The organism is Dechloromonas sp. TW-R-39-2 (genome assembly GCF_016864195.1).
Taxonomy (GTDB): Bacteria; Pseudomonadota; Gammaproteobacteria; order Burkholderiales; family Rhodocyclaceae; genus Azonexus.
This window is the reverse complement of sequence record NZ_CP045202.1, coordinates 3,132,501-3,187,873: the sequence shown is the minus strand read 5'-3', so window position 1 is coordinate 3,187,873 and position 55,373 is coordinate 3,132,501. Positions and strand designations below refer to the sequence as shown.

Sequence of the window (55,373 nt, the reverse complement as noted above, 5' to 3'; positions counted from 1 at the left end):
TTGTCAAAATTGGCATCTAATAAATCGTCATTAAATCAGTGTGTTGAGTTAATCAACGCCGACTACCGTAGCTGATCAAACGCCCATGGCCACCGACATCCGCCGTGATCTGGCCCGCAATACGCTGGCCATTCTCTGCATTCTGGGGTTGATCGGTCTGTCGCTGTGGGTGTTGCGCCCTTTTCTGGCCGCCACGGTCTGGGCGACGATGATTGTTGTTGCAACCTGGCCGGTGTTCAAGTCGCTTGAGCAGCGCCTTGGCAATCGACGTCTGCCGGCGATTGTCCTGATGTCGCTCGGTATGCTGCTTCTGCTGATTTTGCCGTTGTGGCTGGCGATCGATACCATTTCCGGGCATTCAGCACAGTTGACCGCAGCAGGTCGGGCGCTGGCCGAAAATGGCTTGCCTTTGCCGCCGGACTGGGTGGCCGGCTTGCCCTTGTTTGGTGAAAAGCTGGCAAGCGCCTGGCGTCAGCTAGCCGCGGCCGGCACCGCCGGCATCATGACGGAAGTCATGCCCTATGCCGCCGATACCGGCAAGTGGGTACTCGCTCAGGTGGGTGGCCTCGGCGGCATGCTGATCCAGTTCCTGCTGGTCGTGACTATCGCGGCCATTCTCTATGCCGGTGGTGAGAGTGCGGCCCGCATGGTGCTGCGTTTCGGTCGCCGGCTGGCCGGGGAGCGTGGCAAAAACTCGATCATTCTCGCTGGACAGGCGATTCGCGGCGTGGCGCTGGGGGTTGGTGTCACGGCCATTGTCCAGACGGTGCTCGGTGGTCTGGGTCTGGCGATTGCCGGCGTGCCGTTCGCCTCCTTGCTTTCGGCCTTGATGCTGATGTTCTGTATCGCCCAGGTCGGTCCGATGCTGGTCCTGCTACCGGCGGTTGGCTGGATGTACTGGACCGGCGATACCGGCTGGGCGACTGCCTTGCTGGTCTGGAGCCTGATCGTCGGTACGCTGGACAACTTTCTGCGTCCGATGCTGATCAAGCGTGGCGCCGATTTGCCGCTGTTGCTGATCTTTGCCGGCGTGATTGGCGGCATGCTGAGCTTCGGCCTGATCGGTATTTTCGTTGGTCCGGTGGCGCTGGCGGTGACCTATACCTTGCTGCTTGCCTGGATCGAGGATGCGCTGGGCAAGGACGAAGTCGAGGGCTGAGCGTTTCAGATCCGACGCAGCCGGATCATCCTGAACCAGCCGCCGGCCAGTGCCGCTTCGTCGCTCTCAAGTCTGAATTCCGGCCTGGCATCGAGCAAACTTTCAAAGACCACATCGAGTCGTGTAGCAATGCGCCGCATCAGCGGGTTGGCCATCCGACGCAGCAGGGCGTTTTGGCCGCGACGCAGAAATTTGTCGAAAATCAGCACGCTGCCGCCCGGCCGAACGACCCGGGCGATTTCCGCCAGACAGTCGGCCGGTTCCGGCACGACGGCCAGGATCAGGTGCAGTACTGCCGCATCAAAACTGTGATCGGCAAAGGGCAGGCGCTGGGCGTCGCCCAGTGTCGCAGCATAGTCGCGATGAGCACCGCGCGGCAGGCTGCGGCGCAGCATTGCATGATTCAGGTCCAGCCCGATGTATTGATGGGCGGCGGGCAGGTGCGGCAGGTCGAGCCCGGTGCCAACCCCCGCCAGCAGAATCCGACCCGGCGTCGGTGGCAGTGCAGCAAGACTGCGTTGCCGGGCGCCCTGCGTGGCGCGGATCAGTAGCGCGTCGTAAAACGGCGCGATCAACGTATAGCTGTGCTTCAGGCTCAATGCAGTACGCGCGGTGTGGCGAGTACGAATTCGGGAATCTCGGCCTCGAAATGGGTGCCGTCCTCGGCGACCATCTGGTAAGTCCCCTTCATCGTCCCCAGCGGCGTCGGCATTGCCGTTCCACTGGTGTATTCGAAACTTTCACCCGGCTTGAGCAGCGGCTGTTTGCCGATGACGCCCAGGCCCCGGACCTCCTGCACCTCGTTGTTGGCGTCGGTAATGATCCAGTGGCGTGAGATCAGTTGTGCCGCAACTTCGCCGACATTGGTGATGGTGATGGTGTAGGTGAAAATGTAGCGGTCGTTGTCCGGGTCAGACTGTTCCGGAATGAATTGCGGCACAGGATGAATCGTGATTCGGTACTTGTTGGCGTTGGGCATGGGATAATTTCGTCTGTTTTTGTTTAGGGAAGTACCATGTCTGCCAAAGATTTCGTGATCGCACCGAGCATTCTGTCCGCCAATTTCGCCAAACTGGGCGAGGAAGTGGCCAACGTCATCGCCTCGGGGGCGGACTGGATTCACTTTGACGTGATGGACAACCATTACGTTCCCAACCTGACCATCGGGCCGCTGGTTTGCGAGGCAATTCGCCCGTGTACCGCAGCACCGATCGACGTGCATCTGATGGTCAAACCGGTTGATCGCATCATCCCCGATTTTGCCAAGGCTGGGGCCAATATCATTACCTTTCACCCGGAAGCCTCCGATCACGTCGACCGCAGCCTGTCGCTGATTCGTGATGCCGGTTGTCAGGGCGGCCTGGTTTTCAACCCGGCAACACCGCTCGATTACATGGATTACGTGCTCGACAAGATCGACGTCATCCTGCTGATGAGCGTCAATCCCGGTTTTGGTGGGCAGAAATTCATTCCCGGCACGCTGGCCAAGGCACGTCAGGCGCGGGCCAAGCTCGACGCCTACGAGAAGGAAAGCGGCCGTCGCATCCGTCTGGAAATCGACGGTGGCGTCAATGTCACGAATATCGCCGAAATCGCTCGTGCCGGCGTCGATGCCTTCGTCGCCGGTTCGGCCGTCTATGGTGCCGGCAAGGACAGCGACCCGCATCGCTACGACACGATCATCGGCGCGCTGCGCAGCGAACTGGGCAAGGTCTGATGCATTTCCAGTCGGTTACCTTCGATCTCGACGGTACGCTGCTCGATACCATCGCCGACCTGGCCGAAGGCTGCCGGCTGATGCTGGAGGAAATCGGTGCGCCGCCGCGTACGCTGGCCGAAGTGCACAGCTTTGTCGGCAAGGGCATGGCTGTGCTCGTCGAACGCTGCCTGACGCATGGCGGGCAGGCACCGTCGGATGCGCAGATACAGGCGGCGATCGAGTCCTTCAAGAAGCACTATGCTGCGGTCAACGGTCGTTTGACCCGGATTTACCCCGGCGTCAGCGAAGGTCTTGAAGTTTGGAAGGCGAGCGGCCTGAAGCTCGGCATCGTGACCAACAAACCGGCGATGTTCACCGAAGCACTGCTTGAGCATGTCGGCATGCGGCATTACTTCGAGGTCGTCGTTTCCGGCGATACGACGGCGCACAAGAAACCGCATCCGGAACCGATCCTGCACGCCTGCCGCCAGATGGGCATCGAGCCGCGCTTCAATTTGCATATTGGCGACTCAAAAAACGACATCGAAGCCGCCCGCGCCGCCGGTTGCCCGGCCTACGCCGTCCCCTACGGCTACAACGAGGGGGAGCCGGTGGACAGCGCCGATTGCGATGCGCTAGTATCCGACCTGCTCGCCGCCTACCGGCAAGCCCTTACTTTCAAAGACCTCCATCACAAATGACGACTCTGCAATTCTGGAACGATTGGCATGGTTGGCGTCGCTGGCGCCCCTGATCTCCTTTCGCGCGCCGATCCGGCGCAATGCACCAGAACGCAGCACCCTGTCATTTCCGAGGCTTCCCCATGACTGAAACCGAATTCAATTCGCTTGCCGCGCAAGGCTACAACCGCATTCCTGTCACGCTGGAAACGTTTGCCGACCTTGATACGCCGCTTTCCATCTACCTCAAGCTGGCCAACGGCCCTTACACCTATCTGCTGGAGTCGGTGCAGGGGGGCGAACGCTTCGGGCGCTATTCGATCATCGGCCTGGCTTCGCCGACGCGCATCGTCGTGCATGGTCACCAGGTGCTGGTATTGACCGGCAACCGCATTGCCGAGCGTGAGGACGACACCAATCCGCTCGAATTCATCGGAAAGTTCATGGAGCGTTTCCGTGCCGCACCGCAAGCCGGACTGCCGCGCTTCTGCGGCGGTCTGGTCGGTTGCTTCGGCTACGATACGGTGCGCTACGTCGAGACGCGCCTGACCCGGACCCAAAAGCCGGGCGATCTGGGAACGCCGGATATCGGCCTGCTGCTATCGGAGGAAATCGCCGTCGTCGATAACCTCTCGGGCAAGCTGACGCTGGTTGTCTTTGCCGAACCGGGCTTTCCCGGTGCTTACCAGAAAGCACGTTCGCGGCTGAAAGAGCTGCTCGCCAAACTGCGCACGCCGGTCACCATCCCGAGTGAGCAGCCGGTCCAATCCGAGGCAGCAGTCTCTGTTTTCGGCGAGGCCGCGTTCAAGAAGGCCGTCCTCAAGGCCAAGGAATACATTACCGAAGGCGACGTGATGCAGGTCGTCCTGTCGCAGCGCATGACCAAGCCGTTCCACGCCAGTCCGCTGGCGCTGTACCGCACCCTGCGCAGCCTCAACCCGTCGCCCTATATGTTCTACTTCGATTTCGAGGATTTCCATGTCGTCGGCGCATCGCCTGAGATTCTGGTCCGTCTCGAAGGCGAGCGCGTCACTGTCCGGCCGATTGCCGGGACGCGTAAACGCGGCGCATCGCCGGAAGAAGATGCCGCACTGGCCACCGAGTTGCTGGCCGATGAGAAGGAACGCGCCGAACACACCCAGTTGCTCGACCTCGGGCGCAACGACTGCGGCCGTGTCGCACGCATCGGCAGCGTCAAACTGACCGAGAACATGCTGGTCGAGCGTTACTCGCATGTGATGCACATCGTCTCCAACGTCGAAGGCCGCCTGCAACCGGGGCTGGATGCACTCGACGTGCTCAAGGCGACCTTCCCGGCCGGTACCGTGTCCGGTGCGCCGAAAGTGCGGGCGATGGAAATCATCGACGAACTCGAACCGGTCAAGCGCGGTATTTATGCCGGTGCAGTCGGCTATCTTGGTTTCCATGGCGACATGGATCTGGCAATTGCGATCCGTACCGCCGTGGTCAAGGACAAGCAGCTGCACGTTCAGGCTGGTGCCGGTATCGTCGCCGATTCGGATCCGAATTCCGAATGGCAGGAAACGCAGAACAAGGCGCGTGCCGTGCTGCGCGCCGCCGAACTGGCCGAGCAGGGGCTGGATACCCGGATCGACTGAGTATTGCTCGGCAAACCAGCAAAAAGCCGCCCCGATTTGGGCGGCTTTTTTGTGTCGACCGCGGCACTCGGCAAGTCTGGTGGCCCAAGGAAAGTGACGGATTTCCGATGGCTCGCCTGGCCAGCTGTCGGAAATCCGACGCCTATGCTGCCGGCGTGCTTTTAATCCCGTTTTAAATCAATGGCTTGTTCTTTGTTTTTTGTTGCGTTTGGGGTGGCACGCCTCCTGCGTAGTGATAGGTGTCGTCGCCGGCCTCCGGCCTCTTCATTTAACAGGAGACAATTCATGAAACGTATCGCTTTTGTTGCTGCTTTTGCTACCGCTTTCGGCGCGGCTGCCACCCTGCCGGCCCATGCCCAGGAATCCGCGACCCTGAAAAAAATCAAGGACACCGGCAGCATCACGCTGGGTCATCGTGAATCGTCGATTCCTTTTTCCTATTACGACGACAAGCAGCAAGTCATCGGCTACTCGCACGAGTTGATGCTCAAGGTCGTTGATGGCGTCAAGGCTGAGTTGAAGCTGGCCAAGCTCGATACCAAGCTGATGCCGGTGACCTCGGCCAACCGCATCACGCTGATCCAGAATGGCACGGTCGACATCGAATGTGGCTCGACAACCAACAATACCGAGCGCCAGAAGCAAGTCGGTTTCTCGACCAGCATCTTTGTCATCGGGACCAAGCTGATGGCCAAGAAGACCGCCGGGATCAACGATTTTGCCGATCTGGCCGGCAAGAACGTGGTGACCACCGCCGGCACGACGTCCGAGCGCCTGATCCGCAAGATGAACGAAGACAAGCAGATGAAGATGAACATCATCTCCGCCAAGGATCACGGCGAAGCCTTCCTGACGCTGGAAACCGGCCGTGCCGTTGCCTTCATGATGGATGACGCACTGCTTTACGGTGAAATGGCCAAGGCCAAGCGCCCGGCTGATTGGGTGGTGGTCGGTACCGCACAATCCAAGGAAGCCTACGGCTGCATGCTGCGCAAGGAAGATCCGGCTTTCAAGAAGGTGGTTGATGCTGCGCTGAGCAAAGCGATGACCTCCGGCGAAGCCGACAAGATCTACAGCAAGTGGTTCATGAACCCGATTCCGCCGAAGGGCCTGAATCTTGAGATGCCGATGTCGGACGACATGAAGGCACTGTTCAAGGCACCGAACGACAAGGCTTACGAATAAGCCGGACGGCCTTGTGAACGGCCGGCACCGCGTGTGAGGGCCGGCCGTTCATTTCCCTACAGAGATACCCCAGGAGTATTGTCATGCTGAATCGTTTTCTTTCCCGCTGCCTGCTGGTTGCCGCAGCCTGTGTTGCTGCCGTTCCTGCTTTCGCCGCCAAGCCCAATGTCGTGATTCTTGCGACCGGTGGAACCATCGCTGGGGCCGGCGCGGATGCCGCCAAAAGCGCGACCTATCAGGCGGCCAAGGTGCCGGTCGACAAATTGATCGCCGGTATTCCGACCCTGGCCGATGTGGCCGAGGTGCGTGGCGAACAGGTTTTTCAGATTGCCTCCGAAAGCTTTACCAACGAGCATCTGGTCACGCTGGGCAAGCGTGTCGCCGCACTGGCCAAGCAAGGCGATGTCGACGGCATCGTTGTGACCCATGGCACCGATACCCTGGAGGAAACGGCCTATTTCCTGAATCTGGTGGTGCGGACCGACAAGCCTATCGTCGTCGTCGGGTCGATGCGTCCGGGCACGGCGATGTCGGCTGACGGCCTGCTCAACCTGTTCAATGCCGTTGGCGTCGCTGCCAGTAAGGATGCCCGTAGCAAGGGTGTCATCGTTGCGATGAACGACGAACTGAACAGCGGTCGCGATGTGTCCAAAATGATCAATATCCAGACCGGTGCATTCAAGAGCCCGTGGGGTCCGCTCGGCATGGTGGTCGAAGGCAAGAACTACTGGTTCCGCCTGCCGGCCAAGCGCCACACCGCCAATTCCGAGTTCGATATCGAAAAAATCGACGCCCTGGCGCCGGTCGAGATTGCCTACGGTTACGGCAATACCACCGACACGGCCTATCGTGCTTTTGCCGACAAGGGTGCCAAGGCCATCATTCATGCCGGTACCGGCAATGGTTCGGTGAGCAACCGGGTTGTACCGGCCTTGCGTGAATTGCGCGGCAAGGGCGTGCAGATCATCCGTTCTTCGCACGTCAATGCCGGCGGCTTTGTGTTGCGCAATGCCGAACAGCCGGATGACCAGTACGACTGGGTCGTGGCGCACGATCTCAATCCGCAGAAGGCACGCATCCTGGCGGCGGTGGCGCTGACTAAAACGAATGACAGCAAGGAATTGCAGCGTATTTTCTGGGAGTACTGAGCAGGTCACAAGGCGGTGCCGGGCTGACTCGGTACCGTCCAGAGCAATATGTCCGGCCTTGAGGCCGGCGATCAATGAGGGATTCAACGATGAATTACCAATGGAACTGGGGCGTTTTCCTGCAGCCAAGTGCGAGCGGTGATGACACCTATCTCGGCTGGATGCTGGCCGGCTTCAAAATGACCATCACGCTGTCGTTGACCGCGTGGGTCCTGGCCTTGCTGCTCGGTGCGCTGGTCGGGGTGCTGCGCACCGTGCCGAACAAAGTGTTGGCTGGTCTGGCGACTGCCTACGTCGAGCTTTTTCGCAACATTCCGCTGCTCGTCCAGCTGTTCATCTGGTATTTCGTCTTGCCCGAATTGTTGCCGACCGCGATTGGCGATGCCTACAAGCAGTCGAATCCGGTCTTCCAGCAGTTCCTCGCGGCCATGGTCTGCCTGGGGTTGTTCACCAGCGCCCGCGTCGCCGAGCAGATTCGCTCCGGCATCAATTCGCTGCCCAAGGGGCAGAAGAATGCCGGTCTGGCACTCGGCTTCACGCTGCCGCAAACCTATCGTTTCGTGATGTTGCCGATGGCCTTCCGCCTGGTCGTTCCGCCGCTGACCTCCGAGTTCCTCAATATCTTCAAGAATTCCGCCGTCTGTTCGACCATCGGTCTGCTTGAACTGGCTGCCCAGGGGCGCCAACTGGTCGATTACACGGCGCAGCCCTACGAATCCTTCATCGCGGTGACCATCGCCTATGTGCTGATCAACGTGACCGTGATGTTCCTGATGCGCAAGGTCGAGCACCGCATTGCCGTGCCTGGCTATATCGGAGGCAAATAACATGTACGAATTCGACTGGTCTTCGATTCCCGGCGCCTTGCCCTTCCTCTGGGACGGCATGAAGATTTCGCTGGAAATCACCGCGCTCGCCGTGGTCATCGGCATCGTCTGGGGCACCTTGCTGGCCATGATGCGCCTGTCGCCGATCAAGGCGGTTTCCTTGTTCGCCGCCGGCTATGTCAATCTGTTCCGCGCCGTGCCGCTGGTCATGGTGCTGCTCTGGTTCTTCCTGATCGTGCCCAAGGCGCTTGAGCAACTGTTCGGCTTGCCGAGCGGCACCGACATGCGCCTGACCTCGGCCATGATCGGCTTTGCGCTGTTCGAGGCGGCCTACTACTCCGAAATCATCCGGGCCGGCATCCAGAGCGTGCCGAAGGGTCAGATCGGCGCTTCCTACGCGCTCGGCATGACTTACAGCCAGGCGATGCGCCTGGTGATCCTGCCGCAGGCTTTCCGCAACATGGTGCCGCTGCTCCTGACGCAAGGGATCATCCTCTTCCAGGACACCTCGCTGGTTTATGTCTCGGCATTGGCCGACTTCTTCGGCGCCGCCTACAAGGTGGGCGATCGCGACGGTCGACTGGTTGAAATGCTGCTTTTTGCCGGCCTCATCTATTTCGTTATCTGCTTCTCCGCTTCGCAGCTCGTGAAGCGTCTCCAGAAAAAATATCATCCGGCCTGACGGCCCGCCTCAAGGAGTCATTCCATGATCAAGATTGCAAATGTCAGCAAGAATTACGGTGCCTTCGATGTCCTCAAGGATTGCAGCACCACGGTCAACAAGGGCGAAGTGGTCGTTGTCTGCGGCCCGTCCGGCTCGGGCAAGTCGACGCTGATCAAGTGCGTCAACGGTCTCGAACCGTTCCAGTCCGGTGAAATCATCGTCAACGGCACCTCGGTTGGCGATCCGAAAACCAATCTGTCCAAGCTGCGCTCCCACGTCGGCATGGTGTTCCAACACTTCGAACTCTTTCCGCACATGAGCATTACCGAGAATCTGGCCATTGCCCAGATCAAGGTGCTCAAGCGCAGCAAGGAAGAAGCGATGGACAAGGGGCTCAAGCTGCTCGACCGCGTTGGCCTCAAGGCGCATGCCCACAAGTTCCCCGGCCAGTTGTCCGGCGGCCAGCAGCAGCGCGTGGCGATTGCCCGGGCACTGGCGATGGACCCGATCTGCATGTTGTTCGACGAGCCGACCTCGGCGCTCGACCCGGAAATGATCAACGAAGTGCTCGACGTGATGACCGAGCTGGCGCAGGAAGGCATGACCATGATGTGCGTGACGCACGAAATGGGCTTCGCCAAGCGTGTCGCGCATCGCGTGATCTTCATGGATCACGGCCGTATCGTCGAAGACGACAGCAAGGATGCCTTCTTCGCCAACCCGCGCTCCGAACGCGCCCAGCAGTTCCTCGCCAAGATCCTGCAGCACTGATCATGGCCGCCGCGACCCGATTTGTTCCGGTCGCGGCAATCATCGCGGTCAACCGCGTTTCCGGGCAAAAATCCACGGTTACAATGACGCCTTCCGATGGCCGCCCATTCCATGACTGATTCCCCGCCGAGCATTCCGGTCAGCCTGCAGCGGCCGCACCGCGCCCTGGGCGTGGCGGCGATGCTGGTTCTGTTCCTGCTGACCGCCTTGCTGGCTTATCAAACCTCCGAACGTCAGGGGTTTCGCCAGATGCGCGACGAAGCCAGCCACCAGCTCGATGTGCTGGCGGCGGCGATCGATAGCGAAGTTACCCGGCACGCGTCGATTCCCAGCGCCGTCGAGCTGAACCCCGAAGTGCTCGCCCTGTTGCGTGCGCCGGAGGAAAAGCAGGATGTGCTGCAGCCGGCGGCCAATCGTTTCCTCCAGAAACTCAATGACCATCTCGGTGGCCCGGCGATTTTCGTGCTCGATACGCGCGGCCGCGTGGTCGCGTCGAGCGACTGGATTTTTTCACGCAACATGCTCGATGCCGACCTGTCCTACATGCCTTTCTTCAAGGGCGCGGTGGCCGGCATGCCGGAGCGGCATTACGCGGTCGACAACGTACGCAATGAAGTCGGCTATTACTTCGCCTTGCCGATTCGCGATGAACTGAATGACTGGAAGGTGATCGGCATTGCCGTCGTCAAATCCGGCCTGCGCGAACTTGAGCGTCGCTGGCTGGCGCAGGAGGCGCCGGCGCTGATCGTCGACAACAACGGCATCGTCCTGCTCGCTTCGCCGCCGGAATGGCGCTATGCCACGATCCAGCCCAAGTCGCCCGAGGTGCTGGCCAAGGTCAGTCGCGAGCAGTTCGCCGGTCAGGCGTTGGGAACGACCTCGCTCGATATTGCGATCGATGCTGCCCAGGAGGGGACGGTAGTTCGTCTTTCAAAACACTTGAAACCGGATAGCGGCCCGCTGCAGGGGGCGCGTTCCTATCTGGCGCTGAGTCGCCATCTGCCCGGCACGGCCTGGCGCATCGTGGTGTTTTCGGATTTGCGCCCGGTAATGATCCAGGCCTCGACGCATGCTGCGCTGGCCACGGCGGCCAGCGGCTGCCTGCTGCTCTGGCTGCTTTATCTCAATCAGCGACGGCGCTTGCAGCGCGGGCGGGAAGAGGCGCAAGCCATGCTTGAGCAGGCCAACCAGGAGCTGGAACGTAATGTCGAGGCGCGTACCGCCGATCTTTCCGACGCCGTGACGCGGCTGCAGCGCGAGGTGGCCGAACGTCAGCGGGCCGAGCAAACCCTGCGTGCCGCGCAGGACGAACTGGTCCAGGCCGGCAAGCTCGCCGTGCTCGGCCAGATGGCGACCGGCATCACGCACGAGCTCAGCCAGCCGCTCGGGGCGATTCGCACCTTGTCGGCCAATGCCGTCGAGTTCATGCATCGCGGCGATATGGCGACGGCCGAAAAGAACCTCGGCATCGTCGGACAACTGACCGAACAGATGGGTGGCATCATTACCCCGCTCAAGACCTTTGCCCGCAAATCACCGGCCGTGCCGGCGGCGGTGGATGTGCGGCAAGCCGTCGACAGCGCGCTTTTCTTGTTCGAGCAGCGCCTGCGTAAGCAGAATGTCGCGGTCGACCGCCAATTTGGCCCGGATTCATGGATCGCCTGGTGCGACCAGAATCGTTTGCAGCAGGTGCTGGTCAACCTGATCGGCAATGCGATCGACGCGATGGCCGACGAGCCGGAACGACGCCTCAGCTTCTCGGTCGAGCGCGCCTCTTCCGGGCAGTTGGCGCTGGCCGTCAGTGACAGCGGCAGCGGTTTTACCGAAGCGGCGCTCGAGCATTTGTTCGAACCATTTTTCACAACCAAGCAACCCGGCGAAGGGCTGGGCCTCGGGCTGGCCATTTCGCGCGATATCCTGCGCGACTTCGGGGGCGATTTAATGGCTGGTCCGGCACCCGGCGGCGGGGCGCGCTTTGTCGTTCTGCTGCCGGCCTTTTCCGGCGATTCTGTGGCTGAGGAATAACGATGAAACCGCAACTCTCCGTTCTGCTGATCGAAGATGATCCGAATGTTCGCCTGGGGTGCGAACAGGCCATGCAGTTGGCCGGCATCGCCGTCGAGGCCGTGGCTTCGGCCGAAGAGGCGCAGCGCCGGATCGATGCCGATTTTCCCGGCATCATCGTGACCGACATGCGCTTGCCCGGCATCGACGGCATGGCCTTGTTGCGCTGGGTCACCGAGCTGACGCCGGACCTGCCGGTGATCATCATCACCGGCCATGGCGATGTCACGCTGGCGGTCGAGGCGATGCGTTCCGGGGCCTACGATTTCATGCAGAAACCTTTTTCGACCGGCGATCTGGTCGAGGTGGTGCGTCGGGCGCTGGAAAAGCGCGAATTGGTGCTGGAGGTCGAGTCGCTGCGGCGTCGCCTCGATCATCGCGATGATCTTGAAGCCCGCCTGATCGGTCGCTCACCGCAAATGGCCAAGGTTCGCCAGTTGATTCTCGATGTCGCCGATGCTGCGGTCGACGTGCTGATTTTCGGCGAAACCGGGACCGGCAAGGAAATGGTCGCCCGTTGTCTGCACGACCTGTCGCGTCCCGGCCAGGAAAACTACGTCGCGCTCAATTGCGGCGGGATGGCCGACAGCCTGCTCGATAGTGAGCTTTTCGGCCATGAGCCGGGCGCTTTCACCGGGGCGCAGAAGCGGCGCATCGGAAAAATCGAACACGCCAGCGGCGGCACGCTCTTCCTTGACGAGGTTGAGTCGATGCCGATGGCGATGCAGATCAAGCTGCTGCGCGTGTTGCAGGAGCGCGTCGTCGAGCGGCTCGGGTCGAATCAGCTGATCCCGGTTTCATGCCGCATGGTGGCGGCGACCAAGGAAGACCTCAAGCTGCTGTCCGATCAGCAGAAATTCCGCGCCGACCTGTATTACCGGCTCAATGTCGTGCGTATCGAGTTGCCGCCGCTGCGCGAACGGCGCGAAGACATTCCGGCGCTCTACGATGAATTCCTGCTCCAGGCGGCCAAGCGCTACAACCGGCCGCCGCCGGAGCTGACCTCGGCCCACCTGCGCAAGCTGATGGCGCAGGATTGGCCGGGCAATATCCGCGAATTGCGTAATGCCGCCGACTGCCACGCGCTGGGTATCGGGCGCGACAAGGTCGAGCTGGGCGGCAGTGGCGCCGCGCAGTCGCTGACCGAAGCAGTGGAAAACTACGAGCGGGTGTTGATCGCCAATGAACTGACGCGCCAGGAAGGCAATATTGCGCGAACCAGCGAGGCGCTCAAGGTGGCGCGTACGACGCTGCACGACAAACTGAAGAAGTACGGCCTAATCTGAGCGCCGCGGCAGCCAGCCGAGCTTGCCGAACAGCAACTCGGTCAGCCACAGGCTGAAGTAGGTCGCAAACCAGGCAAAGACGGTGTCGGACAGGAAATGGCCGCCCGGCACCATGCGGACCAGCGCGAACAGGCCGCCAAAAGCCAGGCTGGCGAGCAGCCAGCGACGCCGCACGGCCGGCGCGCCGAGCCAGCCGAAAGCCATGATGAACGAAGCCGTGGCGACATGGCCGCTGACAAACGAACAGTTTTGCTGGCATTGATCGGCCGGGATGAACGCCGGCGTGAATTGCTTGTTGCCGCCGAATTGCTCGATATTGACCGGCCGGGTCCGTCCGGAATGTTCCTTGAGCGTTGCGTCGACCAGCAGGATCGGCCCGGCCAGCGCGCCGGCGAGCAGGAATCCGTAAGTCAGGCGGCGGGCGCGGATAGTCGGGAAACGCTTTGAAAAACCGAGCAGCCAGAGCAACAGCAGCGAAACCAGCAAGCCCTGGCCGAGCCATGGCAAGCCGCGATAAGGAATGGCCAGCCACAGGTCTTCACGATTCAGCGCCCACAGGCCGTTGCCGCGATAGAACAGCGCGCTGGCCGCAAGGTCGATCTGCGGCGCTGCCACGAAGAGCACTGCAAGCAGGCCGAAAGCGGCCAGTGCGAAGCGAAGTTCAATAGCCCTTGAAGTCACGGAGCAGGTAAACATCCATGTCGCGCGTCGTCTGGCTGTCGAGCGGCGCTTTCAGTGTCGCCAGCTTGTCGACCGCAGCAAAGCGGCTGGCAATCTGGTCGGCCGGGTCCTGGGTGATCAGGATGGCATTCTTGCCGATCCACGGGCGCAGGTCGGTGGTCAGCTTGTAATGGTCGCTGGCGATGCCGCTTGGATTCCAGCTGGCGGCGGCCGGTTTGAGGTCGCGCAGTTCGTAGAGCATGTGGGCGAGCAGGGTGCGGTTGTCGGCGATCAGCACGGCATCCGGATTGGCCTGGAGCAGCGGGTGCAGTTGGCGACCCAGTTCGTCCCAGCCTTGTGCCCGGCTGAACGGACTCTTTTTGGCCGGATTCTGGACATTGAATGTTGCCAGCACCTGGGGCCAGTAATAGACCAGCCCGACCACGGCAATATTGATCGCCAGGCCGATGATCAGCAGGCGTTGCCGATTGCGTTGTAGCAGCCAGGCGACGGCGGCAATGGCGGCCGGGGCGAAGGCCGGTGCCGCCCAATTGGCGTTGGCGCTGCTCTTCATCGCCTGGGCTGAAACGACGGCCCAGAGCGGCAGTGCGAACCAGAGCAGCAGGCGGGTCCGGTCGTCGCGCCAGCTTTGGCGGACTTGGGCGAGCAGAATGAAAAATACGCTGCCGAGGATCGGGCCGAAGGAAATCCATTGCGCCGCCCAGAATTCGCCCAGTGCCTTGAAGCCGCCGCCGGCTTTCTTGTTGAGCGTGATGTCGGCGGTGTGCTTCAGCGTCGGAAAATCGTTGGCGACGTTCCAGTAAAGATTGGGCGACAGAATGGCCAGCGCCAGGCCGGCCGCCAGCCAGGGTTTGGCCGAGGTCAGGCGCGGGCGATGGAAGGCCAGCAGGTGCAGGAAGGCGGCGCCGAGCCAGGCGGCCATCGTGTATTTCGAGAGCAGGCCGAGGCCGCAGACGGCGCCAAGCAGCAGCCAGTCGGCCCAGGCGTCGCTGTCCAGCGCGCGCAGGTAGGCAAGCAGGGCCAGGGTCCAGAACAGGGTGAGCAGCGCGTCGGTCGAGACGAACAGGCCGAGCCAGGAGAACATCGGCAAGGTCAGAACGGCGACGGCCGACCAGAAGGCCGTGCGTTCGTCGTAGAGACGACGGGCAATGGCCCAGCAGGCGGCGGCTGCCGCCGGGTAGCAGAGCATGGCCAGCGCCTTGGTGCCGAGCAGGCCGTCGCCGAACAGCGCGGTTGAAGCGGCAATCAGCGCGGCAATGCCGGGCGGCTTGGAGAAATAGCCCCAGTCGAGGTGCTGGGCCCAGGTCCAGTATTGCGCTTCGTCGATGTAGAGCGTGATGCCGAGCTGCGAAACGACCCAGATGCGCCAGGCGATCAGAGCAAGGCCGAGGCCGACGAGTAATTTGATGCCGGATTTTTGTGGAAATCCGGCGTCGACCGCGCCATTCACGCTGATTTGTGCCAGCCTTCGTCAGCCGCCAGCGCTCGCTCTGGGCGTGCCGAATAGGAGCGGATGGTGCCGGATTCGAAGTAGATGCGGGCCAGCAATTCGGACAGCACGCCGGTGGTGATGAAGTGCACGCCGGCAATCAGGCCGCCAATTGCGACGATCAATAGCGGACGGCCGCCGATGGCTTCGCCCAGACCGAATTTGACCCAGGCCAGCCAAGCCAGCACGAGGCCGGAAAGGCCGGTCAGCCCGAGGCCGATGCCGCCGAAGAAGTGGCCCGGGCGGGCGCGGAAGCGCATGAAGAAGTACACTGCGATCAGATCGAGAATGACGCGGAAAGTGCGCGAAATGCCGTATTTGGAAACGCCGGCGGTGCGCGCATGGTGCGTCGTCGGCTCCTGCGCGATGCGGCGCGGAGTGGTCACAGTGGCCAGCCAGGCCGGGATGAAACGGTGCATTTCGCCGTACAGGCGCACGCTCTTGATCACGCTGCCGCGGAAAGCCTTGAGGCTGCAGCCGTAATCGCGCAGATGCACACCGGTCATCCGGGCGATCAGCTTGTTGGCGATCTTGGACGGAATCTTGCGCAGGAACAGACCGTCCTGGCGGTTCTGGCGCCAGCCGGCCACCAGATCGAGGTCTTCGTTGATCAGGCGGGCGACCATGCGCGGGATGTCGACCGGATCGTTCTGCAGGTCGCCGTCCATCGTCACGATCACGTCACCGCGCGCTGCATCGATGCCGGCCTGCATGGCGGCGGTCTGCTTGAAGTTGCGGGTCAGTTCGACGATGCGCACGTGCGGGCCATATTCCTTGGCCGATTGCAGGGCGCGCTCGACGGTGGCGTCGCTGCTGCCGTCATCGACCAGCACCAGTTCCCAGGGGTGATCGTAGCCTTCCAGCGCTTCATGCACGCGCTTGACCAGCGAGGCAATATTGTCTTCCTCGTTGTAGAACGGAACGACGATGGAAAGGCTGTGCGGGGGAATGGAAATGGCGGCGCTCATGGGACTATCCGGCGGGAAAGGCCGCATTTTAATCGAAAACCCCAGCCCCGGCTCAGCGCAGTCCTTTAATGTAGAATTCGGGGCTGACAAAACAAGCAAGGAATCAACAGCATGCTGCTGATGATCGATAACTACGACAGTTTTACCTACAACATCGTCCAGTATTTCGGCGAGCTTGGGCAGGATGTTCAGGTTTATCGCAACGATGCCATCACCGTGGCCGAGATTGCCCGGCTCAATCCCGCCTATCTGGTAATTTCGCCCGGCCCTTGCGCGCCGGCCCAGGCGGGCATTTCGCTGGCCGCGATTCGCGAATTTTCCGGCAAGATTCCGCTGCTCGGCGTCTGTCTCGGTCATCAGTCGATTGGCGAAGCCTTCGGCGGCAAGATTGTTCACGCCAAGCAACTGATGCACGGCAAGGTTTCCCCGGTCCACCATAAAGATATCGGTGTTTTCAAAGGGCTGCCGAATCCATTGACCTGTACTCGCTACCACTCGCTGGCCATTGAGCGCGAGAGCTTGCCGGATTGTCTTGAAATCACGGCGTGGACCGATGACGGCGAAATCATGGGCGTACGCCACAAGACGCTGGCCGTCGAGGGCGTTCAGTTCCATCCGGAATCGATCCTGACCGAGCGTGGTCATGATCTGCTGAAAAACTTCCTTGAGGAACACAAGCAATGACTCCGCAAGTAGCGCTGCAGCGCGTTATCGAACATCGCGAAATCTTCCACGATGAAATGGTTTCGCTGATGCGCCAGATCATGGGTGGAGAAGTCTCTCCCGTCATGATTGCGGCCATCATTACCGGTCTGCGCGTCAAGAAGGAAACCATCGGCGAAATCGCCGCTGCCGCCAGCGTCATGCGTGAGTTGTCGACCAAGGTCGAGGTGGCTGATACCAGTCGCCTGGTCGATACTTGCGGCACAGGCGGCGATGGGGCGCATACCTTCAATATTTCTACCGCAGCGATGTTCGTTGCTGCCGCAGCCGGCGCACGCATTGCGAAACACGGCGGCCGTTCGGTATCCAGTTCCTCGGGCAGTGCCGATGTGCTGGAGGCGCTCGGTGTCAATATCAGTTTGTCGCCGGAGCAGGTGGCGCAGTGTCTGGCTGAAACCGGCGTCGGATTCATGTTCGCCCCGAATCACCACAGCGCGATGAAGCATGCCGCACCGGTTCGTCGTGAGCTGGGCGTGCGTACACTGTTCAATATCCTTGGGCCGCTGACCAATCCAGCCAATGCGCCGCAGCAAGTCATGGGGGTTTTTCACCCGGATCTGGTCGGCATTCAGGTGCGCGTATTGCAGCGCCTGGGCAGCCAGCGGGCGCTGACGGTTTTCGGTCGCGAAGGCCTGGATGAAATTTCGATTTCGGGCCGTACCTTGATTGGCGAGTTGAAAGATGGCCGAGTGACCGAATACGAAGTTCATCCGGAAGATTTCAATTTGCCGGTGCACGATCCGCGCACTCTGCAGGTCGCCAATGTCGAAGAATCCAAGGCGATGCTGCTCGGCGCGCTGAACAACCAGCCCGGTGCGGCTCGCGATATCGTGGCCCTGAATGCCGGTGCCAGCATTTATGTTTGCGGGCAAGCTGAAACCCTGGCTGCGGGCGTGACGCAAGCCTTTGAAATGATCGCCTCCGGCGCGGCCCGTGCCAGTCTTGAAGCATTCATCAAAACCAGCAGGCAATTCGCATGAGCGACATTCTCAACAAGATCATCGCAACGAAGCATGAAGAAATTGCTGTCGCTGCTGTGCTCAAACCCCTCTCTGTCCTTGAGTCGGAAGCTGCTGCCCAGGTTGAACCGCGCGATTTCGTCGGCGCGATTCGCCAGAAGATTTCCTGCGGTCAACCGGCGGTTATCGCCGAAATCAAGAAAGCCAGTCCCTCCAAAGGGGTCATTCGTCCGGATTTTCATCCTGCCGATATTGCACGCAGTTATGAGCAGCACGGTGCGGCCTGCCTGTCCGTCCTGACTGACAAGCAGTATTTTCAGGGCGCGCCGGCGTATTTGCAGGCGGCGCGCGCCGCTTGTGCCTTGCCGGTGTTGCGCAAGGATTTCATGGTCGACGCCTATCAGGTGGTTGAAGCGCGTGCGATGGGGGCGGATTGCATCCTGCTGATTGCCGCAGCCTTGACGTTGGCTGAAATGAAATCGCTCGAAGCGCTGGCGCATCGTTACGGCATGGCCGTGCTGGTTGAAGTGCATAACGGCGAGGAGCTTGAAGCTGCGCTGCAACTGGAAACGCCCTTGCTGGGTATCAATAACCGCAACCTGCGAACCTTCGAGGTGACGCTGGATACAACTTTGGGTTTGCTTGAGCGCATCCCGGCGGGTCGTATCGTGGTTACCGAAAGCGGCATCATCAAACCGGAAGACGTGGCCCTGATGCGCGCCAACAGCGTCGATGCATTCCTAGTCGGCGAGGCCTTCATGCGTGCGCCGGAGCCGGGCGTCGAGCTGTCCCGCCTCTTTGCCTGATCGGGTGTTGCGCCGAAACAACAAAATGCCAAGTAAGCAGGGTGGGCTTTCAAACACCCGTTGCTACAGTCTTCCGCTCTTTGCGACAATCAAGCCCAACTTCTCATATCCGAGAGGTAAAGCTTAATCAGTTCGCAAGATCAGATTAAAAACTAACCACTAAGGAGATTTTCAAGATGCAAAAGAAAATTATCGCTCTGGCTGTTGCTGGCCTGGCTTCTACCGCCGCTTTCGCACAAACCAACGTCACCATCTACGGCTCCGTCGATGCTGGCTACTCCTACCGTTGGGATGCTGAAAACCGCTCCGTCGGCAACCACACCCGTTCCACCATCGATACCGGCAACTCCGCTGGCAATCGTCTGGGCTTCAAGGGCACGGAAGATCTGGGCAACGGCCTGAAGGCTGTTTTCCTGCTCGAGCAAGGTTTCAACTTTGACCAAGGCACGATGGGTCAGGGCGGCGCCATGTTCGGTCGTCAAGCTTACGTCGGTCTGGCCGGTGGCTTCGGTACCGCCGTTGCTGGTCGTCTGTACACCCCGCACTTCTCCTTCGTTTCCTCCCTGGATCCGTTCGCTGCTGGTACCGTTGGTCAGTACCGCAACGTCTACGGCGCTGGCGATACCGGCTCTGTTGCTGCCAACCTGATCGACTCCGTTCGCGTTGACAACGCTGTTGCTTACATCTCCCCGAACTTCGGCGGCTTCGATGTGACCGTTGCCTACTCCAACGCTGCTGGTTCCCTGGGTACCGCTGCTGCTGCCAACACCGAAAACGCTTCCGAAAACGCCAAGAACAACACCGTTTACGCCGTTTTCGCCAAGTACGCTGCTGGTCCGGTTGTTGCTGGTTTGAACTACCACCGCATCGCCGTCGGTTCCGCTGTTCCGACCATCAAGACCTCTGACACCATCGACCTCGGCGCTTCTTTCGATGCCAAGGTTGTCAAGATCGCCGCTCTGTACACCAACACCGTTGTTGACTACGTTGCTGCTCAATCTGATGTCAAGCTGAACAACTACATGCTGGGTCTGACCGCACCGATCGGCAAGGCTGCAATCAAGGCTTCCGTCATTTACTCTGACGGCAACAAGCAAGCTGGTGGCGATGCTACCCAGTACGCTGTTGGCTTCGACTACAACCTGTCCAAGCGCACCAACTTCTACACCGCCTACTCCCTGATCGATGCCAACTCTACCCGTGGCACCAAGGGCACCATCCTGGGCGTGGCTGATGCATCCAACGGCGGCACCACCGCTTCTGGCTCGGCTTTCCAGCAAGGCGTTACCGCTGGTATCCGTCACCAGTTCTAATCTGACGCAAGTCAGTTAGTGCAAAGAAAGGGCGCTTCGGCGCCCTTTTCTATTGGTGCTTCCAGGTTGGTTGAGTCGGTGGTCTCTTGGCTGCAGGCGAAAAAAAGCCCCGGTTGTCCGGGGCTTTTGTACATCGAATCAGCTTAGTCGACGAGGATCAGATTGTCGCGATGGATGATCTCCGGTTCGTCAACATAGCCCAGCAGGTCTTCTATTTCGGGGGTTGATTTGCGTGCAATGAGTCTTGCTTCGCCGCTGCCGTAGTTGCTCAGGCCGCGTGCAATTTCATGGCCTTCAGGACTGATGCAGGCGACTGCCGAGCCGCGCTCAAAGTCACCTTCGGCGGCGATCACGCCGATTGGCAGCAGGCTTTTCCCAGATTTCAGGGCGTTGACCGCGCCATCATCAAGCAGCAGGCGCCCGGCCAGTTGCAGGTGGTCGGCCAGCCATTGTTTGCGGGCTGCGAGCGGTTGGGTTTGCGAGACAAGTAGGGTGCCGACCGGTTCGCCGTTGGCCAGGCGAATGATCGGGTCGCTTTCGCGTCCGCTGGCAATGGCAGTGTGTGCCCCGCTGCGGGCGGCGCGCTTGGCGGCGATTACCTTGGTGATCATGCCGCCTTTGCCTATTGAGGAGCCCGCGCCACCAGCCATGCTTTCCAGTGTTTCGTCACCGGCGGTGGCTTCGCTGATCAACGTGGCATTCGGGTCTTTGCGCGGGTCGGCGGTAAAGAGGCCGATCTGGTCGGTCAGGATGATCAGGGCTTCGGCTTCGATCAGGTTTGCGACCAGTGCGCCCAGCGTGTCGTTGTCGCCGAATTTGATCTCGTCGGTGACGACGGTGTCGTTCTCGTTGATGATCGGGATGACGCCCAGTTCAAGTAGCGTGGTTAGCGTCGAGCGGGCGTTCAGGTAGCGTTTGCGATCGGCCAGGTCGTCGTGGGTAAGGAGGATCTGGGCGGTTTGCAGGCCGTATTTCGAAAAAGCGCCTTCGTAGACTTGAACCAGCCCCATTTGGCCAACCGCTGCGGCGGCCTGCAGTTCGTGCACTGATTTCGGGCGCTTGCTCCAACCGAGACGCTGCATGCCGCAGGCGATTGCGCCGGAGGAAACCAGCACAACTTCTTTGCCTTGCTGGCGCAGTACGCTGATCTGGCGTGCCCAGTCATCGATGGCGGCCAGATCCAATCCCGCGCCATTGTTGGTGACCAGGGCGGAGCCGACTTTGACGACAAGGCGTTTGGCGGAGGCGAGGCGAGTGGTGTGCATGGTGGTTCTGTGTCAGGCGTTGTCTTTGGCGGGGATGTCGTCGCTGTGCTCGTCGTTGTCGTCGAGGTCGCCGATTTCCGGGCGGGCCATTTGCTCGAGTGCTTCGCTGATTGCGTAAATCAGGGGCTTGGTTCCTTCGCCGTTGATTGCCGCAATAGGGAAGTGCGGGCCGTCGTATTTGGTAGCTTTCTTGTAGGCCTTGAGGAAGTTCTTGACGGCTTCTTCGCGGTCTTCTTCGGGAATCAGGTCGAGTTTGTTGAGGACCAGCCAGCGCGGCTTGTTGGCCAGTTCAGGGTCGTGTTTGACCAGTTCGCCAACAATTGCCTTGGCATCGCGCACCGGATTGGAGTCCGGGTCGATTGGTGCGATATCCACGAGGTGCAGCAGAATGCGTGTGCGTTGCAGGTGCTTGAGGAAGCGGATGCCGAGACCGGCGCCATCGGCGGCGCCTTCGATCAGGCCAGGAACGTCGGCCATGACGAAACTTTTCTCGTCATCGACGCGGACGACACCAAGATTCGGGTGCAGTGTGGTGAAGGGATAGTCGGCAACCTTCGGGCGAGCAGAGGAGATGGCGCGAATCAGGGTGCTCTTACCTGCATTGGGCAGGCCGAGCAGGCCGACATCGGCCAGGACGCGCAGTTCGAGGCGCAGTTCCAGCTCTTCGCCTTGTGCGCCGTTGGTTTTCTGGCGCGGAGCGCGGTTGGTCGAGGATTTGAAATGCAGATTGCCGAGACCGCCCTTGCCGCCCTGGGCGATCAGGATTTTCTGGTCGTGTTCGGAGAGATCGGCAACGATTTCGTCGGTCTGCTGATTGTAGATGACCGTGCCAACCGGCATACGCAGGATGATGTCGTCACCGCCGGCGCCGTACTGGTCTGCGCCGCCGCCGTTTTCGCCGCGCTTGCCGATGAATTTCCGGGTGTAGCGATAGTCGACCAGGGTGTTGATGTTGCGGTCGGCAATGACGTAGATGCTGCCGCCGCGCCCGCCGTCGCCACCGTTCGGGCCGCCCATCGGGATGTATTTTTCGCGACGGAATGTTGCCGCGCCGTTGCCGCCGTCGCCGGCTTTTACGTAGATCTTGGCTTCGTCGATGAATTTCATGTCTGTTCTTTCCGCTTTGGGCTGCCCGAGTGGTCGGGCATGAATTTTATTGCTGTGCGTACTTTGGATGGGTGCTGCAAATACGCAGGGCAATAAACAAAAAAGCCCTATCCGGCGGATAGGGCTTTTGTTTCCGCCAAGCCGAAATTATTCGGCGGCCGGAACGATGGTCACCACGCGGCGCTTTTTCAAGCCCTTGATGGAGAACTGAATCACGCCATCCTTGAGTGCGAACAGGGTGTGATCCTTGCCGCAGCCAACGTTTTCGCCCGGGTGGAATTCGGTACCGCGCTGGCGAACGATGATGTTGCCAGCCAGGACGAATTGACCGCCGTAGCGCTTGACGCCCAGTCGTTGGGCTTGTGAGTCGCGGCCGTTACGTGAACTACCGCCTGCTTTTTTGTGTGCCATTTATTAGCTCCTTGAACTTAGGCCGCGATCGCGTCGATGCGCAATTCGGTGTAGTTCTGACGATGGCCTTGATGCTTCTGGTAGTGCTTACGACGACGCATCTTGAAGATCTTGACCTTGTCGTGGCGGCCGTGGGAAATCACGGTTGCCTTAACGGTGGCGCCAGCAAGGAAGGGAGCGCCGATCTTTACCGACTCGCCTTCGCCTGCCATGAGGACCTGGTCAAGGGTAACTTCTGCGCCAACGTCTGCCGGTATCTGTTCTACTTTAAGTTTTAGACCGTTGGTAACGCGATACTGCTTACCGCCGGTTTTTATGACCGCATACATGGGTTGGACTCCGAAAATAATACAAAAGGTGCTACAAAGAACCGCGCATTATACGGAAAAATGCAGCGAAGTCAAAGCCTTGTCTTTGCCTTGTGGTAGACTTTTCGTCTTTGCAAAAGGAGCTATTCATGGCTGAAATCACCACGGCCTCCGGCCTTGTTTATGAAGACACCGTTGTCGGCGAAGGTACGGAAGCCACGGTTGGCAATTACGTGACCGTCCATTACACCGGCTGGCTGACCGATGGCAGCAAGTTCGACTCCTCCAAGGATCGCGCCGATCCTTTCCAGTTTCCGCTCGGTATGCGCCATGTGATCGCCGGTTGGGACGAGGGTGTCCAGGGCATGAAGGTCGGTGGTACGCGCAAGCTGACCATCCCGTCCGAACTGGGCTACGGTCCGCGCGGCGCGGGTGGTGTTATCCCGCCGAATGCAACGCTGGTCTTCGAGGTTGAACTCCTCGCTGTCCAATGAGCGATTTCAACAAGGACGATCCCTGGGCGAAATGGCGCAAGCCGGGTGCTGCGGTCGACGCCGGTTCTCCGGCCGAAAAGCCGGCCGAGCGTCCTGCTGCCCGGTCACGCCCCGCGCCTGAGGCCAAGGCTGAGACGCCGCGTGTGCCGCCAAGCGGCACTTTGACGGTGAATCGTTCGCCGGTGGTTCGCACGCCGTCGCGCGGGCCGGTGAAAAAAGCCCCGGCCGCGCAGTCGACCGCGAAAGTCGCTCCGGTCAAGGATGTGCCGGTCAAGGCGCCGCGTCCCGAGCTGCCGCCTGGTGAGGCCCCGACGGGCGTCCGCTTGTCCAAGGTAATGTCCGAGCGCGGCATGTGTTCGCGCCGCGAGGCTGATCTGTGGATCGAGCGTGGCTGGGTTTTCGTCAATGGCCAGCAGATCAGCGAACTCGGTTCGCGTATCGGGCCGGATGCTGAAATCGCCATTTCCAAGGAAGCCAAGGCCGATCAGGCCAAGCAGGTGACGATCCTGATCAATAAGCCGGTCGGTTATGTGTCCGGTCAGCCGGAGCCGGGCAGTACGCCGGCGGTGACGCTGATTTCGCTTGAAACCCAGCTCGTCCAGTCGGGCGACCCGGAGTTCAAGCCGTGGATGCTGCGTGGTCTGGCGCCGGCTGGTCGTCTGGACATCGACTCGACGGGGCTGCTTGTCCTGACGCAGGATGGCCGTGTCGCCAAGAAACTGATCGGCGATGAAAGCACGGTTGAAAAGGAATACCTGGTTCGCGTCAGCGGTGAGTTGATTCCGAATGGTCTGGAATTGCTCAATCATGGCCTGGAGCTGGACGACAAGCCCTTGCGTCCAGCGCGCGTCAAGCAGTTGAACGAAGATCAGCTGCACTTCATCCTGAAGGAAGGCAAGAAGCGCCAGATTCGTCGCATGTGCGAACTGGTCGGCTTGCGCGTCATCGGCTTGAAGCGGGTGCGTATCGGCCGTGTCCGGCTGGGTGACCTGGAGCAGGGGCAGTGGCGTTTCCTGCGGGCTGACGAAGCTTTCTAATTTGCCGTCAGACGAAAAAAAGCCCGGTCATCGTACCGGGCTTTTTCTTGGCCGGAAATCAGGCTCAGGCCGGCTTGTTGCCGATCATGATGGTGGCTTCGCCTTCGATCACGACGGTTTCGCCGACCTTGCAGATGGTGTCGAGAATGACGCGCTTCTTGGCAGCGATGACTTCCTTGACGGTGACCGTGGTCTTGACGGTGTCGCCGGGGCGAACCGGGGCCTTGAACTTCAGGCTTTGGGCCAGGTAAATGGTGCCGGGGCCGGGCAAATGGGCGCCGAGGACAGCGGAAATGAAGCTGGCGGACAGCATGCCGTGGGCGATGCGGCCACCGAACGGGGTGCTCTTGCCGAACTCTTCGTCCAGGTGCACGGCGTTGGTGTCGGTTGAAACGCCAGCGAACAGAACGATATCGGCGTCGGTGATCGTTTTGCCCATGGTGTGGCTCATGCCGGGTTGCAGGTCTTCGATGTAATACGTCATTGCTGTTTCCTCGGGGTTATGAAAATTATGCCCGGAACTTTACCACGTCATTCTGTCCGCAGTGCTTCGACCGGGTCGAGTCGGGCTGCGCGTCGGGCCGGGAGAACGCCGGCAGCAAGGCCGATGGCGATTGCCACAGCTTCGGCGAGCAGCACAAAACTGAGCGGGGTGTGTACCGGCAGGGCAGGCAGGGCGAAGTGAATCGCCTGGGCCAGGCCGATGCCGAGCAGCAGGCCAAAACCGCCGCCAATCGCCGAGAGCGCTACGGCTTCGCCGAGAAAAAGCAGCAAGATGGTCCGTCGCCGGGCGCCGAGAGCAACCAGCAGGCCGATTTCACTCGTCCGTTCGCTGACGGCAATGGTCATGATGGTCACGATCCCGACGCCGCCGACCAGTAGCGAAATGCCGCCCAGCGCACCGACGGCCATGGTCAGGACGTTCAGGATGTTGGACAGCGTCTTGAGCATCTCTTCCTGGGAGGTGATCGTGAAATCCTCGCGCCCATGGCGTGCCAGCAGATGTGTCTTGATGCCGCTGCCAATCCGGGCCGAAGCAATGCCTTCTTCGGTGGCGATATTGATCTCGTCGACGCCTTCGCGGTTGAACAGTTCCTGGGCGCGAACGGTCGGGATGAAGGCGGTATCGTCAAGGTCGATGCCGAGGAATTGCCCTTTCGGGGCCATTACCCCGATGATGCGAAAGTGCAGGCCGCCGATGCGCAGACGTTGGCCAAGCGGATTCTCGCTGCCGAATAATTCGTTTTTCAGCTTGCTGCCGAGGACGACGAAGGCACGGGCGCTCCGTTCATCATCATCGGGCAGGAATTGGCCGCTTTGCACGGTCGACCGGAAGATTTGCGGTAATTTGGCGTTGACGCCATAGACCAGCGTCCGTCGCGTCCGTCCATTGCCCACCACTTCGGCATTGCCCCGGACATTCGGCGTGACGGCCAGAATGTGCGGCAGTCGTTCGAGCGAGCGGGCATCGTCGAGCGTCAATGGCCGGGCGCTCGATGGCAAGCCGGAGGTCGATCCGCCGGTTTTCGTCTTGCCCGGCGAAATGGAAATGACATTGGTCCCGAATTGGGTAAATTCACCGAGCACGAAGCGGTGGATGCCTTCGCCGATCGAGGTGAGCAGGATCACCGCCGCAATCCCGACGGCAATGCCGAGCAAGGTCAGGAAGCTGCGCAGGCGTTGGGCGGTAATGGCCCGAACGGCAAGGTGGAGGGTGTCGGCGAAGCGCATGCTCAGTGCTTCATCAGGGCTTGCACCGGGTCGAGCCGGGCGGCGCGTCGGGCCGGCAGGAGGCCGAAAAGGAGGCCGGTGCCGAGTGCCGTGAGCAAGGCAGCAATCACCGCCCAGTTGGGCGGATAGGCTGGAAAGACCGGGAAAATCTGGCGCAGCGCGAAAGCGCCGGCTTGGCCGAGAGCATAGCCCAGCAAGGCACCGAGCGCCGACAGCATGGCGGCCTCCGTCAGGAAGGCGAGGCGGATGGTTTGCGCTGTTGCCCCGAGCGCCTTGAGCAGGCCGATTTCACCGGTTCGCTGGGTGACGGCCACCAGCATCACATTCATCACCAGAATGCCGGCGACGGCCAGGCTGATCGCGGCGATACCGGCGACGCCCAGGGTCAGGGCGCCGAGCAGTTTGTCGAAGGTGGCGAGTACGGCATCCTGGGTGATGACCGTGACATCTTCCTCGCCGCGGTGGCGCAGCTTGAGAATATCCATCACCTGTTCCTTGGCCTCGGGGATGACTTCGCGGTTTTTGGCTTCGACCAGAACGCGGAACAGGGTATTGGTGTTGAACATCGCCTGCGAGAGCGCAACCGGCACGATGACCAGTTCGTCGGTGTTCATGCCCAGCCCTTGACCGACCGGCTTGAGTACGCCGATGACGCGCAGGCGACGGTCGCCGACACGAATCAGCTGGCCGACGGCTGCGGCATTGCCGAAAAGCTCATCGCGAATCTTGGCGCCGATGACAGCCACGGCGGTGCCGCGATTCCAGTCTTCATCCGGCAGGCCGACGCCTTGCGCCAGTTCGAAATTGCGGATCGGAATGAATTCGCTGGTCGAGCCGGCCACCATGACTTCGCGCAGGCGACCGCCAAAACTGATTTCCGAAGTGCCGACTGCGAGCGGTGCGACGCGACTTACGGCCGGCGCCCGGCGCAGGCTGCCGGCATCGTCGATGCTCAGGTCGCGCGGCGTGGTGGTGATCGCGTTGGCCGGGTTGAAGCCGCCGGTGCCGGAGCGGCCGGGTAGCACGATGACCAGGTTGGTGCCGATCGAGGAAAACTGGCCGACGACGTAGCGTCGTGCGCCATCACCCAGCGCAGTCAGGATGACGACGGCGGCGACGCCGATCGACATGGCCAGTACCGAAAGGCTGGTGCGCATCGGGTAGCCGGTGGCTGCATCGCGGGCGAAGCGGAGGATGTCGGCGGGACGCATGCTCAAGGGCGGGCGCTGTCCTGTTTCAGGCCGCCGTCTTCCATGACCAGCTGGCGTCCGGCACGGGCGCCGAGCGACGGGTCATGGGTGACGACGATGAGGGTGACGCCGCGAGTATTCAGGGCCTCAAGCAAATGTACGACTTCATCGCCGGTGTGGCGATCAAGGTTGCCGGTCGGTTCGTCGGCCAGAATCAGCGCCGGCTGCATGATGGTTGCCCGGGCAATCGCAACACGCTGGCGCTGGCCGCCGGAAAGCTGGTCAGGGCGATGGTCGGCCCGATGTTCCAGGCCGAAATCGAGCAGCGCCTGCTCGACCCGGGCATTGCGCTCCTTGAGCGGCAGGCCGGCCAGGGTCATCGGCAGTGCGATGTTCTCTGCTGCGGTCAACCGCGGTACAAGGTGAAAACTCTGGAAAACGAAGCCGATACGCTGGCTGCGCACCTGCGCCTGTTCATCCGGCGAGAGGGTGGTGACATCGCGTCCTTCGAGCTGATAGGTGCCGCTGCTGGGCCGGTCGAGCAGGCCGAGCAGGTTGAGCAGGGTTGATTTGCCCGAACCGGAGGGGCCCATCACGGCGACGTATTCGCCGGTCGAGATCGTCAAATCGAGGGTCGAGAGTGCGTGGACCGCGGCATCGCCGAGCTGGAAGGTGCGTTCGATGTTTTTCAGTTCGATCAGGGCCATCGATTTATTTGCCCTGTGTCTTGTCATCCGGCGTCACGCTGGCCCCGGATTTGATCCCCTCTTTTTCGAGCGAGACGACAATGCGTTCTCCGGCGCTCAAGCCGTCAAGCACCTCGGTGAATTCCCAATTGGCCAGGCCCGCCTTGATCTTGCGTTCGTCGAGCTTGCCGCTTTCCGGGTTGAAGACCAGCACGCGCCCTCCGCTCTGGATCGCGGCAGTCGGAATGCGCAACACCTTGTCGCGTGCCTGCAAAATGATTTCGACGTCGGCGCTGTAACCGACGAGCAGCTTCCCGGTGTTTTCCGGTTGGTGGAAGTCGACTTCGATATCGACCGTGCGCGCTTGTTTCTCAACGGCCGAAACAAAGGGGGCGATGCGCCTGACCTTGCCGCTCAGCTGCTGGCCCGGCAGGGCGTCCAGCGTGACGCGAACCGGCTGTCCCTGGCTGATTTTAGGGGCGTCCACCTCATCCATCGGTGCTTTGACGTAAAGACAGCTATCGTCGATCAGGTCGATGGCCGGCGGAGTCGGAACGCCGGGTGGCGAGGGCGTCGAGTATTCGCCCAGTTCGCCGACAATCTTGGCGACCGTGCCGTCGAAGGGGGCGTACAGTGCGACGCGCCCTTGTTCGACCCGGGTGGCGCGGAACTTGGCTTCGGCTTGCGTGACATCGGCCTTGGCCGTCTCGCAACTGGCCCGACGCGCCTCGGCATCGGTGCGGGCAGCCTCTTCACGTGAAATAGAGACAAAGCCCTTGGCTCGTAAATCGGCCTGCCTTTTGGCCTCTTTTTCTGCGTTGACCGCGACAAGGCACGCCTCATCGACCCGTCGGCCGGCCAGCGCAACTTGCGTTTGAGCCAGCGTGGCCTGGGCTTGCTGGTCGTCATTCCAGAGCTTGAGCAACAATTGGCCTTTCTTGACCTTATCGCCCTCCTTGACGCCGAGGTATTCGATCCGTCCTCCGATGATGGTCGACAGCTTGGTGCGCAGGCAGGCTTCGACGGTGCCGGCGCGGGTGTTGGCCAACGTGGCTTCAACCTTGCCTTCGGCGACTTCCTTGAGAACGACCGGGATCGGCTTCGGTCGGCTGAGCCAGGCGTAGGCCAGCCCGAGGGCGACGATCAGGGCAACGATAGTGACAATGCGGCGCATGCAATTCCTTTAGCGGAAACCGGGCAGCCAGCCGGACTGGTTCGGATCGGCTGTTGTTTCCAGGGTGCCCTGGTAGAGGGCTTCGATGACGGGGGGTTCAACCCAGCGTTCGTTCATGAAAGTCAGGCCGACTTCCTCGACGGTCTTGCCCGACCAGTAATATTCGGCCACTTCATCCAGCGCACTGAGCGACAGGCTGTGCGGCAGCCGCAGGTAATCCAGCCAGCTCGCATCGTGGAAAGAACAAATGTAAGCCCCCTTGGTCTTGGCGCAGAGCAGGTTCTTGCCAAAGACGCGTTGCGGGTGCTTGGCCCGGAATGTCATTGCGTCGGTTCGGGTCGCAAAGAGAAGCAGGGCGTGCAGGCGACTGGGGAAATGGTTGTAGCGGCGCTGGCGGAAGTATTCGAGATGATATTCGGCGAAATAATTCTGGACGGTGATCAACTGGTCGCCGGGCGTTGGCTCGCCACCTTCCGGTGCGGCGAGGGTCGCACCGAATGGACTGCCCTTGAGGATGTCCCAGCCGGGTATGTCGGCACCGGGTTCCAGCCAGCAGGAAAGCTCCAGTGTCACGGTATCCTTGATCAGATTGTCCATGGGTCCGGTTCGGTCGACGAATCCTGCCATTTTCACCCATCCTGAACGAATGAACAAACGATCTCATCCGAAATGAATTGCGGCAGAAAATGAGCGAAAAAGACTATGGCTTTTTTCCTGCAAAGTGATAATCTGGACTTGTGTCGAAGTTAGCAGCAAGCCCGACACGCAGTGGCTGGACAAGCTGCGTTGCAGGAGATTCTATGGCCGTTGTCAAAGGAAGTTTTTCTTGAGATTACCGTGTAGTACTCCATAACGGCGTAATGCCGACTACCCCAGCCAGACGTGCCGGGGTGCAGTAACCGAAGCCCATGCCATGAAACGCATGGGCTTCCTGCTTTCAGGAACCAGAGATGACCATTCAACGTTACGGCACGACTCGCCGTTATTCCGACAGCGTGGTGCATGATCGCACCGTGTATCTGGTCGAAGTGCCTTCCAATCTGGAGGCTGACATCACGGCCCAGACCGTGAACCTGCTGGCCAGCATCGATCATCTGCTCGCTCAGGCGGGCAGCACCAAGGCCCATTTGCTGATGGTCACCATCTACCTGGCCGATATGGCCGATTACGATGCAATGAATGCCGTCTGGGATGCCTGGTTGCCGGACGGCTGCGCGCCTGCCCGTGCTTGTGTTCAGGCCCGGTTGGCCAATCCCGGATTTCGCGTTGAAATGGTGTTGACCGCAGCGCTTGCTCAGGGTTGATCAAAAACCTCTGCATTGCAGTCGCAGCCTTGGCCGGCGGCAATCCAGCGGGTAAACAAACGGCTCGCCAGAGGGGCGAAAAAGCGTGGCAACCAGTCCAGGTAATGGGTCGGTCGAAGGAGCAGGCCGCAGTGGTAGCGTCGTTCAGCATCTGACCATTCCAGTGCTGGACATGGCCCCTCGACCTGCCGGAAGCGTATGCGTGCAGCCGGGCAGGTTTCAAGGGCGCAGCAGATGCCGCAGCCGTTGCACGGCTGTCCTTCGTCCGGCTTGGCCGGCGCGCTGCGCTGGAGGTGGATGATCCGGTTTTTCACGGTCTACCGATTTGCCGGACCGAATCGGCTTTATGGCCGATTGAGAAAGAGTTCCGGATCGACCGGCGTGTTGTTGAGGATCACGGCCCAGTGCAAGTGGGGTCCGGTAACGCGACCGGTGGCCCCCGCCGCGCCGAGTATTTCACCCTTTTTGACACGTTGACCGGGACGGACATCAAGCCGTGACAGATGCATGTAGGCGCTGATCAAACCTTGGCCGTGGTCGAGGAAAACCGTATTGCCGTTGAAAAAATAATCGCCGGTATTGGCCACGGTGCCATCGGCCGGTGCCTTGATCGGGGCGCCAGTGCCAACAGCAACATCGAGCCCGGCGTGCGGGTTGCGTGGCAGGCCGTTGAAAAAACGGCGCAGGCCGAAGCGGGAGGAAAGCGGGCCGCTGGCGGGCAGCGTGAAATCGGTCTGTGGCGTTTCCTGGCTGAAGCGACGCTTGACCTCTTCGCTGATTTTCTTTTCCCGCTCGATCCGGATGACATCTTCCGCAGCGGGTTCGACCTTGCGTTTGTCCTTGATCGTCAGGCGCTGTTCCGGGTAATTTTTCAGGCCGATGGCAATGCTGCGTCGGCTGATGCTTGCGCCGTTGGTGATGCTGATTTCCAGTTCGCCAGGTAGCGTGTCGAGCGGGATGCCGAGCAACGCAAACCAGCGTCCGTTGTCGCGCAGCACGGCGAGCGGTTGTTCACCCCAGCGCGCCTCGGGGGCTTGTACGGCGTTACCCAGATCGACGACGGCAACGCCGCCGGGGACTGGCGCGTGCTGCGGCAGCGCAAGGCTGCTGCCGGCCCAGGCGAGCAGCAGCACACTGCTCAGGTGTTGGCGGTGGCGGTTCAGAGTTGTGCCGCCTTGAAGGTGTTGCACTGGTTCATGTCGCCGCTTTCAAAGCCGGCCTTGAACCAGCGGACGCGCTGGGCCGAACTGCCGTGTGTGAAGCTCTCCGGGACGATGCGGCCCTGGGCTTGCTGTTGCAGCCGGTCGTCGCCAATTGCCGAGGCTGCATTCAGGGCGGCTTCGAGATCGCCCGGTTCGAGCACTTTTTTCATCGTGTCAGTTCGTTTGCCCCAGACGCCGGCCAGACAATCGGCCTGCAGTTCCATGCGCACCGAGAGGGCATTGGCTTCCGCCTTGCCGGTGCGTTGCTGCGCCTGATGCACTTTGTCGGCAATGCCGAGCAGGTTTTGCACGTGATGGCCGACTTCGTGAGCAATGACGTAGGCCTGGGCAAATTCGCCGGGGGCGTGGAAGCGATCCTTCAGCTCGCGATAGAAAGCCAGATCGATGTACACCTTGCGGTCGCCCGGGCAGTAGAACGGGCCCATGGCGGACTGGCCGGTGCCGCAGGCGGTGGGCGTCGAGCCGGAGAAGAGAACCAGTTTCGGCGCCTCGTACTGGCGACCGTTCTGCCGGAAACTGTCGGTCCACACGTCTTCGGTCGAAGCGAGTACGCGGGAAACGAAGCGGGCGCTTTCATCGTTGGCCGGCGGTTTGTGGGCCGCTGGTGCGCTGTGCTGGGCGAGTGGCGTTTGTTCCATCACGCCGAGCAGCGTCAGCGGATTGATCCCGGTGAAATAGCTGACCACCAGGGCCAGCACGATGCCGCCGATCCCGACGCCACCACGCCCAATGCCTCCGCCACCATCGCGGCGATCTTCGACATTGTCACTGTCGCGGTAATCATCCATGCGCATGTTGCTCTCCTCGCTGGGTTATTGGCCGATGATCGGCCGGGGCAGGGAAAAACGGGTCTCGGTGCTGGTGTAGCCGTCGCCGCCCAGCTTGCCGATCGATGCCAGCTTGTCGGGATCGATCATGTCCTTGCTTAGCACCGCATCGTCGGCGTGCACGTGGATGACGTCGAGCAATACAACATGGCTGCTACCGGGGCCGTCACCGAGCGGGATCAACTGACGCAGGCGGCATTCGAAACGTACCGGCGAAGCAGCAACGCCGGGGGGCGTCACTTGCGTGCTCGGGACCGTGGCGATGCCGAGCGCCGAGATTTCGCTGATCTCCGGCGGATAGTCGCCGCAACTCTGGTTCATTACCCCGGCGAGTGGTTCGGTCACGATATTGATGACGCATTCGCCGGTTTCGCGCAGATTGCGCAGGGTGTCTTTTTCCGGCGACAGCCCGGTACTCGAACGCCGCCAGGTGATGGTCAGGCTGAGTACCGGCGGCGCGACGCAGGCAATGGTGAAGAAGGAAAACGGTGCCAGGTTGCTGATGCCGTCGGTGCCTTGCGTACTGACCCAGGCAATCGGCCGTGGCTGGATGGCATTGCTGGCCAGCAGGTAAAAGGCCGGCATGGGCGGTGTCTGGCTCAGGTCGAATTCCATGATCTTGACCGTTTAACGGAAGCGGTTGATCGCGTCGCGGGTTTCTGCCGCCACCTGGCGGGCGGCTGCGGCGAAGTGCTCGTCTTTGCCGGCGTAGAGGATGGCGCGTGACGAATTGATCATCAAGCCGGTCCCATTGGCTGTGCGGCCGGCCTTGACCGTTGCTTCGATATCGCCGCCCTGAGCGCCGATGCCGGGGACGAGCAGCGGCATGTCACCGACGATTTCACGGACACGGGCAATTTCGGCCGGGAAAGTGGCACCGACGACGAGGCTGGTCTGGCCGCTCGTGTTCCAGGTTTCGGCCGACAGGCGGGCGACGCGCTCGTAGAGCTTTTCACCGCCGACGTCGAGGAACTGGAGGTCGGAACCGCCGGCGTTCGACGTCCGGCAGAGCAGGATGACGCCCTTGTCAGGGTAAGCCAGGTAGGGATCGACCGAATCGCGCCCCATATAGGGGTTGACCGTGACGGCATCGGCCTTGAAGCGTTCGAAGGCTTCGACGGCGTATTGCTCTGCGGTCGAGCCGATGTCGCCGCGCTTGGCGTCGAGAATCACCGGGATGCCCGGATGCTTTTCGTGAATGTGGGCGATCAGTGCTTCGAGCTGGTCTTCGGCGCGGCGGGCCGCGAAATAGGCAATTTGCGGCTTGAAGGCGCAGACGAGATCAGCCGTTGCATCAACGATGGCGGCGCAAAATTCGAAGATCGCATCGTCACGCCCTTTCAGATGGGCGGGAAATTTGGCCGGGTCCGGGTCGAGACCGACACAGAGCAGGGAGTTGTTCTTTTGCCAGGCGGCGGCGAGCATTTGGGTGAAGGTCATGCGGCGTCCTTTTTCGCTTCAGACGGTAAATAACGGGAAAACTTGTCGGGCAGCAGGCAGGTTTGCAGGCTGCGCTGGGTGAAGATGAATCGACCGTCGCAGACGAAACCGAGTTCCTGCCAGTCCACTTCCTTGTTCAGCATCATCGTGCATTCGATCAGGTCGCGCCGGGCGATGCGAGGATTTTTCGGGAACAGGGCCAGGATGGAGCCATCGTAGCTGTCGCAGTCGTGCAGGAAAAACGGTTCCGGCTTGCGCGTCCGGCCATTGACGTAGATGCGCGGTTGCTCGCTGATCGGGAAGGCGCGGCCCCACTGCCACCAGTTGCTTTCATCGAAACTGCGGACGCGGCGGGCGAGCAGTTCGGTTTTATGTTTGTCGAGATGCGGATGCTTGATGCCGTACAGCATGCGTCGCGTTTCACCGGTTTCGACGGTTTTCGAGCAGACGAATTCCATGTTGCCGGCACTGTGTGTAAACACGTGATCAGCCCCGGAAACGGCACCGACCTTGACCATGAAGACATCGGCGAAGCGCACGCGATAGTCGTCGCGCAGGAACATCAACTGGCCGTCGACTTCGGTGAAGGTTCGTCCATCGGCCATCCGCCGATTGAAATTGCCCTTTTCGAAACGGAAAATGGCGCAATTCGGCGTGTGGTCGCCAAAAACGCGGACATCGCCGGTTTCGTAAAAATGGGTGATGCTGCCCTGGGCGTACAGCCAGGCGTTGAGCCTCTTGGCGGCGGTCAGCTTGATGAACTCGCGCGGCACGATGAAAACCAGCTCGCCGCCCGGTTTGAGGTGGCGGATGCATTTTTCGATGAAGAACAGGAACAGATTGCTGCGTCCATCGAACAGCTCGGATTTCATCTTTTCCCGGGTGTCGACCGCGACATCCTGGAAACGGACGTAGGGCGGGTTGCCGATGATGCTGTCGAACTGCTCGTTCAACGGGAAATCGAAAAAATCGAGCACGCGGGCGCCTTGCGGGGCGACGCGTCGGTCGATCTCGATCCCGACGCAATCGGCTTGCCGTGCTTTCAGCGCATTGAAGAAAGCACCGTCACCCGCCGACGGTTCCAGTGCCCGACCGGTGTTCGTGCACAGGTCGAGCATGAAACTGACGACATTGGCCGGGGTGAAAACCTGGCCGAGTTGGGCGACGTCGCGGGGCGGCATGCCGGGTTGCGATCAGCCGGGTCAGGCCCCGGCCTTGCCCCACGAATCCTTCAGCGTCACGGCCCGGTTGAAGACCGGTGCACCGGGCTTCGAGTCGACGCGGTCGGCCACGAAGTAGCCGTGCCGTTCGAACTGGAAGCGCTCTTCCGGTCGAGCATCGCGCAGGCTGGATTCGAGCTGGGCGGTGATGGTCTGGGCCGAGTCGGTGTTCATGTCGTCGAGGAAATTGCGCTCAAGTTCCGGCGCATCGCCTTCGCGTCGGGCGCCGGGCGCCGGCACCTTGAACAGGCGCTCGTAGAGGCGGATTTCTGCGGTGTAGGCGTGATCCACCGAAACCCAGTGCAAATTGCCCTTGACCTTGACGCTATCGGCGCCCGGCGTGCCGGACTTGGTTTCGGGCAAATAAGTGCAGTGCACCGCGACAACTTTGCCATTTTCATCCTTGTCGCAGCCGGTGCATTCGACGACGTAACCGTAGCGCAGGCGCGCCATATTGCCCGGGAAGAGGCGGCGGAAACCCTTGCTCGGGACTTCCATGAAATCCTCGCCTTCGATCCACAGCTCACGGCTGAACGGAATCGAGCGCTGGCCGAGTTCCGGATGCAGCGGGTGATTCGGTGCGTGGCACTCCTCGACCTGGCCTTCAGGGTAGTTGTCGATGATCAGCTTGACCGGGTCGAGCACGGCGATGCGGCGCTGGTCGGACTCGTTCATCACCTCGCGCATGGCATCTTCGAACAAGACATAGTCGATCAGCGAATCGTTCTTGGTGACGCCGACGCGTTCCATGAACAGGCGGAAACCATCGGCCGAATAACCGCGACGACGGGCGCCGACCAGCGTCGGCATGCGCGGGTCATCCCAGCCGTTGACGTGCTTTTCGTCGACCAGTTGGATCAGCTTGCGCTTGGAGAGCACGACGTAGGTCAGGTTCAGGCGCGAGAACTCGATCTGTTGCGGCAGCGGGCGCTGGAGCAGGCCGGCTTCAGCCAGACGGCCAAGCAGCCAGTCGTAGAACGGACGCTGGTCTTCGAATTCCAGCGTGCAGATGGAGTGGGTGATGTTTTCCAGCGCGTCTTCAATCGGGTGCGCGAAGGTGTACATCGGATAAACGCAGTACTTGTCGCCGGTGTTGTGGTGCGTCGCGTGGCGGATGCGGTAGATGGCCGGGTCGCGCAGATTGATGTTCGGTGCGGCCATGTCGATCTTGGCGCGCAGGATGTGGGCGCCGTCGGCGAATTCGCCGGCCTGCATGCGCTTGAACAGATCGATGTTCTCGGCCACCGAGCGGTCGCGGAAAGGCGAGTTCTTGCCGGGCTGGGTCAGCGTGCCGCGGTTGGCGCGCATTTCGTCGGCACTCTGGCTATCGACGTAGGCATGGCCGGCAGCGATCAAGGCCTCGGCGCATTGCAGCATCCAGTCGAAATAATTGGAGGCGTAGTAGAGGTTGGTCTCGCCGTCCTTTTCCCACGAGCAGCCCAGCCATTTGACGGCATCGATGATCGAATCGACGTATTCCTGGTCTTCCTTCTCCGGGTTGGTGTCGTCGAAACGCAGGTGGCAGCGGCCGCCGTATTGCTGAGCGAGGCCGAAATTGAGCAGGATGGACTTGGCGTGGCCGAAGTGCAGGTAGCCGTTTGGCTCGGGCGGGAAGCGGGTGCGCAGCTTGGCGGCATCGAGCGGCGCTGCGGCGTGGTCGGCGGCCGTGCCGGGCTGCCCGGCCCAGTGGCGTTGGGCATGCTTGCCGGCAGCAAGGTCGGCTTCGACGATGTTCTTGATGAAATTGGCGGCCGGAGCCGGTGCAGCTTTGTCGTTGGGGGCAGTCATCTCGGGGTGGTGCTGAAGAATAATCTGCGCATTTTAACCTGTGCCGGCCGCATCGTTCGGCTGGCTTGGACTTAGCCTCTGTTTTTCAGCCAGTCGGCAAATTGTGTGGCCGGAAGCGGTCTGGCAAACAGATAGCCTTGTTGCAGATGGCAGCCAAGCTGCCGCAACGTAGCAGATTGTGTTTCGCTTTCGACGCCTTCGCCGATGGTTTTCAATCCCAATCCCTCGGTCAGCATGATGATCGCTTTGGTGAGGGCCAGATCTTGTGGACTGCTTTCCAGCCGAGCGACGAAGGAGCGGTCCACCTTGAGCGTGGTGACCGGCAGGCGGGACAGGTAGGAGAGTGAGGAATAACCAGTGCCAAAGTCATCGATCGCCAGACCTAGCCCCATCTCGCGCAAGGCGGCCAGATTGTCGCTGGCCGTGGTGTTGGGCGTGATCAGCAGGTTTTCCGTGATTTCAAGTTCGATGCGGCTGGCCGGAATGCCGGTTTCATCCAGTATCTGTTTCACCGTTCGGACAAAGTGGGCGTGCGCTAGCTGCCGAGGTGACAGATTGACGGCCAGCGCCACCGCATGGCCGTTGTTTTCAGGCCATTGAGCAGCCTGCCGACAGGCTTCGCGCAGCACCCATTCACCGATGGCCTCGATCTGTCCGGTACTTTCGGCCAGGGAAATGAAACGCTCCGGGCTGATCAGGCCGAGGCTGGGCTGGTGCCAGCGCAACAAGGCCTCGGCGGCAAAGACCCGGTGATTCCGGGTGTCCATGATCGGCTGAAAGGCGAGCTGGAACTCATTGTTGGCCAGCGCGTGCTGCAGGCAGTCCTCCAGTTCCATGCGTTCGCGGATATGTCGCGCCAGGTCCTGGTCATACATGCAGGCCAGGTTGCGGCCGTTTTCCTTGGCCCGGTACATGGCGGCATCTGCGCTGGCCATCAATTGGGTCGGGTCGCTGCCATCCTGCGGGAAAAGGCTGATGCCGATGCTGCTCGTGACGCGGATGTCGCGTTCGGCAAAGCGCATCGGTTCGTTGAATTGCTGGAGAATCTTGCCAGCAATGGCGCCTGCATCTTCAACCGAGGCAACCTCGGGGAGCAGGATGGCAAACTCGTCGCCGCCGAAGCGTGACACGGTGTCGCTTTCACGAACGCAGGTTCGCAACCAGGTGGCCGCCGTACGCAAAACCTCATCGCCGGTGGCATGGCCGAGCGAGTCGTTGATCCGCTTGAAATTGTCCAGATCGATGAACAGCAGGGCGAGTGATTGTTTTTTACGCTCCGCAGCCTGCATCGCTTTGTGCAGCCGGTCTTCGAAAAGAAAGCGGTTGGGCAAGCCGGTGCTGGCATCGTGGCTGGCTTGCCAGGCGATACGCTCGTGCAGGGCGCTCTGGCTGCGTCGCTGGCGCAAGATGGCAAGCAGCAAGCCGAGGACAATCAGCAGCCCGGTGACGCCTATCGTGCCCGGAAGCCAGAGGCTGCGTCGCCAGGTCGCACTGATGATTTCTTCATTGGCCGATACATTGATCACTAGCCCGTGCGTGGGTAGTGTGCGATAGGCAACGCTGCGCGGTACCCCGTCAATCGAGCTGATCGCACGGTAAAAGCCGTTGGCTGCGCGGGGCTGGTGATGACGGAACAGATCGATTTCCGAATAATCCTTGGCAAAGGCATCCGGGACCAGCGGATAGCGTGCCAGCAAACGCGCATCAAGCCGGTAGAGTGCCGCTGCGCCGCCTTCGAAGGGGATGGCGCTACGGTAATAGTCGGTGAGTTTTTCGACATCGAGGCCAACATAAATAGCGCCGCGAAATTCACCACGGCGATTTTCACGGCGCAGCGTGAAGGCGATCGCCCAGCGTTTTGTTTTCTTGCCAAAAATCGGGCGACCGATTCGAACCCTGTTTTCACCGATGCCGTCACGCGCATCGATGAAGTATTCACGGTCGCTGTAATTCGGCGGCGGCGAGGGAATGGCAAATGAGCTGGTGAGCAATTCACCACGGGCGCCGACGACATTGATCGAATTGACGGCCGGGAAATCGGCGGTGCGCCGGCGCAGCATGCGTGTTGCCTCTTCGACACCGGCCGGCGTGTTGAGGTCGATTTGCGCAAGATCTGATTCGATATTGTGCAAAAGCACGTCGATCGACTGGAATGTGCGTTCGGTGTATTCGGCCAGCGCCGTTGCCAGCAATCCCAGGTTGCGCTCGCTGTCCTGGAAGGCGCGCTCGCGCCGGGCATAGGTTTCGTAGATCGTCAGTGTAACGATCAGGCTGACCAGAATCATGCCGGCCAGAAGTAGGCGAATGATGGGAGGCGGCTTGTGAAAACCGGCTTCGAGACCCTCGTTCAAGACATTTTCTCCGAATGTTTGACTTCAATATAGCAGCAAGCCGAGCAAAGCGAGGTGTTGGCGATGCAGGCGCGGTGTCATCCGCAGGTAAAATAAGGCTCTACTTAGGGGGCGCGATGACAGGTTCTGGATTTTTTGCGGTAGGTTTGGGCGCAGCCTTGGGGGCGTGGTCACGCTGGCTGCTGGGCGTGGGCCTGAATCCGATCTTTGTTGCCGTTCCGCTTGGCACGCTGGCGGCCAATTTGATTGGCGGTTATCTGATCGGCGTCGCGGTGGGCGTGTTCCACCTCAACTCTGGCCTGCCTCCTGCGCTCAAGCTGTTTGCAATTACCGGGTTTCTCGGCGGCCTGACGACTTTCTCCAGCTTTTCCGCCGAAGTCGTCGAGCGCATGCTGGCGGGCCAGCCCGGCTGGGCGATCGGCCTGGCCTCCCTGCATCTGGCTGGTTCGCTGACCGCTACCTACCTGGGGCTGCTGACCGTTGGCGCCACGCGCATCTGGTCTTGAACTTCTGCTTGCCTTGCCGGCCAAAGGCCGGTGTTTTGATTGATTGACGAAGGATATTCGCTTGAGCGCCACCATGACCTACGAGGAACACCTCGATGAAGTTACGACCCAGATTACCGAGCGCTATGAAATAAGCGACGAAGCGGCCATACGCATGGTCATGCAGGCGCAGGAGGATGAGTATTTTTCCCCGCACGACGATGATCCGAAAATCTGCACGCTGGAGCGTGCCGGGCGTGACGCCAAGTGGGTGTTCAAGACCTACGGCAAAAAGCGCGGCTGAGCTTTTTCCAGGAAGCCGCTCAATACATGGATTAAGCCGGAATTTTCCTGCAAAATTCGCGGCTTAACTTTTGCAGGAATTGAATGTGCCGGTGAGCGCATTCCAGGTAATGGCCAAACACAACGAGCATGGAAAAACACGACAGGAGTCGGGCGAACGCCTGCTCTGTCTGACATCTGATTTTGGCCGCCTGCGCGGCATGCAGCGCAACATGCTGCGGTCTACGGGTGAAAAACGCGAAAAACTGCAGGCGGACTTTGCGGCCTTGCTCGAAAAGTCCCGTGCCACCCTGCTCAAGCGCCAGGCGGCATTGCCCAAACCCGAATTCCAGGCCGATCTGCCGGTCAATGAGCGGCGTAGCGAGATCGCCGAGCTGATCAAGAAGCATCAGGTCGTGATTGTTTGCGGTGAAACCGGTTCGGGCAAGACGACGCAGTTGCCAAAAATTTGTCTTGAGCTCGGGCGCGGTGCAGCCGGCCTGATCGGCCACACCCAGCCGCGCCGGCTGGCGGCGCGTTCGGTCGCGACGCGTCTGGCGCAGGAATTAAAAACCCAGGTCGGTGCCGGTGTTGGCGTCAAGATCCGCTTCCAGGATCGGTCGACCGCGGAATCCTGGGTCAAGCTGATGACCGACGGCATCCTGCTCGCCGAATCGCAGTCCGATCCCTATCTCAGCGCCTACGACACGATCATCATTGACGAGGCGCACGAGCGCAGCCTGAACATCGATTTCCTGCTCGGCTACCTCAAGCAACTGCTGCCGAAGCGCCCCGACCTGAAGGTGATCATTACCTCGGCGACGATCGATGCCGAGCGGTTTTCGCAGCATTTCAGCGGCGCACCGGTGATTGAGGTTTCCGGACGGCTTTTCCCGGTCGACATCCGTTATCGGCCGATTTCCGATCTGGAAAAGGAAGACGACGAGCGCGATCTCTACGAGGCGATTACCGATGCGGTCGACGAACTGGCCCGCCTCGGCCCCGGCGATACGCTGGTTTTCCTGCCCGGCGAGCGTGAAATCCGCGAAGCGGCCGAGGCGCTGCGCAAGCGCCACCCGCCGCATACCGAAATCCTGCCGCTGTTCTCGCGTCTCTCGGCCGGCGACCAGGACCGCATTTTCAAGCCATCCGGGGCGCGGCGCATCGTACTGGCGACCAATGTCGCCGAAACCTCGCTGACCGTGCCGGGTATCCGCTACGTAGTCGATAGCGGTCTGGCCCGGGTCAAGCGTTACTCGTATCGCAACAAGGTCGAGCAGTTGCAGATCGAGCGTATTTCGCAGGCCGCGGCGCGCCAGCGGGCCGGGCGTTGCGGCCGGGTTTCGGCCGGCGTCTGCATTCGCTTGTACGACGAACTCGATTTCAATGCCCGTGCGCCGTTCACCGATCCGGAAATCCTGCGTTCCAGTCTGGCTGGCGTCATCCTGCGGATGAAGTCGCTGAAGCTGACCGAGGTTGAGAATTTTCCCTTCATCGAGCCGCCGCCGCCCAAGGCGATTGCCGACGGCTACGCCTTGCTCCAGGAACTGGGCGCGCTGGATGACGAAAACCGCCTGACCAAGGTCGGCGAGGCGCTGGCCCGCTTGCCGCTCGATCCGCGCATCGGCCGCATGCTGGTTGCGGCGCGCGATCTCGGTTGCCTCAAGGAGGTGATGGTGATTGCCGCCGGCCTGTCGGCGCAGGACCCGCGCGAGCGGCCGCAGGAGCGCCAGCAGGCGGCGGATGAAAAGCACAAGTTGTTCGCCGACGAAAAGTCGGAATTCCTCGGCTGGTGGAAGTTGTGGAACTGGTTCCAGAATGCAGTCGAGCACAAGAAGTCGAACAAGCAGCTGATCGACAATTGCCACGCGCATTTCCTGTCCTACTTGCGGATGCGTGAATGGCGCGAGGTGCACGGCCAGTTGCACGCCATGATCGGCGAACTGGGCTGGAAGGAAAACGAGATTCCCGGCACCTTCGAGGCCATCCACCAGGCGCTGCTTGCCGGCCTCCTCGGCAACCTCGGCTGCAAGTCGGACGAGTCCGGCTATTACCTCGGTGCGCGCGGTATCCGCTACCTGATTCACCCCTCGTCACCACTGCAGAAGAAGGCCGGCAAGTGGATCATGGCGGCCGAGATCACCGAAACGACCAAGCTCTTCGGTCGCTGTGTCGCTCGAATAGAACCCGACTGGCTGGAGAGAGTGGGCGCTCACTTGATCAAGCGCAGCTACTTCGATCCACACTGGGAAAAGAAGTCGATGCAGGTTTCGGCCTGGGAGCGCACGACGCTGTATGGCGTGGTGATCAATCCCAAGCGACGGGTTCATTACGGTCCGATGGCGCCGTCCGAAGGGCGTGAGATCTTCATCCGCCAGGGCCTGGTCGGCGAAGAAATCGACGATGCCTTCGCCAGGCGCTGGCCGTTCTTTCAGCACAACCAGAAGCTGATCCGCGAGATCGAGCATCTCGAACACAAGCAGCGGCGTCAGGATGTGCTGGTCGATGACGAGTTGATCTACGCTTTCTACGACCACCTACTGCCCGAAGGTATCCACAACGGCGCCACCTTCGATCATTGGCGCAAGGAAGCTGAGCGCGACAATCCGAAGCTGCTGTTCCTGGCCAAGGATGATCTGATGCGCCATTCGGCGGCCGGGGTGACCACCGAAGCCTTCCCGCATCACCTCAAGGTCGGTGGAGCGGAGTATGCGCTCACCTACCATTTTGAGCCCGGTTCGCCGCGGGATGGCGTGACTTTGGCTTTGCCTCTGGCGCAACTCAACCAGATCCCGGTGCTGCGCATGGAGTGGCTGGTGCCCGGCTTGCTCAAGGAAAAACTGGTCCAGTTGATCAAGACGCTGCCGCAACGTATCCGCGCCAAGCTGGTGCCGGTGCCGGAATTTGTCGAAGAATTCATGTCGACCGTGGCAAACGACGATCGCAAGATGAACCAGGGCCTGATCGCCCCGTTGATCGATTACATCCTGACGGCACGCGGCCTGAATGCACGCGGCTGGGCGGTGACGCCGGATGCTTTCCGGCCGGATGCCTTGCCGCTGCATTTTTCGATGAACTACAAACTGCTCGACGAGCATGGCCGGCAACTCGACATGGGGCGCAGCCTGGTCCAATTGCGGGCCGACTGGGGGCGTGAGGCGAAGCAGGAATTTGCCGAGCTGCACGAGACGCCTTCGGAATACACCAAGCTGACCGACTGGACTTTCGGCGAATTGCCGGAGTTGATGGAAGTGCCGGTCGCCGGCCAGACCGTACTCGGCTATCCGGGCCTGACCGATGATGGCGAGACGGTCAGCCTGAAAGTTTTCGATTCGGCCGAGGAAGCCGCCGAGGCGCATCGTGCCGGCCTGCTCCGCCTGTTCATGCTGCAGTTCCGCGAACAGGTGAAGTATTTCGACAAGAACGTGCCGGGCCTGACCCAGATGGGCATGCAATACATGGCACTGGGTACGACCGAGGAATTGAAGCGTCAGATCGTCGATCTGACTTTCGAGCGCGCCTGCCTGAGCGAGCCCTTGCCAGCCGATGCCGCCGCCTTCAAAGCGCGTTGTGCCGAGGCCAAGGCACGTCTTGGTCTGATCATGCAGGAAGTCTGCCGCATGGTTGGTGCCGTGCTCACCGAATGGCAGGCCGTCAGCAAAAAACTCCCAGCTTTCAAGGCGCATGCTGCTGCGACGCAGGATATCGAGGCGCAATCGAAACGCCTGCTCGGCAAGCGCTTCATCATCGAGACCCCGTTTGAGCGTCTGCAGCACTATCCGCGTTATCTCAAGGGAATTCAGGTCCGGCTCGACAAACTGAAGGCCGATCCGGCACGCGATGTCCGTTTGATGGCCGAATACGCACCGTTGTGGACCAGTTACGAACGGCGTTTTCTGCAACTCGCCAAGCAGGGCGCCAGCGATCCGCAGATCGAGCAGTTCCGCTGGTTGATGGAAGAGTTGCGGATCAGCCTGTTTGCCCAGGAATTGCGGACGCCGGTGCCGGTGTCGACCAAGCGCCTGCAGAAACAATGGGAGGGGATTCAGCATGGCTGAGGTAATGCTCGCCTTGATGCGTACGCTGGCTAGCCTGCGCCAGGGGAAAATCTGGGCGTATGTGCTGCTGCCGGCCCTGTTTTCGCTCGTGTTGTCGATCGGCCTGGCCGTCTGGGGGCTGGGGGCGCTGGTCGAGCAGATGATGGCCTACCCGCCGATGACTTTCCTGGTCGGCTGGGGGCTGCTCTGGCTGGCGCATATCCTGGCCTATCTGGGGGGCTGGATGGCGATTTTCGCCGTCGCCTACCTGACGGCCTCGCTGCTTGCCGCCATCCTGATCCTGCCATTGATGCTCAAGCACCTGGCGCAGACCGAATATCAGGATGTGGCGCCGATGGGGCGTGACAGTTTTGTCGCTGCTGCGGTCAACAGCGTTTGGGCATCAATTTTGTTCGTCGGAGGCTGGTTGCTGACTTTGCCGCTCTGGCTGGTGCCCGGGTTTTCGCTGATCGTCCCGATGTTGCTGATGGCCTGGCTGAATCGCCGGACCTTTGCCTATGATGCCTTGTCGATGCATGCGACGGATGCGGAGTGGCATGTCCTTCGGGCTCAAGGCAAGGGGCCGATGTTCATGCTCGGCTTGAGCATGGCGCTTTTGGCTCACTTACCGGTGGTCGGCCTGCTGGTGCCGGCGCTTGCCGCACTGTCATTCATCCATTATGGCTTGGAGTCCCTGCGCCGGACGCGCGCCGGGGCATTGGTCACTATCGTTGGAGAACGGATATGAGTCGTACTTTTGGTGCGGTTATCGTCGGCGATGAAATACTGTCCGGCAAACGCCAGGACAAGCATTTCGCCAGGATCGCTGAAATGCTGGGGGCGCGTGGCCTGAGCTTGAGCTGGGTCGAGTACCTGGGCGACGATCGCCAGCGTCTGGCTGCGACCTTCCGTCGTACGATGGCCGCGGGCGATGTGGTGTTTTCCTGTGGCGGCATCGGTAATACGCCGGATGATCACACGCGTCAGGCGGTTGCAGCTGCGCTGGGTGTCGGACTGGAACTGCATCCCGTCGGCTTCGAGGAAATCAAGGTGCGCTTTGCCAATGAAGAAATTACCGAGCAGCGCAAGCAACTGGTGACTTTCCCGGCGGGGGTGCAAATCGTGCCCAATCCGTTCAACCGGATTCCCGGCTTCATGGCCAACGACCACTATTTCGTACCGGGTTTTCCGCAAATGGCTCATCCAATGATCGAATGGGCGCTTGATACCTTCTACGCCGATCTGTTCAAGCCCGTCGACAGCAAGGTTGAAAAGGCTTTTTTGCTGACCGGCCCGCATGCCTATGAAAGTGCGCTGCTCGACCTGATGGAGCGTATCGTCAAGGATTACCCGACGCTGCGTCTGTTTTCACTGCCATCCTTGATCGGCAAGGAGCGCAAGCATCTTGAACTGGGTGTTGAAGGTGCGCCGCAGTTGGTCGATCAAGCCATGCAGGAAATTCGTTGCGAAATCGAAGCGCGCAAGATTGATTGGGTCTGGCGACCGTAGGCGAATCTTGCGGTCGACGTGAAAAAGCCCGCAAATTGCGGGCTTTTCATTGTGCAGCAGAGACGCCGGATTACTTGGCGGCGGTCTTGCGGGCTGCGGCGGTGGTTGCGCTGACAGCCTTGGCAGCCGGCTTGGCAACGACGGTCTTGCCTGCGGCTTGCAGGTTGGCTTCGGCGATATCGGACAATTGCTTGGCCATACCGGTCATGTTGTCGAAAGCCTTGGTCGAAGCATTGAGCATCGATTGCATCGTGGCGGCAAACACATCGCCGCCGACCGGTGCGGAGGTCTTGGCTTTTTCAACAGCGCTGGTGGCGTTCTTGGTGAAGCTGCTGTACTGGGCTTCCATGACGGAAGTCACTTCCTTCTGCATTTCGGAAACCAGTTCATACACATTGCGCGAATAGTCCATCCACTTCTCTGCGCCAGGCTGGGCGAGGGTGGTGTTGAGCTTGGCGATTTCGTTCACGTCCTTGGCAGCCATCAATTGCTGGGTGCTGGCCACGGTGTTGTTGAAAAACTCGCGGGAAGCAGCCATGTTCAGGGCGGTCAGGCGCTCGACGCCGTTGAAGGCGGTGCGCAGCAGGGCCATCATGACTTCGGCGTTGGCTTTTTGGGCGGCGGTCAGTTGTTCGATATTCGGGTTGCTCATCATCTTCTCCAGTCTATTTTGGTGGGTATGGATGAAACAAAGCCCCCGGTCTCACGGGGGCTTTTTACAGCTTGATTACTTCTTCTTGGAAGCAGCAGCGGAGGCGCCAACAGCCTTGACGGTTGCGTTGGTAGCGGCAGCAACATTGGCTTCAGCGATTTCAGCAACTTGCTTGGCAGCCTTGTTCATGTTGTCGAAAGCGGAGTTGGCAGCAGCGATGGCGCTCTTGACGGCAGCAACGGCAACGTCAGAACCAGCCGGAGCGGACTTGGCAGCTTGATCCAGCAGGCCGGCAACGGTCTTCTGGAAATCGCCGAACTGGGATTCGACCATCTTGGAAACTTCTTCCTGGGTCTGAGCGGAGATTTCATACACGGAACGGGAGTAGGCAACAGCCTTCTCGACATTCGGCTGGGCCAGGGAAGCCTGGATCGACAGGGCTTCCTGAACGTCCTTGGCACCCATCAGGGCCTTGGCGCCGGAGACGGAGTCTTCGACCAGCGAACGGGCGGTGTTCAGGTTCAGGGCAGCAATGCGCTCGGCAGATGCCAGGGCGGTGTTGGCCAGGGACAGCAGGGAGTCAACGGTTGCCTTGTTGGCGGAAGCGAATTGCTCAGGGGTCTTGAACATAGTGAATCTCCTAAAATTAAAGGTCATGCAAAACAGTCAGAAAGCTGTCGCAGCGCACTTTGTTAAAGCGATGTTGCACCGCACCATGTCTATAATTATAGGCGTGAATACTACAATGTCAACCCTTGATTTGTGCACTGCACAAATTTTGTATTTTCGATTTGTAAACAATGTGTTGCAGTGGTTTTCTAAATTGTATTTCAGGTGTTGTTTTGCGTTGCACCACTACTGGTTTTGTCGCTCATTCCCGGATGGGCGCAGCTTGCAGTCCGCCAGCGCCTTTCAGCTCAAGACGGTCGCCACGGCTGGTGTTGGTTTCAGGCTGGGTGCCCTTGCTTTTCGGTTGAATAACGGCGCGAACGCGGGCTGGTGGGCCTTTCGGATTGGATGATTCGCCGGCCGTCACCAGGTATTTTTCACTGACTGCGTCGTACCAGATGTAGTCGCCCTTGACCTGGTCTTCACCGCTCCTGACCCAGGCGCGATGAAACAGTTCGGCAACTTCCTTGTTGGTGTCGTATTCGATGCGTTCGGCTTCTCCATCGACGTACTCTTCCTTGCCCTCGCGTTTTTGGCGGAAGCGTGCGAGGCCGTCCTTGCCCGAAAAGGCGGTTCCTTTCTGGAAACCATATTTATCTTCGGTGACGACGACGCGATCTGCTTTGAGAATCATCGTACCTTTGGTGATGATGACGTCGCCTTCGAGAATCTGAATCTTTTTGGCGTCATCGATCGAAATTCTGTTGGCCTCCAGTTGCATGGGTTTGTCGCGGTCGGCTCTTTCGGCAAGTGCGTGTGGTGCGACAAGGGTGCAGAGGGTGAGGGTGGCGATGCGAAGGATCATTTCGAAGCCTTGGGTCGGATATAAAGGCCGGTTACCTGTGATTGCAGCACGAGGGTGGCATTATTGTTGTCAAGGTTGGCACCAATGCCCTTGACCCAGGATTGGCCCTGGGTGATTTCAACGGCATTGTTCGTAAAGGCAGTACCGGCATCCGGCTTGGCGGTCAGATCTGGCATGCGTGCCATCATTTCCGGGCGGGTGGGTGTGGCGGCCCGGGTGAGTACGACGTCATCCCACAGGTAAACGGTTTCCCCCTTCGAGGTGACCTTGCCGTTTTTGCTGGAGACGGTGACCGGGGGTGCCTCGGGGCGGTAGCTGGTCAAGACTGGTGATTTGAGTTCGGAGCTGTCATCGTCCGGGTAGTGCACCAGATAGGGGGCGGTCAGGCGATATTTGACTTGTCCGTCCTCGTTGAAGCGGCGTGCAATGAAGTTTTCGGCAATCGCATCAGGGTCGTGGCGCAGCTTGCTGTCATGTCGCTGCTCTTCCTGGTCGACCGTTTTCTGCAGCCAGAAACTGAGCGCGGCCAGCAAGGCCAGCAGGATGATCGGGAAGAGTTGGCTGGGCCAGTGTTTCATGGAAGATAGGGGGCGAAGGCGATATCGAGTTTGTCTTGCGCGGCAAGAATGAGTTCGATGGCTTCACGTACGGCGCCGTGACCACCTGCGGCCCGGGTAGTGACATGGGCGTGGCGCTGGACGATGGGGCGAGCATTGGCGGGGGCGATGGCCAGACCCGATTGGGCCATGACAGCGAGGTCGATCAGGTCGTCACCCATGAATGCACATTCCGACCATTCGAGCGAAAGTTGCTGTCGCAGGCTGTCGACCGTGGCTTTTTTGTTCGATACGCCTTGATGGACATGTTCGATTCCCAAGTCGGCCGCGCGGCAGGCCACTACGCCCGAGGTTCTTCCGGTCACAATGGCCACGTGAAAGCCGAGGCGCTGCAGCAGCTTGATGCCCAGGCCATCCTGAACGTTGAATGTTTTGAGTTCTCCGCCATGGTCGTCGTAGTGCAGGCCGCCATCGGTCATGACGCCATCAATGTCGAAAGCGATCAGCCGGATTGATGCGGCGCGGGTGTTGGCATCCATTAAATAACTTTCGCAGTAAAAAGGTCATGCATATTGAGCGCGCCTTGCAACCGATTTTCAGTATCGGCGACAAGCAGTGCATTGATCCGCAGGCGCTCCATCATTTCGACGGCTTCGACAGCCAGTCGGTCCGGCCCTATGGTTCTGGGGGAACTGTGCATGATGGTCGAAATGGCCGCTTGCTGTAATTCAATGCGCTTTTCAAAGGCTCGGCGTAAATCGCCATCGGTGAAAATGCCGAGAATGGTTTGCTGCTCGTCGGTAATCGCTACCAGGCCGAGTCCGCCGCGGGACATTGCAATGATTGCATCGGTGATGTTTGTTTCGGGGGGGACAGCGGGGACTTGCTGGCCGGAACGCATGACATCGCGGACATGCGTCAGCAGACGGCGCCCGAGAGAGCCGCCGGGGTGGGAGCGGGCAAAGTCGTCCGGGCTGAAGCCACGCGCATCGAGAAGCGCTACGGCCAGCGCATCGCCCAGTGCAAGCGCGGCTGTCGTGCTGGCGGTTGGTGCCAGGTTGTGTGGACAGGCTTCCTGGGCAACGCCAGCATCAAGGTGAATGTCGGCCTCGCGGGCGAGCGTCGAAGTTGCTACACCCGTCATTGAAATTAGTTTTGCACCCTGACGCTTGATCTGGGGGACGATACGCAGCAATTCTTCCGACTCGCCGGAGTTGGACAGGGCCAGCAGGACATCGTCTCGCGTAATCATGCCAAGATCGCCGTGGCTGGCCTCGGCCGGGTGTACGAAGTAAGCCGGGGTGCCGGTGCTGGCCATGGTTGCTGCAATCTTGCGGGCAATATGCCCTGATTTGCCCATGCCGCTGACAATGACGCGGCCATGACTGTTCAGAATCAATTCGACTGCTTGAGCAAAGTCGTCATTAATTCTATTAATTAATGCGTCGACCGCGGCAGCTTCAATGCTCAGGGTTTGCCGACCCAGAGCCAGAGCGCGTTCCGACGAAAAATGAGGGAGATTTTGGCTTGGGTTCATGAGCTGCCTGCGGTTATGATGGCCGAAGTATACCTGACTTCGTGAAACGGCCTTGAGCGCACTCTCCCTCGTCCTTCTGCTATTAGGCGCTTCGGTGCTCGCCGTGGTGATATTTCGCCGTTTCAACCTGCCGCCGGTGCTTGGTTATCTTCTTGTCGGCAGTCTGATCGGGCCGCATGCGCTGAACTTGATGGAAGATGTCACGCGGGCGCAGTACCTTGCCGAGTTCGGTGTCGTCTTCCTGATGTTCTCGATCGGCCTGGAGTTCTCGCTGCCCAAGCTTTATGCCATGAAGCGCATTGTGTTTGGCTTGGGGCTGCTGCAGGTTCTGCTCTCGGTGGCGCTGATTGGCGGCATCGTCATTTCCTTTGGTTTGAGCTGGCAGCTCGGTGTCGCGCTGGGCGGCGTCTTCGCGATGTCGTCAACGGCAGTGCTGACCAAGTTGCTGGCCGAGCGCATGCAGCTTGATTCAGCTCATGGGCGTGAAGTGATGGGGGTTCTGCTCTTTCAGGATCTTGCCGTCGTTCCCTTGCTGGTCCTGATTCCCTCTTTGAGCCAGCCGCCGGAAAAACTGGCGATGATGCTGGGCGTTGCATTACTCAAGGCGATTGTTGTCTTGGCGGTCATTCTGGTCTTTGGCCAGCAACTGATGCGCAAGTGGTTTCATTTTGTGGCCAGGGCAAAGTCTTCCGAAGTGTTTGTGCTGAATGTTTTGTTGATTACGCTGGGGCTGGCCTATGTAACAGAACTGGCCGGTCTTTCCCTCGCGTTGGGCGCTTTTGTCGCCGGGATGCTGATTTCGGAAACTGAATTCCGCTTGCAGGTGGAGGAGGACATCAAGTCTTTCCGCGACGTGCTGATGGGCCTCTTTTTTGTCACGATCGGCGTCAAGCTCGACTTGAGTATTCTGCTCGGTCTTTGGTGGCAAATACTCCTGGCGCTGGCCGCGTTGTTGATTGTGAAGAGTTTGATGGTCGGGGTTTTGTCCTGGCGCCTTGGTGCATCTCCAGGCAACGCGATCCGCTCGGCGCTATGGCTTTGTGCGGGCGGTGAATTCGGCTTTGTGCTGCTGGGTGAAATCATGCATCTACCCAAGTCGGTTGAGCAGATTGCGCTGACTGTTCTGGTTTTGTCGATGCTGGTTGCTCCATTCATTGTTCAATACAGTGAAAAGCTGGTGATGCGCTTTGTTGCCAGCGAGTGGTTATTGCGCTCGATGCAACTGACGCGAATTGCTGCTCAGTCGATGGGGGCCGAGAAACATGCGATCTTGTGTGGGTTTGGCAGAAACGGCCAATACCTGGCCCGCTTTCTCGGGCAGGAGGGTGTCAACTATATAGCGCTCGATTTAGACCCCGATCGCGTCAGGGAAGCATCGGCTGGCGGCGAGAGTGTTGTGTTTGGTGATTCGGGGCGGAAAGAGTCGCTGATGGCGGCTGGTTTGATGCGCGCGAGTGTTGTCATCATTACGATCAACGATACGCCGCTGGCGGAAAAGATTTTGCACCATGTGCAGGAGTTGCGTCCCGACCTGCCTGTTGTTGTACGTACGTCGGATGAGCGTGATCTTGCCCGGCTGTCAAAGGCGGGGGCGGCAGAAGTTGTTCCCGAGACGCTGGAGGCCAGTCTGATGTTGGCCTCGCATGCTCTTGTGCTGGTCGGTGTGCCAATCAATCGGGTGCTGAAGCGTATTCGTCAGGCCAGAACCCAGCGCTATCGATTGCTACGCGGATTCTTCCATGGCCTCTCTGACAGCGATGAGGATGATGAGTATCAGTCCCGGCTTCATTCTGTATGGCTCGCACCCGGCGCGGCAGGGATAGGGCAGACATTGGCGCAGCTTGATATGGAAAGTTTTGGTTGCGAGGTCAGTGCAATTCGTCGCCGGGGAATTCGTGCAGTCGAGCCGGCGCCCGAGACGCGCTTGGAGGTCGGGGATGTCGTCGTTGTTCTTGGTGATCCCGAGGCTGTTTCTGCCGCTGAGCAGCGCTTGCTGCAAAAGTAAAACCCGCCGTGGCGGGATTCGCTTTATTAAAGTGACTTGCAAACAACGTAGACCGCAGTACTGTCTTCGCTATACACGGCGGAGTCTGCCAGTTTTGTACTGAGCTCGGTCGCTTTGTCTGACCCACGAACTGCACCGGTGCCAGGTTTGCCATCGTCGAGCAGGGTGTCAATTGCCCCGGCAATTTTTCCAGATAAGCCGCTGGAACAAATGGTCAGCCCGTTGTTGCCTAGGGCGCCGTTCTGTACCTGCAAGAAGCCACCTGCCGAATTTTGCGGCGCAATTTTGCTGCTGGGGTCGCCGGCGACGAATCCGGAGAGGCGAAGATGTTGCCAAAGCTTGCAGTTTTCGGAGTCTTTGGCTGTGTCTGCAGCGCAATTCAGGATGGACGCGACACTTCCATCGTCAAGGGAGCCATTCCCGTTGCCCTTTCCGGCCTGAGGGCTGGTCCAGCGACTGTCAGCAAGGTCATCGTCGCCGGGTAGCTTTCTGTAGCGATCCTGGTAGCCATAGATTGCAACCGTGATGTTGCTGAAATCGGCCGCCACGCTCTTGATGCGCGCCTGCGTGATGAGCTCCTGCCCTTTCAGAGCGCCTCCCAGTAGTAGTCCAATGATGATCAGGACGATGGCTATTTCCACAAGCGTGAACCCGCGTTGATTTTGTGTCATTGATTTCTCCATTACAGGTTGTATCGAACAACGGCAAAATTGCCATGGGCATAATATACCTATTTGGCATTTTTGGCTGGCGGCGCTTTTGGTTCGAGTTTGGATTCGAATAGGAAAAAAATCGACGAACTGCTTGACTGCGATTTTAGTGTGTATATAATTCGCCCTCTTCGCTGCTGCCGGGGTTTCCGGCGGAAGGGAAGAAGAAGTTGGTAGGAAAAAAGAAGTGAGAAAGTGCTTGACGAGATGTAGGAAGTGCTTCATAATCTCGCTTCTCTGCTGCAGACGAATCGAAAGAAACGGCGCGGTAGCGATCTTTAAAAATTTGAACAACCGATAGGTGTGGGTGCCTTGATGCGAAGCGACGCAAGTCGCAAAAAAGTATTAAGGCAATCACACGGATGGAGAGATCCATCGAGGTAGAAGTAAAAATTCTACCGTCAGTGAATTGCGAGTGTTTTGGATTGAACTGAAGAGTTTGATCCTGGCTCAGATTGAACGCTGGCGGCATGCCTTACACATGCAAGTCGAACGGTAACAGGGAGCTTGCTCCGCTGACGAGTGGCGAACGGGTGAGTAATGTATCGGAACGTACCTTTCAGTGGGGGATAACGTAGCGAAAGTTACGCTAATACCGCATATTCTGTGAGCAGGAAAGCAGGGGACCTTCGGGCCTTGCGCTGATTGAGCGGCTGATATCAGATTAGCTAGTTGGTGAGGTAAAGGCTCACCAAGGCGACGATCTGTAGCGGGTCTGAGAGGATGATCCGCCACACTGGAACTGAGACACGGTCCAGACTCCTACGGGAGGCAGCAGTGGGGAATTTTGGACAATGGGGGCAACCCTGATCCAGCCATGCCGCGTGAGTGAAGAAGGCCTTCGGGTTGTAAAGCTCTTTCGGCCGGGAAAAAATCGCATGGGCTAATACCCTGTGTGGATGATGGTACCGGAATAAGAAGCACCGGCTAACTACGTGCCAGCAGCCGCGGTAATACGTAGGGTGCGAGCGTTAATCGGAATTACTGGGCGTAAAGCGTGCGCAGGCGGTTTTTTAAGACAGGCGTGAAATCCCCGGGCTCAACCTGGGAACTGCGCTTGTGACTGGAAGGCTAGAGTACGGCAGAGGGGGTGGAATTCCACGTGTAGCAGTGAAATGCGTAGAGATGTGGAGGAACACCAATGGCGAAGGCAGCCCCCTGGGTCGATACTGACGCTCATGCACGAAAGCGTGGGGAGCAAACAGGATTAGATACCCTGGTAGTCCACGCCCTAAACGATGTCAACTAGGTGTTGGGTGGGTAAAACCATTTAGTACCGGAGCTAACGCGTGAAGTTGACCGCCTGGGGAGTACGGCCGCAAGGTTAAAACTCAAAGGAATTGACGGGGACCCGCACAAGCGGTGGATGATGTGGATTAATTCGATGCAACGCGAAAAACCTTACCTACCCTTGACATGTTCAGAATCCCGAAGAGATTTGGGAGTGCCCGAAAGGGAGCTGGAACACAGGTGCTGCATGGCTGTCGTCAGCTCGTGTCGTGAGATGTTGGGTTAAGTCCCGCAACGAGCGCAACCCTTGTCGTTAATTGCCATCATTTAGTTGGGCACTTTAACGAGACTGCCGGTGACAAACCGGAGGAAGGTGGGGATGACGTCAAGTCCTCATGGCCCTTATGGGTAGGGCTTCACACGTCATACAATGGTCGGTACAGAGGGTTGCCAAGCCGCGAGGTGGAGCCAATCCCAGAAAGCCGATCGTAGTCCGGATCGTAGGCTGCAACTCGCCTGCGTGAAGTCGGAATCGCTAGTAATCGCGGATCAGCATGTCGCGGTGAATACGTTCCCGGGTCTTGTACACACCGCCCGTCACACCATGGGAGCGGGTTCCGCCAGAAGTAGGTAGCCTAACCGCAAGGGGGGCGCTTACCACGGCGGGGTTCGTGACTGGGGTGAAGTCGTAACAAGGTAGCCGTAGGGGAACCTGCGGCTGGATCACCTCCTTTCTAGAGAAAGCATCTCTGGCACCCACAACCTATCGGTTGTTCAGTAGTGGCAACAGACGAGGGTCTGTAGCTCAGTCGGTTAGAGCACCGTCTTGATAAGGCGGGGGTCGTTGGTTCGATTCCAACCAGACCCACCAACGTCTAAACACGGGGATTAGCTCAGCTGGGAGAGCACCTGCTTTGCAAGCAGGGGGTCAACGGTTCGATCCCGTTATCCTCCACCAAAACCTAAAGATAAGCATGGGTGTTTATCTTTGGCTTTTGGAAACGAAATGCCACGCTCTTTAACAAATTGGAAGAAGGTTGTATTGCTGATGCTGATGAGGCATTGGCAGTACGTTGTGATTGCATCGATCGTTATTTCTTAGTCGGGATAACGGTCGCACAAAGATTTGCCTGTAGCCGCTCTCGCGAGAGAGGACAAGGTTATAGGATCAAGCGACTAAGTGCATGTGGTGGATGCCTTGGCGATCACAGGCGATGAAGGACGTGCAAGCCTGCGAAAAGCGGGGGGGAGCTGGCAATGAAGCTTTGATCCCCCGATATCCGAATGGGGAAACCCGG

54 protein-coding genes, 1 tRNA gene and 2 rRNA genes (1 of these 57 only partly in view) are annotated in these 55,373 nt (G+C 59.8%); 27 read left to right on the top strand and 30 right to left on the bottom strand.

Going from position 1 to position 55,373, the window contains the following annotated elements; all coding sequences use genetic code 11:
* The first annotated feature begins 85 nt into the window (after positions 1-85).
* A complete protein-coding gene (gene ydiK, locus GBK02_RS15455; RefSeq protein WP_203467493.1) occupies positions 86-1,159 on the top strand; it encodes an AI-2E family transporter YdiK in 1,074 nt (357 codons plus the stop codon).
* A 5-nt stretch (positions 1,160-1,164) separates the two neighbouring features.
* Here the strand turns inward: ydiK and GBK02_RS15450 are convergent, their stop codons facing one another.
* Both GBK02_RS15450 and apaG read right to left on the bottom strand, forming a co-directional pair.
* Entirely contained in the window at positions 1,165-1,758 is a 594-nt protein-coding gene (locus GBK02_RS15450; RefSeq protein ID WP_203467492.1) for a class I SAM-dependent methyltransferase, read from the bottom strand.
* Positions 1,755-2,138 carry a Co2+/Mg2+ efflux protein ApaG gene (apaG, locus tag GBK02_RS15445; RefSeq protein WP_203467491.1) on the bottom strand — a complete coding sequence of 128 codons (384 nt, stop codon included), beginning with the start codon at positions 2,136-2,138 and terminating at the stop codon, positions 1,755-1,757. Before apaG ends, GBK02_RS15450 begins: the two co-directional genes overlap by 4 nt.
* Positions 2,139-2,174: 36 nt before the next feature.
* Between apaG and rpe the strand changes: the two genes are divergently transcribed.
* From rpe to GBK02_RS15395, 10 genes are all read left to right on the top strand, one after another.
* Positions 2,175-2,876, top strand: a complete 702-nt coding sequence (gene rpe / locus GBK02_RS15440) for a ribulose-phosphate 3-epimerase (protein ID WP_203467490.1) — start codon at positions 2,175-2,177, stop codon at positions 2,874-2,876.
* Positions 2,876-3,559, top strand: coding sequence for a phosphoglycolate phosphatase (locus tag GBK02_RS15435; RefSeq protein ID WP_203467489.1), 684 nt, complete (start codon positions 2,876-2,878; stop codon positions 3,557-3,559). Before rpe ends, GBK02_RS15435 begins: the two co-directional genes overlap by 1 nt.
* 122 nt (positions 3,560-3,681) lie before the next feature.
* On the top strand, positions 3,682-5,157 hold the full coding sequence (trpE, locus tag GBK02_RS15430) for an anthranilate synthase component I (protein ID WP_203467488.1): 1,476 nt from the start codon (positions 3,682-3,684) through the stop codon (positions 5,155-5,157).
* Positions 5,158-5,442: 285 nt separating this feature from the next.
* Positions 5,443-6,342 (top strand): glutamate/aspartate ABC transporter substrate-binding protein, encoded by a 900-nt coding sequence (locus GBK02_RS15425; RefSeq protein WP_203467487.1) that lies wholly within the window; start codon positions 5,443-5,445, stop codon positions 6,340-6,342.
* An 83-nt stretch (positions 6,343-6,425) separates the two neighbouring features.
* Positions 6,426-7,490: an asparaginase gene (locus GBK02_RS15420; RefSeq protein ID WP_203467486.1), complete on the top strand. Its 1,065-nt coding sequence runs from the start codon at positions 6,426-6,428 to the stop codon at positions 7,488-7,490.
* Positions 7,491-7,579: 89 nt separating this feature from the next.
* On the top strand, positions 7,580-8,317 hold the full coding sequence (locus GBK02_RS15415; RefSeq protein WP_203467485.1) for an amino acid ABC transporter permease: 738 nt from the start codon (positions 7,580-7,582) through the stop codon (positions 8,315-8,317).
* A 1-nt stretch (position 8,318) separates the two neighbouring features.
* Positions 8,319-8,999, top strand: a complete 681-nt coding sequence (gene gltK, locus GBK02_RS15410) for a glutamate/aspartate ABC transporter permease GltK (RefSeq protein WP_203467484.1) — start codon at positions 8,319-8,321, stop codon at positions 8,997-8,999.
* A 24-nt stretch (positions 9,000-9,023) separates the two neighbouring features.
* Entirely contained in the window at positions 9,024-9,752 is a 729-nt protein-coding gene (locus tag GBK02_RS15405) for an amino acid ABC transporter ATP-binding protein (RefSeq protein ID WP_203467483.1), read from the top strand.
* 111 nt (positions 9,753-9,863) lie between these two features.
* Positions 9,864-11,777, top strand: a complete 1,914-nt coding sequence (locus GBK02_RS15400; protein ID WP_239003067.1) for an ATP-binding protein — start codon at positions 9,864-9,866, stop codon at positions 11,775-11,777.
* 2 nt (positions 11,778-11,779) lie between these two features.
* A complete protein-coding gene (locus tag GBK02_RS15395) occupies positions 11,780-13,102 on the top strand; it encodes a sigma-54 dependent transcriptional regulator (protein WP_203467482.1) in 1,323 nt (440 codons plus the stop codon).
* Here the strand turns inward: GBK02_RS15395 and GBK02_RS15390 are convergent.
* From GBK02_RS15390 to GBK02_RS15380, 3 genes are read right to left on the bottom strand one after another with little or no spacing between them, the layout of a single operon-like run.
* On the bottom strand, positions 13,094-13,783 hold the full coding sequence (locus GBK02_RS15390; RefSeq protein ID WP_203467481.1) for a phosphatase PAP2 family protein: 690 nt from the start codon (positions 13,781-13,783) through the stop codon (positions 13,094-13,096). The two genes, GBK02_RS15395 and GBK02_RS15390, sit on opposite strands and share 9 nt — an antisense overlap.
* Positions 13,764-15,233: a glycosyltransferase family 39 protein gene (locus GBK02_RS15385; protein WP_203467480.1), complete on the bottom strand. Its 1,470-nt coding sequence runs from the start codon at positions 15,231-15,233 to the stop codon at positions 13,764-13,766. The genes GBK02_RS15390 and GBK02_RS15385 overlap by 20 nt, the downstream gene beginning before the upstream one ends.
* Positions 15,230-16,240, bottom strand: a complete 1,011-nt coding sequence (locus GBK02_RS15380) for a glycosyltransferase family 2 protein (protein WP_203467479.1) — start codon at positions 16,238-16,240, stop codon at positions 15,230-15,232. Before GBK02_RS15380 ends, GBK02_RS15385 begins: the two co-directional genes overlap by 4 nt.
* A gap of 111 nt (positions 16,241-16,351) precedes the next feature.
* On the opposite strand from GBK02_RS15380, the gene GBK02_RS15375 reads away from it, so the two are divergent.
* The 4 genes from GBK02_RS15375 to GBK02_RS15360 all read left to right on the top strand — a co-directional run bounded on the left by GBK02_RS15375 (position 16,352) and on the right by GBK02_RS15360 (position 20,041).
* Complete coding sequence (locus GBK02_RS15375; protein WP_203467478.1) at positions 16,352-16,924, top strand: aminodeoxychorismate/anthranilate synthase component II; 573 nt, start codon at positions 16,352-16,354, stop codon at positions 16,922-16,924.
* Positions 16,921-17,943, top strand: coding sequence for an anthranilate phosphoribosyltransferase (trpD, locus tag GBK02_RS15370; protein WP_203467477.1), 1,023 nt, complete (start codon positions 16,921-16,923; stop codon positions 17,941-17,943). Before GBK02_RS15375 ends, trpD begins: the two co-directional genes overlap by 4 nt.
* The gene (trpC, locus tag GBK02_RS15365; protein ID WP_203467476.1) at positions 17,940-18,728 is read left to right on the top strand and encodes an indole-3-glycerol phosphate synthase TrpC; all 789 of its coding nucleotides are present in this window, start codon (positions 17,940-17,942) and stop codon (positions 18,726-18,728) included. Before trpD ends, trpC begins: the two co-directional genes overlap by 4 nt.
* A gap of 176 nt (positions 18,729-18,904) precedes the next feature.
* On the top strand, positions 18,905-20,041 hold the full coding sequence (locus tag GBK02_RS15360; protein ID WP_203467475.1) for a porin: 1,137 nt from the start codon (positions 18,905-18,907) through the stop codon (positions 20,039-20,041).
* Between the two features lie 143 nt (positions 20,042-20,184).
* Here GBK02_RS15360 and proB read toward each other — a convergent pair whose 3' ends face one another.
* The 4 genes from proB to rplU all read right to left on the bottom strand — a co-directional run bounded on the left by proB (position 20,185) and on the right by rplU (position 23,153).
* Positions 20,185-21,306, bottom strand: a complete 1,122-nt coding sequence (gene proB / locus GBK02_RS15355; RefSeq protein WP_203467474.1) for a glutamate 5-kinase — start codon at positions 21,304-21,306, stop codon at positions 20,185-20,187.
* Between the two features lie 12 nt (positions 21,307-21,318).
* Positions 21,319-22,413, bottom strand: a complete 1,095-nt coding sequence (cgtA, locus tag GBK02_RS15350; protein ID WP_203467473.1) for an Obg family GTPase CgtA — start codon at positions 22,411-22,413, stop codon at positions 21,319-21,321.
* Between the two features lie 147 nt (positions 22,414-22,560).
* Positions 22,561-22,824, bottom strand: coding sequence for a 50S ribosomal protein L27 (gene rpmA / locus GBK02_RS15345; protein ID WP_203467472.1), 264 nt, complete (start codon positions 22,822-22,824; stop codon positions 22,561-22,563).
* Between the two features lie 17 nt (positions 22,825-22,841).
* Positions 22,842-23,153 carry a 50S ribosomal protein L21 gene (gene rplU / locus GBK02_RS15340; protein ID WP_117609584.1) on the bottom strand — a complete coding sequence of 104 codons (312 nt, stop codon included), beginning with the start codon at positions 23,151-23,153 and terminating at the stop codon, positions 22,842-22,844.
* Positions 23,154-23,281: 128 nt separating this feature from the next.
* Here rplU and GBK02_RS15335 point away from each other — a divergent pair, with 128 nt between their 5' ends.
* Both GBK02_RS15335 and GBK02_RS15330 read left to right on the top strand, forming a co-directional pair.
* Positions 23,282-23,626, top strand: a complete 345-nt coding sequence (locus GBK02_RS15335; protein WP_203467471.1) for an FKBP-type peptidyl-prolyl cis-trans isomerase — start codon at positions 23,282-23,284, stop codon at positions 23,624-23,626.
* On the top strand, positions 23,623-24,663 hold the full coding sequence (locus tag GBK02_RS15330) for a pseudouridine synthase (RefSeq protein WP_203467470.1): 1,041 nt from the start codon (positions 23,623-23,625) through the stop codon (positions 24,661-24,663). The genes GBK02_RS15335 and GBK02_RS15330 overlap by 4 nt, the downstream gene beginning before the upstream one ends.
* 64 nt (positions 24,664-24,727) lie before the next feature.
* Here the strand turns inward: GBK02_RS15330 and GBK02_RS15325 are convergent, their stop codons facing one another.
* From GBK02_RS15325 to GBK02_RS15300, 6 genes are read right to left on the bottom strand one after another with little or no spacing between them, the layout of a single operon-like run.
* Positions 24,728-25,147: a MaoC family dehydratase gene (locus tag GBK02_RS15325; RefSeq protein ID WP_203467469.1), complete on the bottom strand. Its 420-nt coding sequence runs from the start codon at positions 25,145-25,147 to the stop codon at positions 24,728-24,730.
* 47 nt (positions 25,148-25,194) lie between these two features.
* The gene (locus tag GBK02_RS15320) at positions 25,195-26,394 is read right to left on the bottom strand and encodes an ABC transporter permease (protein ID WP_203467468.1); all 1,200 of its coding nucleotides are present in this window, start codon (positions 26,392-26,394) and stop codon (positions 25,195-25,197) included.
* 2 nt (positions 26,395-26,396) lie between these two features.
* Positions 26,397-27,605 carry an ABC transporter permease gene (locus tag GBK02_RS15315; protein WP_203469436.1) on the bottom strand — a complete coding sequence of 403 codons (1,209 nt, stop codon included), beginning with the start codon at positions 27,603-27,605 and terminating at the stop codon, positions 26,397-26,399.
* 2 nt (positions 27,606-27,607) lie between these two features.
* A complete protein-coding gene (locus GBK02_RS15310; protein WP_203467467.1) occupies positions 27,608-28,291 on the bottom strand; it encodes an ABC transporter ATP-binding protein in 684 nt (227 codons plus the stop codon).
* Between the two features lie 4 nt (positions 28,292-28,295).
* A complete protein-coding gene (locus tag GBK02_RS15305; protein WP_203467466.1) occupies positions 28,296-29,444 on the bottom strand; it encodes an efflux RND transporter periplasmic adaptor subunit in 1,149 nt (382 codons plus the stop codon).
* 9 nt (positions 29,445-29,453) lie between these two features.
* Positions 29,454-30,041: a hypothetical protein gene (locus tag GBK02_RS15300; protein ID WP_203467465.1), complete on the bottom strand. Its 588-nt coding sequence runs from the start codon at positions 30,039-30,041 to the stop codon at positions 29,454-29,456.
* Positions 30,042-30,394: 353 nt separating this feature from the next.
* On the opposite strand from GBK02_RS15300, the gene GBK02_RS15295 reads away from it, so the two are divergent.
* A complete protein-coding gene (locus GBK02_RS15295) occupies positions 30,395-30,748 on the top strand; it encodes a RidA family protein (protein ID WP_203467464.1) in 354 nt (117 codons plus the stop codon).
* On the opposite strand, the gene GBK02_RS15290 is transcribed toward GBK02_RS15295, so the two are convergent.
* From GBK02_RS15290 to GBK02_RS15255, 8 genes are all read right to left on the bottom strand, one after another.
* Positions 30,739-31,062 carry a hypothetical protein gene (locus tag GBK02_RS15290; RefSeq protein WP_203467463.1) on the bottom strand — a complete coding sequence of 108 codons (324 nt, stop codon included), beginning with the start codon at positions 31,060-31,062 and terminating at the stop codon, positions 30,739-30,741. The genes GBK02_RS15295 and GBK02_RS15290 overlap by 10 nt on opposite strands.
* 30 nt (positions 31,063-31,092) lie before the next feature.
* On the bottom strand, positions 31,093-31,938 hold the full coding sequence (locus GBK02_RS15285) for a peptidoglycan DD-metalloendopeptidase family protein (RefSeq protein ID WP_239003065.1): 846 nt from the start codon (positions 31,936-31,938) through the stop codon (positions 31,093-31,095).
* Positions 31,908-32,765 (bottom strand): neutral zinc metallopeptidase, encoded by an 858-nt coding sequence (locus GBK02_RS15280; RefSeq protein WP_203467462.1) that lies wholly within the window; start codon positions 32,763-32,765, stop codon positions 31,908-31,910. Before GBK02_RS15280 ends, GBK02_RS15285 begins: the two co-directional genes overlap by 31 nt.
* Positions 32,766-32,783: 18 nt before the next feature.
* Positions 32,784-33,413 (bottom strand): flavin reductase family protein, encoded by a 630-nt coding sequence (locus tag GBK02_RS15275; protein ID WP_203467461.1) that lies wholly within the window; start codon positions 33,411-33,413, stop codon positions 32,784-32,786.
* A 12-nt stretch (positions 33,414-33,425) separates the two neighbouring features.
* A complete protein-coding gene (gene pyrF, locus GBK02_RS15270; RefSeq protein ID WP_203467460.1) occupies positions 33,426-34,238 on the bottom strand; it encodes an orotidine-5'-phosphate decarboxylase in 813 nt (270 codons plus the stop codon).
* Positions 34,235-35,419: a class I SAM-dependent methyltransferase gene (locus GBK02_RS15265; RefSeq protein ID WP_203467459.1), complete on the bottom strand. Its 1,185-nt coding sequence runs from the start codon at positions 35,417-35,419 to the stop codon at positions 34,235-34,237. The genes pyrF and GBK02_RS15265 overlap by 4 nt, the downstream gene beginning before the upstream one ends.
* 21 nt (positions 35,420-35,440) lie before the next feature.
* On the bottom strand, positions 35,441-37,246 hold the full coding sequence (locus GBK02_RS15260; protein ID WP_203467458.1) for a glutamine--tRNA ligase/YqeY domain fusion protein: 1,806 nt from the start codon (positions 37,244-37,246) through the stop codon (positions 35,441-35,443).
* Positions 37,247-37,317: 71 nt separating this feature from the next.
* A complete protein-coding gene (locus GBK02_RS15255; protein WP_203467457.1) occupies positions 37,318-39,597 on the bottom strand; it encodes an EAL domain-containing protein in 2,280 nt (759 codons plus the stop codon).
* A gap of 116 nt (positions 39,598-39,713) precedes the next feature.
* Between GBK02_RS15255 and crcB the strand changes: the two genes are divergently transcribed.
* From crcB to GBK02_RS15230, 5 genes are all read left to right on the top strand, one after another.
* Entirely contained in the window at positions 39,714-40,103 is a 390-nt protein-coding gene (gene crcB, locus GBK02_RS15250; RefSeq protein WP_203467456.1) for a fluoride efflux transporter CrcB, read from the top strand.
* A 73-nt stretch (positions 40,104-40,176) separates the two neighbouring features.
* Entirely contained in the window at positions 40,177-40,386 is a 210-nt protein-coding gene (locus tag GBK02_RS15245; RefSeq protein WP_203469434.1) for a hypothetical protein, read from the top strand.
* Positions 40,387-40,495: 109 nt separating this feature from the next.
* Positions 40,496-44,422 carry an ATP-dependent RNA helicase HrpA gene (gene hrpA / locus GBK02_RS15240; RefSeq protein ID WP_239003063.1) on the top strand — a complete coding sequence of 1,309 codons (3,927 nt, stop codon included), beginning with the start codon at positions 40,496-40,498 and terminating at the stop codon, positions 44,420-44,422.
* Positions 44,415-45,149: an EI24 domain-containing protein gene (locus tag GBK02_RS15235; protein WP_203467455.1), complete on the top strand. Its 735-nt coding sequence runs from the start codon at positions 44,415-44,417 to the stop codon at positions 45,147-45,149. Before hrpA ends, GBK02_RS15235 begins: the two co-directional genes overlap by 8 nt.
* Positions 45,146-45,910, top strand: coding sequence for a molybdopterin-binding protein (locus GBK02_RS15230; protein WP_203467454.1), 765 nt, complete (start codon positions 45,146-45,148; stop codon positions 45,908-45,910). Before GBK02_RS15235 ends, GBK02_RS15230 begins: the two co-directional genes overlap by 4 nt.
* A 70-nt stretch (positions 45,911-45,980) precedes the next feature.
* On the opposite strand, the gene GBK02_RS15225 is transcribed toward GBK02_RS15230, so the two are convergent.
* The 6 genes from GBK02_RS15225 to GBK02_RS15200 all read right to left on the bottom strand — a co-directional run bounded on the left by GBK02_RS15225 (position 45,981) and on the right by GBK02_RS15200 (position 50,130).
* The gene (locus tag GBK02_RS15225; RefSeq protein WP_203467453.1) at positions 45,981-46,562 is read right to left on the bottom strand and encodes a phasin family protein; all 582 of its coding nucleotides are present in this window, start codon (positions 46,560-46,562) and stop codon (positions 45,981-45,983) included.
* 75 nt (positions 46,563-46,637) lie between these two features.
* Entirely contained in the window at positions 46,638-47,192 is a 555-nt protein-coding gene (locus tag GBK02_RS15220) for a phasin family protein (protein WP_203467452.1), read from the bottom strand.
* Between the two features lie 241 nt (positions 47,193-47,433).
* On the bottom strand, positions 47,434-48,036 hold the full coding sequence (lptA, locus tag GBK02_RS15215; protein WP_203467451.1) for a lipopolysaccharide transport periplasmic protein LptA: 603 nt from the start codon (positions 48,034-48,036) through the stop codon (positions 47,434-47,436).
* On the bottom strand, positions 48,033-48,614 hold the full coding sequence (gene lptC / locus GBK02_RS15210) for an LPS export ABC transporter periplasmic protein LptC (RefSeq protein ID WP_203467450.1): 582 nt from the start codon (positions 48,612-48,614) through the stop codon (positions 48,033-48,035). Before lptC ends, lptA begins: the two co-directional genes overlap by 4 nt.
* On the bottom strand, positions 48,611-49,132 hold the full coding sequence (locus tag GBK02_RS15205; RefSeq protein WP_203467449.1) for an HAD family hydrolase: 522 nt from the start codon (positions 49,130-49,132) through the stop codon (positions 48,611-48,613). The genes lptC and GBK02_RS15205 overlap by 4 nt, the downstream gene beginning before the upstream one ends.
* Positions 49,132-50,130 carry an SIS domain-containing protein gene (locus GBK02_RS15200; RefSeq protein WP_203467448.1) on the bottom strand — a complete coding sequence of 333 codons (999 nt, stop codon included), beginning with the start codon at positions 50,128-50,130 and terminating at the stop codon, positions 49,132-49,134. Before GBK02_RS15200 ends, GBK02_RS15205 begins: the two co-directional genes overlap by 1 nt.
* A gap of 52 nt (positions 50,131-50,182) precedes the next feature.
* Here GBK02_RS15200 and GBK02_RS15195 point away from each other — a divergent pair, with 52 nt between their 5' ends.
* Positions 50,183-52,135 (top strand): monovalent cation:proton antiporter-2 (CPA2) family protein, encoded by a 1,953-nt coding sequence (locus GBK02_RS15195; RefSeq protein WP_203467447.1) that lies wholly within the window; start codon positions 50,183-50,185, stop codon positions 52,133-52,135.
* Positions 52,136-52,161: 26 nt separating this feature from the next.
* On the opposite strand, the gene GBK02_RS15190 is transcribed toward GBK02_RS15195, so the two are convergent.
* Entirely contained in the window at positions 52,162-52,806 is a 645-nt protein-coding gene (locus tag GBK02_RS15190) for a prepilin-type N-terminal cleavage/methylation domain-containing protein (RefSeq protein WP_203467446.1), read from the bottom strand.
* 466 nt (positions 52,807-53,272) lie between these two features.
* Between GBK02_RS15190 and GBK02_RS15185 the strand changes: the two genes are divergently transcribed.
* The 3 genes from GBK02_RS15185 to GBK02_RS15175 form a co-directional block, all read left to right on the top strand.
* Positions 53,273-54,809: ribosomal RNA gene (locus tag GBK02_RS15185) — 16S ribosomal RNA — on the top strand.
* Positions 54,810-54,869: 60 nt separating this feature from the next.
* A tRNA-Ile gene (locus GBK02_RS15180) sits at positions 54,870-54,946 on the top strand.
* Between the two features lie 295 nt (positions 54,947-55,241).
* Positions 55,242-55,373, top strand: a 23S ribosomal RNA gene (locus tag GBK02_RS15175) (it continues 2,748 nt past the right edge of the window).
* The 16S and 23S rRNA genes sit together here with 1 tRNA gene alongside, the layout of an rRNA operon.

Bases quoted from the DNA above. Each gene is read 5' to 3' on its own strand.
- ydiK (WP_203467493.1), top strand. From the start codon at position 86: ATGGCCACCGACATCCGCCGTGATCTGGCCCGCAATACGCTGGCCATT.
- apaG (WP_203467491.1), bottom strand. From the start codon at position 2,138: ATGCCCAACGCCAACAAGTACCGAATCACGATTCATCCTGTGCCGCAA.
- rpe (WP_203467490.1), top strand. From the start codon at position 2,175: ATGTCTGCCAAAGATTTCGTGATCGCACCGAGCATTCTGTCCGCCAAT.
- GBK02_RS15435 (WP_203467489.1), top strand. From the start codon at position 2,876: ATGCATTTCCAGTCGGTTACCTTCGATCTCGACGGTACGCTGCTCGAT.
- trpE (WP_203467488.1), top strand. From the start codon at position 3,682: ATGACTGAAACCGAATTCAATTCGCTTGCCGCGCAAGGCTACAACCGC.
- GBK02_RS15425 (WP_203467487.1), top strand. From the start codon at position 5,443: ATGAAACGTATCGCTTTTGTTGCTGCTTTTGCTACCGCTTTCGGCGCG.
- GBK02_RS15420 (WP_203467486.1), top strand. From the start codon at position 6,426: ATGCTGAATCGTTTTCTTTCCCGCTGCCTGCTGGTTGCCGCAGCCTGT.
- GBK02_RS15415 (WP_203467485.1), top strand. From the start codon at position 7,580: ATGAATTACCAATGGAACTGGGGCGTTTTCCTGCAGCCAAGTGCGAGC.
- gltK (WP_203467484.1), top strand. From the start codon at position 8,319: ATGTACGAATTCGACTGGTCTTCGATTCCCGGCGCCTTGCCCTTCCTC.
- GBK02_RS15405 (WP_203467483.1), top strand. From the start codon at position 9,024: ATGATCAAGATTGCAAATGTCAGCAAGAATTACGGTGCCTTCGATGTC.
- GBK02_RS15400 (WP_239003067.1), top strand. From the start codon at position 9,864: ATGACTGATTCCCCGCCGAGCATTCCGGTCAGCCTGCAGCGGCCGCAC.
- GBK02_RS15395 (WP_203467482.1), top strand. From the start codon at position 11,780: ATGAAACCGCAACTCTCCGTTCTGCTGATCGAAGATGATCCGAATGTT.
- GBK02_RS15380 (WP_203467479.1), bottom strand. From the start codon at position 16,240: ATGAGCGCCGCCATTTCCATTCCCCCGCACAGCCTTTCCATCGTCGTT.
- GBK02_RS15375 (WP_203467478.1), top strand. From the start codon at position 16,352: ATGCTGCTGATGATCGATAACTACGACAGTTTTACCTACAACATCGTC.
- trpD (WP_203467477.1), top strand. From the start codon at position 16,921: ATGACTCCGCAAGTAGCGCTGCAGCGCGTTATCGAACATCGCGAAATC.
- trpC (WP_203467476.1), top strand. From the start codon at position 17,940: ATGAGCGACATTCTCAACAAGATCATCGCAACGAAGCATGAAGAAATT.
- GBK02_RS15360 (WP_203467475.1), top strand. From the start codon at position 18,905: ATGCAAAAGAAAATTATCGCTCTGGCTGTTGCTGGCCTGGCTTCTACC.
- proB (WP_203467474.1), bottom strand. From the start codon at position 21,306: ATGCACACCACTCGCCTCGCCTCCGCCAAACGCCTTGTCGTCAAAGTC.
- cgtA (WP_203467473.1), bottom strand. From the start codon at position 22,413: ATGAAATTCATCGACGAAGCCAAGATCTACGTAAAAGCCGGCGACGGC.
- rpmA (WP_203467472.1), bottom strand. From the start codon at position 22,824: ATGGCACACAAAAAAGCAGGCGGTAGTTCACGTAACGGCCGCGACTCA.
- rplU (WP_117609584.1), bottom strand. From the start codon at position 23,153: ATGTATGCGGTCATAAAAACCGGCGGTAAGCAGTATCGCGTTACCAAC.
- GBK02_RS15335 (WP_203467471.1), top strand. From the start codon at position 23,282: ATGGCTGAAATCACCACGGCCTCCGGCCTTGTTTATGAAGACACCGTT.
- GBK02_RS15330 (WP_203467470.1), top strand. From the start codon at position 23,623: ATGAGCGATTTCAACAAGGACGATCCCTGGGCGAAATGGCGCAAGCCG.
- GBK02_RS15325 (WP_203467469.1), bottom strand. From the start codon at position 25,147: ATGACGTATTACATCGAAGACCTGCAACCCGGCATGAGCCACACCATG.
- GBK02_RS15320 (WP_203467468.1), bottom strand. From the start codon at position 26,394: ATGCGCTTCGCCGACACCCTCCACCTTGCCGTTCGGGCCATTACCGCC.
- GBK02_RS15315 (WP_203469436.1), bottom strand. From the start codon at position 27,605: ATGCGTCCCGCCGACATCCTCCGCTTCGCCCGCGATGCAGCCACCGGC.
- GBK02_RS15310 (WP_203467467.1), bottom strand. From the start codon at position 28,291: ATGGCCCTGATCGAACTGAAAAACATCGAACGCACCTTCCAGCTCGGC.
- GBK02_RS15305 (WP_203467466.1), bottom strand. From the start codon at position 29,444: ATGCGCCGCATTGTCACTATCGTTGCCCTGATCGTCGCCCTCGGGCTG.
- GBK02_RS15300 (WP_203467465.1), bottom strand. From the start codon at position 30,041: ATGGACAATCTGATCAAGGATACCGTGACACTGGAGCTTTCCTGCTGG.
- GBK02_RS15295 (WP_203467464.1), top strand. From the start codon at position 30,395: ATGACCATTCAACGTTACGGCACGACTCGCCGTTATTCCGACAGCGTG.
- GBK02_RS15280 (WP_203467462.1), bottom strand. From the start codon at position 32,765: ATGCGCATGGATGATTACCGCGACAGTGACAATGTCGAAGATCGCCGC.
- GBK02_RS15275 (WP_203467461.1), bottom strand. From the start codon at position 33,413: ATGGAATTCGACCTGAGCCAGACACCGCCCATGCCGGCCTTTTACCTG.
- pyrF (WP_203467460.1), bottom strand. From the start codon at position 34,238: ATGACCTTCACCCAAATGCTCGCCGCCGCCTGGCAAAAGAACAACTCC.
- GBK02_RS15265 (WP_203467459.1), bottom strand. From the start codon at position 35,419: ATGCCGCCCCGCGACGTCGCCCAACTCGGCCAGGTTTTCACCCCGGCC.
- GBK02_RS15260 (WP_203467458.1), bottom strand. From the start codon at position 37,246: ATGACTGCCCCCAACGACAAAGCTGCACCGGCTCCGGCCGCCAATTTC.
- crcB (WP_203467456.1), top strand. From the start codon at position 39,714: ATGACAGGTTCTGGATTTTTTGCGGTAGGTTTGGGCGCAGCCTTGGGG.
- GBK02_RS15245 (WP_203469434.1), top strand. From the start codon at position 40,177: ATGACCTACGAGGAACACCTCGATGAAGTTACGACCCAGATTACCGAG.
- hrpA (WP_239003063.1), top strand. From the start codon at position 40,496: ATGGCCAAACACAACGAGCATGGAAAAACACGACAGGAGTCGGGCGAA.
- GBK02_RS15235 (WP_203467455.1), top strand. From the start codon at position 44,415: ATGGCTGAGGTAATGCTCGCCTTGATGCGTACGCTGGCTAGCCTGCGC.
- GBK02_RS15230 (WP_203467454.1), top strand. From the start codon at position 45,146: ATGAGTCGTACTTTTGGTGCGGTTATCGTCGGCGATGAAATACTGTCC.
- GBK02_RS15225 (WP_203467453.1), bottom strand. From the start codon at position 46,562: ATGAGCAACCCGAATATCGAACAACTGACCGCCGCCCAAAAAGCCAAC.
- GBK02_RS15220 (WP_203467452.1), bottom strand. From the start codon at position 47,192: ATGTTCAAGACCCCTGAGCAATTCGCTTCCGCCAACAAGGCAACCGTT.
- lptA (WP_203467451.1), bottom strand. From the start codon at position 48,036: ATGATCCTTCGCATCGCCACCCTCACCCTCTGCACCCTTGTCGCACCA.
- lptC (WP_203467450.1), bottom strand. From the start codon at position 48,614: ATGAAACACTGGCCCAGCCAACTCTTCCCGATCATCCTGCTGGCCTTG.
- GBK02_RS15205 (WP_203467449.1), bottom strand. From the start codon at position 49,132: ATGGATGCCAACACCCGCGCCGCATCAATCCGGCTGATCGCTTTCGAC.
- GBK02_RS15200 (WP_203467448.1), bottom strand. From the start codon at position 50,130: ATGAACCCAAGCCAAAATCTCCCTCATTTTTCGTCGGAACGCGCTCTG.
- GBK02_RS15190 (WP_203467446.1), bottom strand. From the start codon at position 52,806: ATGACACAAAATCAACGCGGGTTCACGCTTGTGGAAATAGCCATCGTC.